56 protein-coding genes, 2 tRNA genes and 1 riboswitch (2 of these 59 cut by a window edge) are annotated in these 56,673 nt (G+C 63.2%); of the genes, 19 read left to right on the forward strand and 39 right to left on the reverse strand.

Annotation, left to right across the window (positions count from 1 at the left end; translation table 11 throughout):
* Positions 1-237 carry the 3' end of a glycosyltransferase family 4 protein gene (locus ACI5KX_RS12460; RefSeq protein WP_406810981.1) on the forward strand. 966 nt of this gene lie to the left of the window's left edge, so only the last 237 of its 1,203 coding nucleotides appear in the window; the start codon falls outside the window, past its left edge; the stop codon is at positions 235-237.
* A 3-nt stretch (positions 238-240) separates the two neighbouring features.
* Here ACI5KX_RS12460 and ACI5KX_RS12465 read toward each other — a convergent pair whose 3' ends face one another.
* Together ACI5KX_RS12465 and ACI5KX_RS12470 are read right to left on the reverse strand one after the other, a co-directional pair.
* Positions 241-699, reverse strand: a complete 459-nt coding sequence (locus tag ACI5KX_RS12465; protein WP_406810982.1) for a hypothetical protein — start codon at positions 697-699, stop codon at positions 241-243.
* A 109-nt stretch (positions 700-808) separates the two neighbouring features.
* Complete coding sequence (locus tag ACI5KX_RS12470) at positions 809-1,462, reverse strand: PadR family transcriptional regulator (protein ID WP_406810983.1); 654 nt, start codon at positions 1,460-1,462, stop codon at positions 809-811.
* Between the two features lie 104 nt (positions 1,463-1,566).
* On the opposite strand from ACI5KX_RS12470, the gene ACI5KX_RS12475 reads away from it, so the two are divergent.
* From ACI5KX_RS12475 to ACI5KX_RS12485, 3 genes are read left to right on the forward strand one after another with little or no spacing between them, the layout of a single operon-like run.
* Complete coding sequence (locus tag ACI5KX_RS12475) at positions 1,567-2,883, forward strand: replication-associated recombination protein A (RefSeq protein WP_406810984.1); 1,317 nt, start codon at positions 1,567-1,569, stop codon at positions 2,881-2,883.
* Positions 2,873-3,778, forward strand: coding sequence for a hypothetical protein (locus ACI5KX_RS12480; protein WP_406810985.1), 906 nt, complete (start codon positions 2,873-2,875; stop codon positions 3,776-3,778). The genes ACI5KX_RS12475 and ACI5KX_RS12480 overlap by 11 nt, the downstream gene beginning before the upstream one ends.
* A gap of 15 nt (positions 3,779-3,793) precedes the next feature.
* Positions 3,794-4,504 (forward strand): hypothetical protein, encoded by a 711-nt coding sequence (locus ACI5KX_RS12485; protein WP_406810986.1) that lies wholly within the window; start codon positions 3,794-3,796, stop codon positions 4,502-4,504.
* A gap of 9 nt (positions 4,505-4,513) precedes the next feature.
* On the opposite strand, the gene ACI5KX_RS12490 is transcribed toward ACI5KX_RS12485, so the two are convergent.
* Positions 4,514-4,915: a TM2 domain-containing protein gene (locus ACI5KX_RS12490; RefSeq protein ID WP_406810987.1), complete on the reverse strand. Its 402-nt coding sequence runs from the start codon at positions 4,913-4,915 to the stop codon at positions 4,514-4,516.
* A 175-nt stretch (positions 4,916-5,090) separates the two neighbouring features.
* Between ACI5KX_RS12490 and ACI5KX_RS12495 the strand changes: the two genes are divergently transcribed.
* Positions 5,091-5,166 (forward strand) — tRNA-Thr (locus ACI5KX_RS12495).
* 206 nt (positions 5,167-5,372) lie between these two features.
* Here ACI5KX_RS12495 and ACI5KX_RS12500 read toward each other — a convergent pair.
* Together ACI5KX_RS12500 and ACI5KX_RS12505 are read right to left on the reverse strand one after the other, a co-directional pair.
* On the reverse strand, positions 5,373-5,753 hold the full coding sequence (locus tag ACI5KX_RS12500) for a hypothetical protein (protein ID WP_406810988.1): 381 nt from the start codon (positions 5,751-5,753) through the stop codon (positions 5,373-5,375).
* Between the two features lie 108 nt (positions 5,754-5,861).
* Positions 5,862-7,391: an autotransporter outer membrane beta-barrel domain-containing protein gene (locus ACI5KX_RS12505; RefSeq protein WP_406810989.1), complete on the reverse strand. Its 1,530-nt coding sequence runs from the start codon at positions 7,389-7,391 to the stop codon at positions 5,862-5,864.
* 129 nt (positions 7,392-7,520) lie between these two features.
* Between ACI5KX_RS12505 and ACI5KX_RS12510 the strand changes: the two genes are divergently transcribed.
* Positions 7,521-7,883 carry a hypothetical protein gene (locus ACI5KX_RS12510; protein ID WP_406810990.1) on the forward strand — a complete coding sequence of 121 codons (363 nt, stop codon included), beginning with the start codon at positions 7,521-7,523 and terminating at the stop codon, positions 7,881-7,883.
* Positions 7,884-8,048: 165 nt separating this feature from the next.
* Here the strand turns inward: ACI5KX_RS12510 and ACI5KX_RS12515 are convergent, their stop codons facing one another.
* Positions 8,049-8,354 (reverse strand): hypothetical protein, encoded by a 306-nt coding sequence (locus tag ACI5KX_RS12515; protein WP_406810991.1) that lies wholly within the window; start codon positions 8,352-8,354, stop codon positions 8,049-8,051.
* Positions 8,355-8,461: 107 nt separating this feature from the next.
* Between ACI5KX_RS12515 and ACI5KX_RS12520 the strand changes: the two genes are divergently transcribed.
* A complete protein-coding gene (locus tag ACI5KX_RS12520; RefSeq protein ID WP_406810992.1) occupies positions 8,462-8,917 on the forward strand; it encodes a hypothetical protein in 456 nt (151 codons plus the stop codon).
* 409 nt (positions 8,918-9,326) lie between these two features.
* Here the strand turns inward: ACI5KX_RS12520 and queF are convergent, their stop codons facing one another.
* Positions 9,327-9,797 (reverse strand): preQ(1) synthase, encoded by a 471-nt coding sequence (queF, locus tag ACI5KX_RS12525; protein WP_406810993.1) that lies wholly within the window; start codon positions 9,795-9,797, stop codon positions 9,327-9,329.
* A gap of 193 nt (positions 9,798-9,990) precedes the next feature.
* Here queF and ACI5KX_RS12530 point away from each other — a divergent pair, with 193 nt between their 5' ends.
* The 9 genes from ACI5KX_RS12530 to ACI5KX_RS12570 all read left to right on the forward strand — a co-directional run bounded on the left by ACI5KX_RS12530 (position 9,991) and on the right by ACI5KX_RS12570 (position 18,498).
* Positions 9,991-11,283 carry a hypothetical protein gene (locus ACI5KX_RS12530; protein ID WP_406810994.1) on the forward strand — a complete coding sequence of 431 codons (1,293 nt, stop codon included), beginning with the start codon at positions 9,991-9,993 and terminating at the stop codon, positions 11,281-11,283.
* Between the two features lie 49 nt (positions 11,284-11,332).
* The gene (locus tag ACI5KX_RS12535; RefSeq protein WP_406810995.1) at positions 11,333-12,202 is read left to right on the forward strand and encodes a sulfurtransferase; all 870 of its coding nucleotides are present in this window, start codon (positions 11,333-11,335) and stop codon (positions 12,200-12,202) included.
* Positions 12,199-13,413, forward strand: coding sequence for a cystathionine beta-lyase (metC, locus tag ACI5KX_RS12540; protein ID WP_406810996.1), 1,215 nt, complete (start codon positions 12,199-12,201; stop codon positions 13,411-13,413). Before ACI5KX_RS12535 ends, metC begins: the two co-directional genes overlap by 4 nt.
* Positions 13,410-14,537: a mechanosensitive ion channel family protein gene (locus tag ACI5KX_RS12545; RefSeq protein WP_406810997.1), complete on the forward strand. Its 1,128-nt coding sequence runs from the start codon at positions 13,410-13,412 to the stop codon at positions 14,535-14,537. The genes metC and ACI5KX_RS12545 overlap by 4 nt, the downstream gene beginning before the upstream one ends.
* 79 nt (positions 14,538-14,616) lie before the next feature.
* Positions 14,617-15,375 (forward strand): uroporphyrinogen-III C-methyltransferase, encoded by a 759-nt coding sequence (gene cobA, locus ACI5KX_RS12550; protein ID WP_406810998.1) that lies wholly within the window; start codon positions 14,617-14,619, stop codon positions 15,373-15,375.
* A complete protein-coding gene (locus tag ACI5KX_RS12555; RefSeq protein WP_406810999.1) occupies positions 15,372-15,671 on the forward strand; it encodes a DUF2849 domain-containing protein in 300 nt (99 codons plus the stop codon). The genes cobA and ACI5KX_RS12555 overlap by 4 nt, the downstream gene beginning before the upstream one ends.
* Entirely contained in the window at positions 15,671-17,299 is a 1,629-nt protein-coding gene (locus ACI5KX_RS12560; protein ID WP_406811000.1) for a nitrite/sulfite reductase, read from the forward strand. The genes ACI5KX_RS12555 and ACI5KX_RS12560 overlap by 1 nt, the downstream gene beginning before the upstream one ends.
* Entirely contained in the window at positions 17,292-17,747 is a 456-nt protein-coding gene (locus tag ACI5KX_RS12565) for a DUF934 domain-containing protein (RefSeq protein ID WP_406811001.1), read from the forward strand. The genes ACI5KX_RS12560 and ACI5KX_RS12565 overlap by 8 nt, the downstream gene beginning before the upstream one ends.
* A complete protein-coding gene (locus tag ACI5KX_RS12570; protein ID WP_406811002.1) occupies positions 17,740-18,498 on the forward strand; it encodes a phosphoadenylyl-sulfate reductase in 759 nt (252 codons plus the stop codon). Before ACI5KX_RS12565 ends, ACI5KX_RS12570 begins: the two co-directional genes overlap by 8 nt.
* Here the strand turns inward: ACI5KX_RS12570 and ACI5KX_RS12575 are convergent.
* The gene (locus tag ACI5KX_RS12575; protein WP_406811003.1) at positions 18,495-19,139 is read right to left on the reverse strand and encodes a hypothetical protein; all 645 of its coding nucleotides are present in this window, start codon (positions 19,137-19,139) and stop codon (positions 18,495-18,497) included. The genes ACI5KX_RS12570 and ACI5KX_RS12575 overlap by 4 nt on opposite strands.
* Before the next feature lie 186 nt (positions 19,140-19,325).
* Here ACI5KX_RS12575 and ACI5KX_RS12580 point away from each other — a divergent pair, with 186 nt between their 5' ends.
* Positions 19,326-19,919, forward strand: coding sequence for a DUF998 domain-containing protein (locus ACI5KX_RS12580; protein WP_406811004.1), 594 nt, complete (start codon positions 19,326-19,328; stop codon positions 19,917-19,919).
* Here the strand turns inward: ACI5KX_RS12580 and ACI5KX_RS12585 are convergent.
* The 30 genes from ACI5KX_RS12585 to ACI5KX_RS12730 form a co-directional block, all read right to left on the reverse strand.
* Positions 19,916-20,830, reverse strand: a complete 915-nt coding sequence (locus ACI5KX_RS12585) for an NAD-dependent epimerase/dehydratase family protein (protein WP_406811005.1) — start codon at positions 20,828-20,830, stop codon at positions 19,916-19,918. The two genes, ACI5KX_RS12580 and ACI5KX_RS12585, sit on opposite strands and share 4 nt — an antisense overlap.
* Before the next feature lie 4 nt (positions 20,831-20,834).
* The gene (proB, locus tag ACI5KX_RS12590) at positions 20,835-21,968 is read right to left on the reverse strand and encodes a glutamate 5-kinase (protein WP_406811006.1); all 1,134 of its coding nucleotides are present in this window, start codon (positions 21,966-21,968) and stop codon (positions 20,835-20,837) included.
* A 46-nt stretch (positions 21,969-22,014) separates the two neighbouring features.
* Positions 22,015-23,073, reverse strand: a complete 1,059-nt coding sequence (gene obgE, locus ACI5KX_RS12595) for a GTPase ObgE (protein ID WP_406811007.1) — start codon at positions 23,071-23,073, stop codon at positions 22,015-22,017.
* 40 nt (positions 23,074-23,113) lie between these two features.
* Complete coding sequence (locus tag ACI5KX_RS12600) at positions 23,114-25,063, reverse strand: TonB-dependent receptor plug domain-containing protein (protein WP_406811008.1); 1,950 nt, start codon at positions 25,061-25,063, stop codon at positions 23,114-23,116.
* A 129-nt stretch (positions 25,064-25,192) separates the two neighbouring features.
* A riboswitch (cobalamin riboswitch) is annotated at positions 25,193-25,401 on the reverse strand.
* A gap of 231 nt (positions 25,402-25,632) precedes the next feature.
* A tRNA-Ala gene (locus ACI5KX_RS12605) sits at positions 25,633-25,708 on the reverse strand.
* 52 nt (positions 25,709-25,760) lie between these two features.
* Positions 25,761-26,729: a hypothetical protein gene (locus ACI5KX_RS12610; RefSeq protein ID WP_406811009.1), complete on the reverse strand. Its 969-nt coding sequence runs from the start codon at positions 26,727-26,729 to the stop codon at positions 25,761-25,763.
* Positions 26,730-26,914: 185 nt separating this feature from the next.
* Positions 26,915-27,688, reverse strand: coding sequence for a Bax inhibitor-1/YccA family protein (locus ACI5KX_RS12615; RefSeq protein ID WP_406811010.1), 774 nt, complete (start codon positions 27,686-27,688; stop codon positions 26,915-26,917).
* Positions 27,689-27,834: 146 nt separating this feature from the next.
* Complete coding sequence (locus ACI5KX_RS12620) at positions 27,835-28,641, reverse strand: pyrroline-5-carboxylate reductase family protein (protein WP_406811011.1); 807 nt, start codon at positions 28,639-28,641, stop codon at positions 27,835-27,837.
* A gap of 30 nt (positions 28,642-28,671) precedes the next feature.
* Positions 28,672-29,178: a YbjN domain-containing protein gene (locus ACI5KX_RS12625; RefSeq protein WP_406811012.1), complete on the reverse strand. Its 507-nt coding sequence runs from the start codon at positions 29,176-29,178 to the stop codon at positions 28,672-28,674.
* 145 nt (positions 29,179-29,323) lie between these two features.
* Complete coding sequence (locus tag ACI5KX_RS12630; protein ID WP_406811013.1) at positions 29,324-30,721, reverse strand: tetratricopeptide repeat protein; 1,398 nt, start codon at positions 30,719-30,721, stop codon at positions 29,324-29,326.
* A 135-nt stretch (positions 30,722-30,856) separates the two neighbouring features.
* On the reverse strand, positions 30,857-32,653 hold the full coding sequence (gene ftsZ / locus ACI5KX_RS12635; RefSeq protein WP_406811014.1) for a cell division protein FtsZ: 1,797 nt from the start codon (positions 32,651-32,653) through the stop codon (positions 30,857-30,859).
* A gap of 179 nt (positions 32,654-32,832) precedes the next feature.
* Entirely contained in the window at positions 32,833-34,155 is a 1,323-nt protein-coding gene (gene ftsA / locus ACI5KX_RS12640; protein ID WP_406811015.1) for a cell division protein FtsA, read from the reverse strand.
* Positions 34,155-35,066 carry a cell division protein FtsQ/DivIB gene (locus ACI5KX_RS12645; RefSeq protein ID WP_406811016.1) on the reverse strand — a complete coding sequence of 304 codons (912 nt, stop codon included), beginning with the start codon at positions 35,064-35,066 and terminating at the stop codon, positions 34,155-34,157. The genes ftsA and ACI5KX_RS12645 overlap by 1 nt, the downstream gene beginning before the upstream one ends.
* Positions 35,059-36,024 (reverse strand): D-alanine--D-alanine ligase, encoded by a 966-nt coding sequence (locus tag ACI5KX_RS12650; protein WP_406811017.1) that lies wholly within the window; start codon positions 36,022-36,024, stop codon positions 35,059-35,061. Before ACI5KX_RS12650 ends, ACI5KX_RS12645 begins: the two co-directional genes overlap by 8 nt.
* A 10-nt stretch (positions 36,025-36,034) precedes the next feature.
* Positions 36,035-37,009: a UDP-N-acetylmuramate dehydrogenase gene (gene murB, locus ACI5KX_RS12655; RefSeq protein WP_406811018.1), complete on the reverse strand. Its 975-nt coding sequence runs from the start codon at positions 37,007-37,009 to the stop codon at positions 36,035-36,037.
* Positions 37,006-38,442: a UDP-N-acetylmuramate--L-alanine ligase gene (gene murC / locus ACI5KX_RS12660; protein WP_406811019.1), complete on the reverse strand. Its 1,437-nt coding sequence runs from the start codon at positions 38,440-38,442 to the stop codon at positions 37,006-37,008. The genes murB and murC overlap by 4 nt, the downstream gene beginning before the upstream one ends.
* Positions 38,439-39,659 (reverse strand): undecaprenyldiphospho-muramoylpentapeptide beta-N-acetylglucosaminyltransferase, encoded by a 1,221-nt coding sequence (murG, locus tag ACI5KX_RS12665; protein ID WP_406811020.1) that lies wholly within the window; start codon positions 39,657-39,659, stop codon positions 38,439-38,441. The genes murC and murG overlap by 4 nt, the downstream gene beginning before the upstream one ends.
* Complete coding sequence (locus ACI5KX_RS12670; protein WP_406811021.1) at positions 39,656-40,900, reverse strand: FtsW/RodA/SpoVE family cell cycle protein; 1,245 nt, start codon at positions 40,898-40,900, stop codon at positions 39,656-39,658. Before ACI5KX_RS12670 ends, murG begins: the two co-directional genes overlap by 4 nt.
* A complete protein-coding gene (gene murD / locus ACI5KX_RS12675; RefSeq protein ID WP_406811022.1) occupies positions 40,897-42,300 on the reverse strand; it encodes a UDP-N-acetylmuramoyl-L-alanine--D-glutamate ligase in 1,404 nt (467 codons plus the stop codon). The genes ACI5KX_RS12670 and murD overlap by 4 nt, the downstream gene beginning before the upstream one ends.
* Before the next feature lie 11 nt (positions 42,301-42,311).
* On the reverse strand, positions 42,312-43,382 hold the full coding sequence (mraY, locus tag ACI5KX_RS12680; protein WP_406811023.1) for a phospho-N-acetylmuramoyl-pentapeptide-transferase: 1,071 nt from the start codon (positions 43,380-43,382) through the stop codon (positions 42,312-42,314).
* A gap of 20 nt (positions 43,383-43,402) precedes the next feature.
* Positions 43,403-44,863 carry a UDP-N-acetylmuramoyl-tripeptide--D-alanyl-D-alanine ligase gene (murF, locus tag ACI5KX_RS12685; RefSeq protein ID WP_406811024.1) on the reverse strand — a complete coding sequence of 487 codons (1,461 nt, stop codon included), beginning with the start codon at positions 44,861-44,863 and terminating at the stop codon, positions 43,403-43,405.
* Entirely contained in the window at positions 44,860-46,344 is a 1,485-nt protein-coding gene (locus ACI5KX_RS12690) for a UDP-N-acetylmuramoyl-L-alanyl-D-glutamate--2,6-diaminopimelate ligase (protein WP_406811025.1), read from the reverse strand. The genes murF and ACI5KX_RS12690 overlap by 4 nt, the downstream gene beginning before the upstream one ends.
* Positions 46,341-48,134 carry a peptidoglycan D,D-transpeptidase FtsI family protein gene (locus tag ACI5KX_RS12695; RefSeq protein ID WP_406811026.1) on the reverse strand — a complete coding sequence of 598 codons (1,794 nt, stop codon included), beginning with the start codon at positions 48,132-48,134 and terminating at the stop codon, positions 46,341-46,343. Before ACI5KX_RS12695 ends, ACI5KX_RS12690 begins: the two co-directional genes overlap by 4 nt.
* Entirely contained in the window at positions 48,131-48,688 is a 558-nt protein-coding gene (locus ACI5KX_RS12700; protein WP_406811027.1) for a hypothetical protein, read from the reverse strand. Before ACI5KX_RS12700 ends, ACI5KX_RS12695 begins: the two co-directional genes overlap by 4 nt.
* Positions 48,685-49,623 (reverse strand): 16S rRNA (cytosine(1402)-N(4))-methyltransferase RsmH, encoded by a 939-nt coding sequence (gene rsmH / locus ACI5KX_RS12705; protein ID WP_406811028.1) that lies wholly within the window; start codon positions 49,621-49,623, stop codon positions 48,685-48,687. The genes ACI5KX_RS12700 and rsmH overlap by 4 nt, the downstream gene beginning before the upstream one ends.
* Positions 49,620-50,132, reverse strand: a complete 513-nt coding sequence (locus ACI5KX_RS12710) for a division/cell wall cluster transcriptional repressor MraZ (protein ID WP_406811029.1) — start codon at positions 50,130-50,132, stop codon at positions 49,620-49,622. The genes rsmH and ACI5KX_RS12710 overlap by 4 nt, the downstream gene beginning before the upstream one ends.
* 408 nt (positions 50,133-50,540) lie before the next feature.
* Entirely contained in the window at positions 50,541-51,362 is an 822-nt protein-coding gene (locus tag ACI5KX_RS12715) for a hypothetical protein (RefSeq protein ID WP_406811030.1), read from the reverse strand.
* Positions 51,343-51,723: a hypothetical protein gene (locus tag ACI5KX_RS12720; RefSeq protein ID WP_406811031.1), complete on the reverse strand. Its 381-nt coding sequence runs from the start codon at positions 51,721-51,723 to the stop codon at positions 51,343-51,345. The genes ACI5KX_RS12715 and ACI5KX_RS12720 overlap by 20 nt, the downstream gene beginning before the upstream one ends.
* 18 nt (positions 51,724-51,741) lie before the next feature.
* Positions 51,742-52,764, reverse strand: a complete 1,023-nt coding sequence (locus ACI5KX_RS12725; RefSeq protein WP_406811032.1) for a cysteine synthase A — start codon at positions 52,762-52,764, stop codon at positions 51,742-51,744.
* Between the two features lie 187 nt (positions 52,765-52,951).
* Positions 52,952-53,269, reverse strand: coding sequence for a 2Fe-2S iron-sulfur cluster-binding protein (locus ACI5KX_RS12730; protein WP_406811033.1), 318 nt, complete (start codon positions 53,267-53,269; stop codon positions 52,952-52,954).
* A gap of 115 nt (positions 53,270-53,384) precedes the next feature.
* Between ACI5KX_RS12730 and ACI5KX_RS12735 the strand changes: the two genes are divergently transcribed.
* Positions 53,385-54,002, forward strand: a complete 618-nt coding sequence (locus ACI5KX_RS12735) for a DNA-3-methyladenine glycosylase family protein (protein WP_406811034.1) — start codon at positions 53,385-53,387, stop codon at positions 54,000-54,002.
* 3 nt (positions 54,003-54,005) lie between these two features.
* On the opposite strand, the gene ACI5KX_RS12740 is transcribed toward ACI5KX_RS12735, so the two are convergent.
* Positions 54,006-55,301: a hypothetical protein gene (locus ACI5KX_RS12740; RefSeq protein ID WP_406811035.1), complete on the reverse strand. Its 1,296-nt coding sequence runs from the start codon at positions 55,299-55,301 to the stop codon at positions 54,006-54,008.
* Between the two features lie 351 nt (positions 55,302-55,652).
* Here ACI5KX_RS12740 and ACI5KX_RS12745 point away from each other — a divergent pair, with 351 nt between their 5' ends.
* Positions 55,653-56,673, forward strand: the 5' portion of a protein-coding gene (locus tag ACI5KX_RS12745; protein ID WP_406811036.1) for a S9 family peptidase. It continues 944 nt past the right edge of the window; only the first 1,021 of its 1,965 coding nucleotides appear in the window; it begins with the start codon at positions 55,653-55,655; its stop codon lies beyond the right edge, outside the window.

A 56,673-nucleotide genomic window follows, 5' to 3' on the forward strand; every position in this document is an offset into this window, starting at 1 on the left:
CGGCTGGTTCCGCCTGCCAAGGACAAGATCGCGACCGCCGCCGCCTTTGCCGAAGCGATCGAGCCCTACTGCACAAATCACGATCTGCGTGCGCGCCACGGCGCCGCAGGCGAGGCCAAGTCGAAGGAGTATGACTGGGAAGCGATCAACCGGGTGGTCGCCGACACCTATGTCCGACTGGTCGAGGACCGCCGCGCGCTGCAGGAAGCGGAAGCTGCCGAAGCCGCTTCCTCCTGATCACTATCTTAGAACACCCGCCTGTGTCATCCGATGCGAGTAGTAGGCATAGCCTGCAACCGTCACCCAGATGATGATCGTGAAGACGAGGCTGAAAGTGGTGTTGAGTTCCGGCGGCATGTCGGACGTGTAGGTGTAGATCGTCGTCCCCAGCAGGCCGATGAGCGAAACAACGAAGCAGTGGGATGCAAACTTACTCCTGAGCAGGAGCAGCAGGCCGCCCGCGATCGATCCCCAGACGCCTAGCGCCCACATCACATTCGCCCAGAGCGGGAAGTTGCCGTAATAGTCGAGGATGGTCTGCAACGAGACACCGACGCTATCGGCCATCATCTGCAGGTATCCCGCATTTTCGAGCTTGGTCTGGACGTAATCGTTCGCGCCACCCGCAAACCAGATCAGTCCCACGATACCCAGCACCCAGAGGTGCCACGGAGTTTTCGGACGCGACAATGCGTTCACGGCAATCCCTCCCCAATCGGTGCGACCCGATCCGGAGAGGGATACTATGCCTCCATTGCGAATGAGGCAAACGCGTTAACGATGTAGCGCGCTTGCCGCGCTGTTGGCGTCACAATCGCTCGATACGCTTGGCGACCTCGTCGATGATGTCGACGATCTCGTTGATCGTGCCCTGGTCAAGCTTGCCCGCCTTGGCGCGATTCTTGAGCACGGAAGCGAGGTTGCCCATCGCGCGGAACAGGTCGGGCGATTTCTCGCGCACCTTCTCGGCGCGGTCGCCGTGTTCGCCGAGGCGACCCATCAGCTCTTCCACTTCATCGGCGCGCTCGGCGAGTTCGGCCTTGCCCGACTTGGTCGCCTTGAACGGCTTCTTGCCGCCGGTTTCGCCGTCCTCGTCCGCGGATTTCACCTTGGCCGGTTTGATCTGACCTTCTTCCTCGAGCATCTGCAGCGTCGGATACACCGCACCCGGGCTCGGAGCGTAGGCGCCGCCGGTCATGTCCTCGATCGCCTTGATCAGTTCGTACCCGTGGCTCGGTTCGCGCTCGATCAGCGCCAGCAGTGCGAGGCGTAGCTCGCCCTGCGCAAACATGCGGCCACGGCGCTTGCGCCGCGCGCTGCCATCCTGCCAGTTGCGGCCTTTGCGCGAGCGACGTCGGCCGTAATCGCCATCGTCCCACTCGCTTGCCGCCGATGCGGCCATCATCGCGATCATAGGGCCAAGATTGTTCCAGCCGCCGCGACCGTATTTTTGCCATGTCATAGTTCGTCTCCTGATATTTCTTATGTCGCTTAAGATATATCTTGGAGCTATCGATACAAGAGCCGGATGGCATTTTCCGACGAGCGCCTTATCTCGATCCATGAATGACAGATTTGTTCGCAGACGACCCCGTACCCGCAAGCACGGATACCCCGCGCGAGGACGCGCCGCTGGCCGACCGCTTGCGGCCGCGCGCGCTGGCCGAAGTGATCGGGCAGGACCATCTGACCGGGCCAGAAGGCGCGATCGGCCGCATGGTCGCAGCGGGCAAGCTCTCGAGCATGATCCTGTGGGGGCCGCCGGGCACCGGCAAGACCAGCATCGCCCGGTTGCTCGCCGACGAGGTGGGAATGCGGTTCGTCTCGATCAGCGCGGTGTTCTCGGGCGTGGCCGATCTCAAGAAAGCCTTTGCCGAGGCGGACAAGATGGCGCAGGCAGGCCAGCGCACCTTGCTGTTCGTGGACGAGATCCATCGCTTCAACCGCGCGCAGCAGGACGGTTTCCTCCCCTATGTCGAACGCGGAACGGTGACGCTGGTCGGCGCGACCACGGAAAACCCCAGCTTCGCGCTCAACGCCGCGCTGCTCAGCCGCGCGCAGGTGCTGATCCTCAACCGGCTCGATGCTGAGGCGCTCGAGGCGCTGCTGGCCCGCGCGGAGGAACTCGAAGGCGCCCTCCCGCTCACCGAAGGAGCGCGTGCCGCCCTGATCGCCAGCGCAGACGGCGACGGACGGTTCCTGCTCGGCCAGGCAGAAACGCTTTACAACGCCAAGATCGCTGAACCACTCGATCCGGCAGGCCTTGCAAAATTCCTGCAACGCCGCGTGGCAGTCTATGACAAGGACCGAGACGGGCACTACAACCTCATCAGCGCGCTGCACAAATCGCTGCGGGGATCCGATCCGCAGGCTTCGCTCTATTACCTTGCGCGCATGCTGACCGCGGGCGAGGAGCCACTCTACGTGCTGCGCCGCCTCGTCCGGTTCGCGAGCGAGGACATCGGCCTCGCCGATCCGCAGGCGCTCACCCAGTGCCTTGCCGCCAAGGACGCCTACGAGTTCCTCGGCAGCCCCGAGGGCGAACTCGCCATCGTTCAGGCCTGCCTCTACTGCGCTACCGCCCCCAAATCGAACGCCGCCTATGCCGCGCAGAAATCCGCCTTCAAAGCGGCGAAGGAAACCGGCAGCCTGATGCCCCCCGCGAACATTCTCAACGCGCCGACCAAGCTGATGAAAGACATCGGCTACGGCAAAGGCTATGCCTACGATCACGACGCGGAAGGCGGCTTTTCGGGCGACAATTACTGGCCCGAAGAGATGGAACCGCAGGTGTATTACGAGCCGGTCGAACGGGGATTCGAGCGCAAGGTGAGGGAACGGATCGCCTATTGGAACCGGCTGAGGCAAGAACGTGAAACCTGATCGTTTCGACCACTTCGTCGCGATCGACTGGTCGGGTGCGCGCGGGGAGCGGCATCACGGCATCGCCATCGCTATCGCCGAGCGCGAAGGCGGCGCACCGGTGCTGGTCGACCCGCCGCGCGGCGGCTTTTCACGCAATGACGTGCTCCAAATCCTGCGCGACGACCTGCCCGCAAACTCGCTGGTCGGGCTCGATCTCGGCATCAGCCTGCCGTTCAACGATGTCGGCGCGTTCTTTCCGGGATGGGAAGAAAGCCCCAGGAGCGCCAAGCGGCTGTGGGCGCTGATCGACGCAATCTGCGCCGAGGACGAGCACCTCGGTGCGCAAAGCTTTGTCGAGCATCCCGAAGCCTCGCGCTATTTCCGTCATGGCAAGGATCGCGAGGGCGACCGTTTCCTGCTGCCCGGTGCTGTCACCCGCGAAGGGCGATTTCGTGAAGCCGAAGTTGCACAACGCGCGCAGCGCTGCCGCCCGGTGTCCAACTTCAACCTTGTCGGCGCGGCACAGGTCGGGAAGTCCTCGCTCACCGGAATGCGGATGCTCCACCGCCTGCGCGATCACTTGCCCGTGTGGCCGATGGATCCGATCCCCGAAAAGCGGATCAAGCAGGGCGGATCGCTATTGGTTGAAATCTACACCGGCCTCGCCTCGAAAGAGACGGCAGCTCTGGGCGGACGCACCAAACTGCTTACCTACGCCGATCTCAACGCCGCCCTGGCGGTGCTCGATTGCCCGCCGGTCGATCGCACCGGCGAGGTGGACGACCATTCTTCCGACGCTCTGCTCACCGCTGCATGGTTGCGCAAGGTCGCGCCCGAGAAGGAGCGCTGGGAACCGCGTTGCCTGACAGCCGAAATCGCCTACACCGAAGGCTGGACCTTCGGTGCACTCTAGGTCAGGCTCCCGCAGATGAGCGAAGCGCCGACCATCGAATTCCTGTGCGATCCCGAGCTCGAAGGCACGATTCCGGCACCCGAGCGCGCGATCCGTTTCGCGCCCGACTGGTTCCGGGATCTCAAGCCCGAACTGGACATGAAGGACGCGCTCGGCATGCCCGGGATGACAGCCAAGGCGTGTCTGCCGATGACCGACGCGTTCTCCTTGGGCTTCGTCATCCCGCTTCCCTACGACGTTCAGCTGCGTGTCCCGCCGGACGGGATCAACATCGCGATGGGATGGCCGGAAAGCTGCGCGTTCAACCCGATCGAACAGCATCACCCCGCACAGCTCGGAGCGCCCAAACCGCCATTTGCGCAGGTCATGCCGCTCAAGTTCATCAATCCGTGGCGGATCAAGGTGCCGGATGGCTATTCGGTGATGTTTCAGCCGCTCGCGAACCGGCCCGAACTGCCGTTCTACTGCTTCTCCGGCCTCGTCGACTGCGATCGCTTCGCGACGACGATCAACTTTCCCTTCATTTGGACTGGCGGTCCCGGCGATTTCCTGCTGCCCGCAGGCACGCCGATCATCCAGCTGATCCCTGTCCGGCGTGACACACTGGTCAAGCAGCAAGGCGTGCGGGCGTCGACCGAAAAGGAGCTGGAAGAGCAGGAGGCCGCCGCCACCCGCAAATATACCGAGGAATCGACCTACCGGAAGGACTGGCGGGTCAGGAAATAGCGGCCAACCTCAGCGATAAAGGTGCGAGCTGTCGCGGCGTTCCTTGCGATAGCCGGTGGCGCGCAGGTCTTCGAGCATAGCCTCGCGCTTGGGATCCAGCTTTGCCTGGGCCTTGGGCTGCGGCGGAGCAGGGCCGGCGGGATCGCCATGGGTCAACAGGCTGATCGTCTCCATGTTCCGGTCACGGATGAGCCCGGGGATCAGAACGAGATCCGCCAGCAGCCACGGGATCAGGACAAGCCACCCGACGATCGAAATCGCCAAGAGCAGCTGCGCGATACCAGTCTTGGTCGAGCCGGCGTAAAAACGGTGAACGCCGAAGGCACCGAGGAACAGCCACAGCAAATAGGCGATCCCGACCGATTTGCGGTTCGCCTCGAATACCATCTGTTTGTGCATGTCTTCGTTCATAGCCCGTCCCTTTACGCTACCATTCTGGAAAGATCGACAGACGAGTGCAAGGGCGATCCGCGCGGGATCGACCAAGCGCCGATAAGGTTCGGCGAGCATTGGGGAAGGATTGCGTCGCAACCACTTGAGGGCACGCGCGCTTTGCCCTAGAGGGCCGCAGTCCGAGAGCAAGTGTGCCGGCTTAGCTCAGTTGGTAGAGCAGTTGATTTGTAATCATCAGGTCGCGGGTTCGACTCCTGCAGCCGGCACCATCCCGGGAAGATCGCTCCGCCGAGTCGGACTCCCCAATTTCGAACGTCGTCTAAGGATCAGCTCGTCCGTCGGCTGCCTGCGCGAACAACAACGGCGAAATTGCGAGTTCGAGCGGCACGATTCGAAACACGAAGTTTTTCGCGAAACCTCGTCTCGCGAGACCTGGGATGGTGCGTTGAGGGCCCGCACGCCCTCGATGCCGTAGCTATGGCCCGGTCAGCCCGATGGCTTGCATGATCGTCGCCTGCACAAGCATGACGACCAGCCAGTGGAGCGCGGCGGAAAGCACCGCCCGCGTCTTCATCTCGTAGACCATGAAGGTAACCGCCAGCACCGGCAGGACGAAACCGATCCAGATCACGAAAGCACTGCCGAGCGCCATCGTCCACTCACCCGCTTCGGGCGGCGCGAGGATCAGTGCGCCTGCGAGGATCGAGGCCAGCCAGAATTCGGCGATCGCGGCAAGCGCCAGAGCTTGCAGGCCTGGCAACAGGATTGCCGAGACGCGCAGCCACACTATTCCGATCGCCAAGCCGGCGAGCATCGCTGTGGCGATGGGGACGATGTTCTGGAGGATGTAGATCATGCGATCGCTTCTTTCATCGACTACCTAGGTAGGAAGCCGGCCGACAATGAGAAAGGGCCGGCAGCTTGCGCCACCGGCCCTTCCGCTGATTTGCAGTGTGTGTAGCGATCAGAAGCCGATACGCAGAGTCGCACGGCCCGAGTGGCCGCTGTAGCCTTCGTTGAAGTCGCCCTGATAGCCGATCTCGATCGAGAAGTTCTCCGACACATCGATATTCGCTCCGGCGGCGAGCTCGAAGCGATCCTGCTCGCGCAGCGGGAGATCGACGAAGAAGGTCGAAAGCTGGGTCGAGCTCAGGCGGAAGCTGCGGACGGTATCGACGGTGTCATGGATCACAGTGCCCTTGACGAAGGCGTCCACGCCTTCGGACATCTGTGCACCGAGTTCGATGCCGCCGCGCAGCTCGATGAACTCGGCATCGCCGCGCTCGACGGTGAAGCCGAACCCGCCGGCCTCGGTGGTGTCGTCGAACTTGATGTTCGCCGCGTTCACTCCGATGCTCGGCGTCAGCCACACGTTTTCGTCGGGCAGCAAGTCGTAGCCGAGCGTCGCGCGGGCGAAGATGCCGTCGAAATCGAAGCCCGAAGTGATTGGCCCGAGCAAGCCGCTGCGTGCGGTTTCGACATCGCCGGTCAGATAGGCGACTTCGGCGTTGAAGAAGCCACGGTCGAACAGGTCGACTGCGGTGTACAGTCCGAGCTTGATGCTCTCGACCTGCAAGTTCTCGCTCGTGGAATTGGCCGCACCGTCATCGATGTCGATATCGGAATAGCTGGCCAACACGCCGACCTTAGCGCCCTCGGTGACAGCAAAATCGCCACCGATAGTGAAGATCAGCTCATCGGCTTCATAGCCCGAGGCGGAAAGCGAGAGCGCATCCTGCTCGGCACCGCGAATGATGAACTGCCCCCATACCGACGAGCCCTCGCCAGCGAGGTGGCTATCGAGCGCCTGGCTCGACGCGCTCGAGGTTTCGAAGATCTCGCGGCCCGGACCTTCGCTGAGCGAAGGCAGGGCATCGAGCAGGGCGGTCTGGTAGCCTGCCTGGTCGAGAGCATTGAGCGCGGCAAAGTTGCCCGCGCTCAGGCTGCCAGCAACAATCCCGTTCTGGACGGCGTTGCTGATCGCCACGACGTTGGGATCGCCCGAAGTGGTGAGCGGATCGACCAAGCCTATGAGCACCGAGAGCGAACCGACGATCGGTGTGTAATCGATCAGTAGGTCGTCGTCGACCATGTTGATGGTCGCCCCGTTGTCGGTGAAGGTTCCGGTTTCGGTCACGACTGCGACCGTCTGGCCAAGCAGCGCCTCATCAAGCGGCGTCAATACCGTGATGACCGATCCGCTTTCGAAGGTCACATCGCCATCAACCGCAAGCGTATCGACGCCGAGGCCGAAGGTCACGTTGCCATCGAAGATGGTCGTGCCAGTGAGCGAGCGCGCCCCGGAGACCTGCAGGTCGAACAGCGTGCCGAGCGTATTGGTTTCGAACAGCACGAGGTTGTCCGCATCGAGGATGCCGCCGAGTATCGCGGTATCGTTGCCGGCCTGGCCGGCCACAATACCGTTGATCGAGGACATGCTGCCTTCGAGCACGAAAGTGTCGTCGCCTGCAAAGAAATTAATGTCACCAGTCACGCTGGCGCAGCTCCAATGCTGTAATGCATCTACACAATCACCTACGAATGCATCGCCTTAAAGCCCCAAGAACGAGCGGAAATTGCAATACTACTACCAAGCAGTGGCGAAATTTCTTCCAACTGCGACTTGGCCATTGATCAAACCGCCCGCTGCATGGTTGAGGATGAAAGTATCACCACGCGACGGTGCGAGGTTATTCGAAGAAACTATGATTCCGCTGTTATTGATAATCGCATCTCCCCTCGCGAGGACTTCACGTCCCGAGGAGGTAAAGTCGCCCTGGTTGGTCAGTTCGAAGCCATCGGCTCTCGCGATCGCAAAATTGTTGCTGACGGGATCGTGCCACATTTGATCAAACGGATACCGTTACCCGTGCAGATCGTGGCGAAATCCCCCGTAATCGACCTTTGGATCATGATGGCGATGCCGGTCGTCGCCGCATCAACGAAACCGCGCTGTCAGTTTCGGATTCGACTGTGCCGAAATTGAAGAGGGTTAAACCATTTCCGATAAAGGCAATAAGGTGGTCGACGCCGGACGAAATCTTGCCCGCAGCATCGTTCGTGAATTCGAAAGGGCCGTTCGGCCGGACCGAATTTGTGGCGTCAGCTCAGATCAAACCAACCTCGCTTAGTATCAGATCACTAGTTCCGATCACGCCGAATGACCTTTTCCAGCCGATTGAACCGTACCGCTATTGTCGATGATGGCATTCGTGCAGACTCGGACACCCGATGCGTTATCGGCATTGGTCTGGATCAGGCCTGCATTATCGAGCACACGATTGGCCCCGAAGGCGACACCCGGACCAAAGCCTTCGACGATGGCCGAACCGTTCGCGGTGTTGATTAAAGTAATGTTACTTTCGTTCCCACTCGACCGAATATTCCGACGGCATCCGATCAAGCCGTTGTTGATGACGGTTGAAGCAGCGCCTGACTTAACGGCGATGGATACCACTCAAATTGCTGTAATGTTCCCGTATTTGAGGATCTTCGCAAGCCTACCGGAATCGACGACCCCTGCTATTCTCAACGCTCAGAACCAGACTGTCGTTAGCCTAATTCGTGTCGGAAAAAGTATCGAAAACGTCGGCGTCAACCGCTGTCGCAAAAATTCTGTTCCGGGACCTCGTTGACGATCGTCGCCCCGCAACTAAAGACCCGCACGACCTCGCCGGTGCTGTTCTGGATAGAACCGGAATTCGCAATATTAACAGTGTTCGAGCTGCTAATGGGCGCAGTCGGAAAGAGACCAAGTATCGTTTCGATACTATGAGTCGTCAAGCCATCATTCGTCGGGACTCCCTCGACGAAATCGGAGCTGATCCAGCCATCGTTGTTGACGACCCAGCATCGTCCAGCATCAGCGCCGGGTTGTTACCACCTACAATCGATCCGCTGTTTTTTTACGATCGTATTGGTTCTGCCGATTACCGAAACACCGGGCCCAAAACCGGTCGACCCCGCCATGTTGGTACCGTCTTCGATGCGAATTTCTGTGGGGTCTTTCACGGCACCTGATGTTATCGGATCTTTGCCTGCTCGGTCGGAATCCGTGCCTAGTTCGTAGACGATCAAATCGGGCGCGGTTTCAACGCACCGTTCGATATTGAGAAGTCGGGTCGGTTCCAACGGCACTGCCAAAGGTGAGGTGGCGGATTGCGCGACTGCCGGTGCGGCAAGGCCGATGGTCAGAGCGAGCGCGGATGCGCCATCAATCGAGCGGTTCTGACAATGTAGGAACTGTCAACTAAGGGGTCCTTAATCAGGGAATTCGATCATGGATCGAAGGGCCTTAGGCATGAACTGTGCTGCGCCTCTTAGCCGAATGGGCATAAGTAGATGGCAGTCAATCGAAAGACTCTCAAGAATTTATCGGATTTTCCGTGAAATTCCGCTGATAAATCGGTGAGGTGAAAGCCCAAACGGACTATCCGCGCCCGCGATAGGATTGCACGCCCTGATCCGGCAGCCAAAGGCCCTGCGGCGGTTCACCCGTTTGCCAGAAGACGTCGATGGGAATGCCCCCGCGCGGATACCAATATCCTCCGATCCGGAGCCAGCGCGGCTGCATTTCCTCGGCCAGCCGTTGACCGATCCCGACTGTCACATCCTCGTGAAACCCGTTGTGATTGCGGAAACTGCCAAGAAACAGTTTGAGGCTCTTCGATTCCACGATCGTATCTGCCGGTGCGTAATCGATCACGATATGCGCGAAATCGGGCTGGCCGGTCACCGGGCAAAGCGACGTGAACTCGGGCGAGACGAACCGCACGAGATACAGCGCGCCCTTGCGCGGGTTCGGAACATAATCGAGCTGCGCTTCTTCCGGCGAGGCCGGAAGCGGGCTGTTTTTCCCGAGAAAGGCGGGATCGAGTTCGTTTTCGGGTGTGCTTTCCATGCCGCGCTGTTGCCGCGAAAGTGGCCCGGGCGCAAGCGGGGACCTAGACGCGCGCGCAGCGATATCTATGTCGGTGGGATGGCCATCCCCGAAGGCCGCCAGATCGTTTAGCCGGTTAACGCCCCAGACCCGCATGATGCGCGCGCACAAATCTTCACCACCCAATTCCGCCAGCCCGGCGCGGCGAGCAGCCGTGCTTGCAATCCCCGCGAGCCTGACGCTGGCATCTTTCCTCGCCGCCCCTGCTGCATCACAATCGCCTCCGGGCAGTTTCACCCTGCCCGAACCCACGCCGACGCCCTCCTCTGCGCCGCAGGGCCCGGTCGACATTCGCGAAGGCGTGGTGATCGGGCCGCGCACGATCCGCGAACCCACGCCTGCGCCCTCGCCTTCGGTTTCTCCCGCCCCGTCACCCAGCGCCTCGATTGCCCCCGAGCCGACGCTCAGCGAGACGTCTCCTGCAGCTTCGCCGAACCGCAGCGATTCCGCGCGCCCCGATCGGCCCACCGGCTCGGATACCGCGCCGATTGCCGGACGGACACCGCCTCAGACACAAGAAGACGGCTCCGAAGGAGAAAGCGCAGTTGCCGAAGAGGCCAACGATGCGCCCGCACCGGGATTTTCGGATGAAGGCTGGTATTCGACCGATCGGGCGACAGGCGTAGAAAGCGAGGAAGAACGACCTGCGAACACCGGAAATCTGGATGTTATGTCCGGTTCGGATAGCATGTTCGATCTCGCCGACGTGCGCTTCCAGGCGGTGCTCGGCCTCGTTCTCATTTTCCTCGCTTGCCTGGCAGGATGGTTGATCTGGAGAAGGCGAAAGACCCCGATTGCGGCTCCCAAGACAATGGCCGCTCCGACGCTTGCGGCGGGAGTCCGAAGCTCCATGCCCGAACCTCATGAATCCGCCCTGACGAACCCGCCGAAAGGCAACGCCAAGCCGAAGGTCGCTCCCGCCTCGGCCCAGGGGCACAGCAGCGGCGTAGCATCGCCATCGCCAGTTACCGTTGCAATCCAGCTCGATGTGGCGGGCGCGGCGCGCAGCCTGATGATGTTCTCCATCGATTACCGGCTCAGCATTGCCAATCGCTCGGATCAGGCGCTGCGTGACCTGGCGATCAGCGCCCGCCTCGTCTGCGCCCGCGGCGCGGCAGCCAAGGCACCCATGGGCGGCGACGAGCCGCTCGAGCTGGTGGAAAGGATCGGGCCGCATCAGAGTCGCAGCCTTTCGGGCACGCTGCAATTGCCGCTGCGCGAGGTGAACCCGATGCGTCAGGGTGCGACCCCGGTGTTCATTCCGCTGCTCGAAATCCGGATCGAGGCCGCTGGCCGGCCATCGAAGACCTATCGCTATGTGATCGGTGCGCCAAGCGCGGCGAGCGCCTCGCGACTGCACCCGATTGCGCTCGACACGGCGCCGGGCGGCATCGTCGGATTGCGCGCACAGGAGATCAAGGAAGCCCCTGTGCGGCAATCAGCCTGATCGCGGCGCAGACTTGGCGCAGGCGATAGGCCGCGCTACCGCTGCGACCATGAGTGAAAGTTTTCCGAGCCTTGTGTCGACCGAATGGCTTGCTGCGCACCTTGGCGAGCCCCGGCTCGTGGTGCTCGACGCCTCGCACCACCTTCCTGCCGCGAAACGCGATCCGCGCGCCGAATACGAGGGGGCGCATATTCCCGGCGCCCGCTTCCTGGATTTGGCAAGCCTGACCGACGCCTCCTCGCCGGTTCCTGCTGCATTGCCGAATGCAGCACAGCTTGCCGAACGCCTCGCAGGCCTCGGAGTGGGCGTCGCCGATGATATCGTTATCTACGACGACAGCGCGGTGAAAACGTCGGCACGGGCGTGGTTCATGTTGACCGCACAAGGCATCCGCAACGTAGCGATCCTCGACGGCGGCCTCGGCAAATGGCGGGCGGAGGATCGCCCCATGGAAAGCGGTATGCAGGAGTTCGCTTCGACAGCAGCGGCTACCCTGTCGGAATGCAGGAATGTCAGGTTCAAATCCGACATGCTTGTCAATCTCGAAAGCTGCACTGAACAGGTGCTCGATGCACGCGGGGCAGACCGTGTCTATGGTGCCGGGATCGATCCGGTTCACGGCGGCGAGAACGGCCGAATACCGGGTTCGCTAAACCTGCCGTTCGGCGAGGTCTTCGACGCGGATGGCACATACAAATCTCCTGCCGAGTTGCGCGATGTCGTTGTGGCGGCGGGGATCGACCTCGACCGCCCGGTCGTGACCACCTGTGGCAGCGGGGTGACTGCCAGTGTGCTCCTGTTCGCGCTGCACCTGATCGGCAAGCACGACACCGCGCTTTACGACGGCAGCTGGAGCGAATGGGCAGCCGATCCCGATACACCCAAGGCGCAGGGGCCCGAGGAGCCAGCAACAGCATGAGCGGCAAGGACCCGAAAGATCTCCGTCCCGCCACCCGCCTCGCTCTTGGTGGCCGGCGCAAGGAATGGACGGGGCCGGTGGTCAACCCGCCCGTCTGGCGGGCGTCCACGCACCTCTATGCAACCGAGGCGGATCGCAAGGCCGCTGGCAAGGACAATGCCGACGGCGGGTTTTTCTACGGGCGGCGCGGCGCCCCGACGCAGTGGTCGCTCGCCGAAGCGCTGACCCAGATCGAACCGGGCGCGCATGGCACCATGCTTTATCCCAGCGGCGTTGCCGCGATCGCAGGATCCATGCTTGCGGTGCTCCGTCCTGGGGACCGACTGCTGATGGCGGACAACGCCTACGATCCCTCGCGGAGCATGGCGACCGGACTGCTCAAGCGGCTGGGTGTGGAAACGACATTCTTCGACCCGCTCGACATCGACGCCTATCGTGCGCTGTTCGAAGAAAAGGTCCGCGCGGTCTGGCTCGAAAATCCGGGCAGCCTCACGATGGAAGTGTGCGACGTGCCCGCGCTTGCCGGGATCGCGCGTGAACACGGCGCCGTCACCATGATCGACAACACCTGGGCGAGTCCGCTCGGCTTTGCCGCCCTCGACCATGGCTGCGACATCTCGGTTATGAGCCTTTCCAAACATGTCGGCGGCCATTCGGACCTGATGATGGGATCGTCGAGCGCAGGCGAACGCTGGTACCGCGCGCTGCGCCGGACCGCACAGGCACTCGGCCAGGTCGTCTCGCCCGACGACGCCGCGCTTGCCGCGCGTGGCCTGAGGACGATGGGGCTAAGGCTTGAGAAGTCGACCGCAAGCGCCGCGCGCATCGCCGCATGGCTCGGCAAACAACCACAGGTGGCGCAGGTCATGTGCCCGCTTCTGCCTTCCGATCCCGGACATGCGCTGTGGAAGCGAGATTTCACCGGAGGCTGCGGCCTGTTCAGCTTCATGCTCGACAACGACGATCCCGATGCAAGCGGACGTGTCGCCGAAGCGCTTGACCTGTTCGGCATCGGCTACAGCTGGGGCGGCTATGAAAGTCTCGCCCTGCCGATCGTGCCGCATCAGCATCGCACGGTGATGTCTTCCCCTACCTTGCCCGAGGGCGGCTCTGGCGCAAGGCCGGCCATTCGACTATCGATCGGTCTGGAAGACACCGACGACCTTATCGAAGACCTCGCAAGCGCTCTAAAGATGATGGACCCAGAATGAGAATTGCCGCCGTTTCTACGCCAGCCATGGAAGCGTTGCAGGAGGACGCCGAAGCAGCGACACAGGCCGGAGCAGAAGGGGCTGCCACTTCTGCGGACGGTGGAGCGGGTCTCGATGCGGTGCCAACACCGGAACCGACACCCACCCCGACAGAGCCGGTGGAGGCGATCGAAGCGTCCGAAAACCTCGTCGAAGGCGTTGGTGCCCAAAATGAGACCGCGGGTGCGTTCCTCGCATGGATGCGCGACATCTATGTCGAAGTCGGCAATCTCAAGATCACGCTGCTCGACGTATTCCTCGTAATTGCCGTTATCACCCTTGTCATCACGGTCGCATGGACGCTCACCCGCGTCAGCCGCAGCCTGATCAAGCGCATCACCAAGTTCGACAGCACCCAGAAACTGCTTGCCGAGAAGCTCAGCACCATTGTGATCTGGGCGCTGGCCTTCCTCATCGGGATAGATCTGCTCGGCATCGACCTCACCGCGCTTGCTTTCTTCGGCGGTGCTTTTGGCCTCGCGATCGGTTTCGGTCTCCAGAAGACCTTCGGTAACCTCATTTCGGGAATCCTGCTGCTGCTCGACAAGTCGATCAAGCCGGGCGACGTGATTTCGGTCACCGATCAGGCAGGCAACGAAGCGATCGGGCAGATCCGCAAGATCGGCATCCGCGCGATTTCGGTTATCACCCGCGACCAGACCGAGCACCTGATCCCGAACGAAAACCTGATGATCAACCAGGTGGTCAACTGGTCCTACAGCTCTCGCGATGTCCGCGTGAAGGCACCGGTGGGCGTTTCCTACGGCAGCGATCTCGAACTGGTGACCGAGCTGCTTTACAAGGCGGTGGACGACACCCCGCGTATCCAGAAGAGGCCCAAGCCGCGGGTGAACCTGATGGGCTTCGGCGACAGCTCCGTCGATTTCGATGTGCGATTCTGGATCCAGGACCCCGAGGAGGGGATCGCAAACATCCGTTCGGACGTTTACATGCGCATGTGGCAGCTGTTCAAAGAAAACGACATCGAGATCCCGTTCCCGCAGCGCGACCTCAATTTGCGCGCAAACGAGCAGATGGATCGCCTGATCGAAGCGCTGTCCGCCAACGCGACGAAGCAGAGCTAGTCGGCGGCGAAAGCTTTCCTAACCGGGTGCAAACCCATTCTCGCTGGCGATTGTTCTGCGGGTCGATCATTTCGGCTGCATGCGAAATACCGGAACAATCTTTCTTGTCGGCGCGGGTCCGGGCGATCCGGACCTGCTGACGCTGCGCGCGGCGCGGCTTCTGCAATCGGCCGAGATCGTCGTCCATGATGGCCTTGTGAGCCGCGAAATCCTCGCGCTTGCTCCCGCCAGCTGCACATTCATTTCGGTGGCGAAGCAGCGATCGAAACACACGCTGCCGCAGGAAGAGATCAATCTCCTGCTTGTCAGCGAAGCACGGAAGGGCCGTGATGTCATTCGTCTGAAAGGCGGCGATCCGCTGATTTTCGGACGCGGCGGCGAGGAAGCCGAGCTGGCGCGCGCTCATGGCGTGCCCGTAGAGATCGTACCCGGCATTTCGGCTGCGAACGGCGCGGCGGCGGCAGCGCAGATCGCGCTCACCCACCGCGACGCGGCGAGCATCGTCAGCTTCGTCGCCGGCCAGTGCAAGGGGCTCTCCGACCAGGATTGGTCGGGCCTCGCCGGCAAGGGCCGCACGCTCGTGATCTACATGGGCGTGAAGACCGCACCGCAAATCGCCGAGAAGCTTATGGCCGATGGCCTCGCTCCCGAAATGCCGCTCGCGGTGATCGAGAACGCGGCGCGACCGGAGATGCGCGTGGTGCGCGGATTGCTGGCAGGGCTGCCCGACCTCGTCGAGGATCACGCCATCAGGAGCCCCGCTCTCATCGTTATCGGTGACGTGACCAATCGCGAAGACGCTCACGTCGCGCAGCTCGCGATGGAGGCCCGGCCATGAAAATCCTGACCGGAAACGACCTCAAATCGGGCGCAGTCGTGTGGTGGGACGGCACCGAATGGTCGCTCTATGTCGACGATGCGGTCGATGTCGGCGAACAGGCCGAGGAAATCATGGCTCGCGAGGAAGCCGCACGCCGGGTCAACGTTCCTTATGCGCTCGAAGCGTCGCTTGAAGACGACGGAAAAGTTCGTCCGGCCCATATCAAGGACCGCGTGCGGGCTTTGGGTCCGACCGTGCGCCCCGACCTGACGCTCAAGCCCCAAAGCCCCGAAGCGATCGACTGGGTGATCTGATGTACAAATACGACACTTACGACCAGGCCATGGTCGAGGCGCGCGTGGAGGAATTCCGCGATCAGGCGCGTCGGCGGCTCGAAGGCAAGCTGACCGAAGACCAGTTCAAGCCGCTGCGGCTGATGAACGGGCTTTACCTGCAGCTCCACGCCTACATGCTGCGCGTTGCCATTCCCTATGGCACGCTGAACAGCGAGCAGATGATCGCGCTCGGCGATATCGCCGACAAGTACGACCGCGGCTACGGCCACTTCACCACGCGCCAGAACCTGCAATACAACTGGATCAAGCTGGAGGACGCCGCAGATATCCTCGCCGACCTCGCCAAGGTCGAGATGCATGCGATCCAGACCAGCGGGAATTGCATCCGCAACATCTCTTCCGATCATTTCGCCGGCGCGACGCATGACGAGCTTGTCGACCCGCGGCCTTATGCGGAGTTGCTGCGCCAATGGTCGAGCTTCCACCCCGAGTTCACCTACCTGCCGCGCAAGTTCAAGATCTGCGTGATCGCGTCCGAAAAAGACCGCGCGGCGATGCGGCTGCACGATATCGGCATCCAGATCGTCGAGCAGGACGGCGAGATCGGCGCGCGCTTTTTTGTCGGCGGCGGCATGGGCCGCACGCCGATGATTGCACCGATGATCCGCGAGTTCGTCCCACTGGACCAGTTGGTCACTTATGCCGAGGCGTGTCTGCGGGTCTACAATCGCTACGGTCGGCGCGACAACAAGTACAAGGCACGGATCAAGATCCTCGTCCACGAGCTTGGCGCGGGGGAATACACCCGCCAGGTCGAAGAAGAATTCGCGCATCTGCTCGAACAGGGCGTCGAGCCGCCGCGTGAAGAGCTCGAACGTATCAGACCCTTCTTCGCCGATCCCGCGTTCGAAGACGGTCCCAAGTCGCTCGACCGTTCCGATCCCGATTTCGCGCTGTGGGTCGATCGCAACACGCATCGCCACAAGCACGACAGCTATGTCAGCGCCGTGATTTCGCTGAAGCCCGTCGGGGGCATTCCCGGCGACGCGACCGGCGAGCAGATGCGGCTGATGGCGCGGCTCGCCAAGCAATACAGCCTCGACGAACTGCGCGTGATGCACACCCAGAACATCGTCCTGCCGCATGTAAAGATCGCCGACCTCCACGCCCTGTGGACCGAGCTCGAAGCCGCCGGTCTCGGCTCGCCCAACATGGACACGGTCGAGGACATGATCGCCTGTCCGGGGCTCGATTATTGCAGCCTCGCCAATGCCCGCTCGATCCCGCTCGCACAGCGCATATCCGAACGTTTCGATGCCTCCGGCAAGACCGGGAAGCTGGGCGAACTGAAGCTCAAGATTTCAGGCTGCATCAACGCCTGCGGCCACCACCATGCGGGCCATATCGGTATCCTTGGCGTCGACAAGAAGGGCACCGAAAACTACCAGCTATCGCTTGGCGGTTCGGAGGCGGAGGACGTGAGCCTCGCCAAGATTACCGGCCCCGGCTTCACCGAAGACGGCGTGATCGACGCGGTCGAGACCGTCACCGATGTCTACCTTGCTCGGCGCGAAGGAGAAGAGCGGTTTCTAGACACCTATCGCCGCATCGGCATGGAGCCGTTCAAGGAGGCGCTCTATGGCTGATTCCGATCTCGGCACCTCGCCCGATGAAGTCCAATTCCGCTTCCGCGACGACGAGACGGTCGACCATGGCACCGTGACGGTCGATTCCGCGCTCGAGCAGACCAACGCGACGGCAGTGCGGATCGAACCGGGCGACGATGCGCGGCTGCTATTGCCTTCCCTCGATCGCCTTGCACTCGTCGAAGTTAACTTTCCCACCTTCGCCGACGGGCGCGGCTATTCCGCCGCCCGGATCCTGCGCGAGGCCGGATACGAGGGCGAATTGCGCGCGGTCGGCGATGTGTTGGTCGACCAGCTCAGCCACATGCGCCGCTGCGGCTTCGATGCCTTCGCGCCCGACAAGCCGCTCGACGAAGAAGACGCCAGGCGCGCCTTCGCGACATGGGAAGACGTATACCAGAGCGCCGCGGACGCTCGCAAAACCATCGCGGAGCTGCGCCATGAATGAAGTCCGCAAGATCGACCGGATCGACGCATCGCCGCGGTTTTCCGATCACGACGCGGTGCGCCTCAACCGCATGTTCCGTGGCTCCTCGACTCAGGAAATGCTCGAAGCCGTGATCAAGGACAGCCTCGCGGGCGATGTTGCAGTCGTGTCCAGCTTCGGCGCCGAGAGTGTTGTGCTGCTGCACCTCATCGCCGAGGTCGACCCGAATGTGCCGGTGCTGTTTCTCGATACCGGCAAGCATTTCGCAGAGACGCTCAAATACCGCGACGAAGTGGTCGCGCGCCTCGGCCTCACGAACCTGCGCGTCCTTACTCCGGACGAAACCGAACTCGCGACCAAAGACGAAACCGGCTTCCGTTGGTCCTACGATCCGGACGGGTGCTGCGAAATCCGCAAGGTCAAGCCGCTCGCAAAGGCGCTTGCCGGTTTCGATGCCAGCTTCACCGGTCGCAAGGCGTTCCAGTCGCAGTCGCGCGCGAATCTGCCGCGGTTCGAGGTCGACACCTCGGACGAGCACGGTCGTTTGAAGATCAACCCGCTGATCGACTGGTCGGCGCAGGGCATTGCCGATCATTTCGAGCGGCACGATCTCCCGCGACACCCCTTGGTGGCTGAGGGATTCCCTTCGATCGGGTGCGAGCCATGCACGCACAAGGTCGTCGACGGGGAGGACCCGCGCTCGGGCCGGTGGAAAGGCTGGGACAAGACCGAATGCGGCATCCACAAGCCCGGCGAAGAACCGTTCCTTTAACGGTTGGCGGCTGCTTTCAGCCTTGCTCTCATTGCTGCTTCCGTCTCCGCTTCGCGGCGCGCGCCTTTCCCTGACATACCGGGATCGATAAACCTATCCTCGTAAACGATAATTGCCGCCTTGCGCAGGTCCGGCGAAGCGAGGCCGGGGATGAACAGTTGTTCGATATCCACTCTGTGGTCGTGACGCGGATCGATCCGGGTCTTGCCAGCCGTCGCAGGGCGACCATAGCCGGTGTAGGCCATCAACGGCGACCGCGTCCGCGCCTTGACGACATAGCTCATGTCGCTCCATTCGTCGGGCACTGCGCAAAGCTGGCGCACGGCGTACGTGATCGATTCACCTCTGGCATTGGCCCAGGCCTCGAGCACCTTGAACCGGAAATCGTCTAGCCACCACTCACCCGATGCGACCTTGGCCGCGAACGGGCGCGCGTCACGATACGGCGAGCCACCGAAGCGCACGAGAAGCGTTGACGGGGCAATAAGGCGCGGCTTGGGCGCGCGCATGCCGCCGTTCCGACCGCCATTATTCGAGTAGCGATCACCATCGGGGAAATGCGTCAGCCTGCCAAGTTGCTTGCCTCGCGCCATCTGCAAGGTTTCTGGACGGTCGAAATATTCCTGATTGATCGCGCGCATACCGCTCCCTTTCCCCAATGCATTGAGCAGCATAGCAGCACATTATTGCACGCCCGAGTCCTTTGTTCGGATGATCCTCGAAGGACAGGCATTCGATCAATTGCCTCGACGCTCGACGTTCACGCGATATCTCGGTTCAGAAATATCCGCTTGCCAGGACTCGCTCGTGCGCTGCAGCCTCCGCGGATGCGCTACGCCTCCTCCCACCCTGTCGTTCCCAATTCGAAAGCTCGGCTGGCCTTGCTGGCGGGGATCGCAATCATCGTCTGCGCCATGCTGTTCGGGCCGATGCTGTCGCCTCCGGAGTTCAACTGGCAGGCACACAGCACTTCAGAACAGGCCGGTCAGCACATGGACGGCGCATGGATTATGCGGGCAGGCTTCGTCGCCTACGGTCTCGGCGTAGTGATCGCGGCGGCAATGCTCTGGCGCGAGAACCCTTGGGTGAACGGCGCACTATTCTGCTTCGGCGGCGGATTACTGGCAACGGCGATCTGGTCCAACGCTCCGGTCGTCCCGGGCCTCCCAGCGGACATGCATGAAGACTGGCTGCATTCCATTGCCTCGGGGGTCGTCGGGACGGCATTTGCCGCTGCCTGTGCCGCCAGCCTCTTCGCGCCCGGTGCGCACCGGATGCGTTTGCTCGCCGCGCTCGGCTTGGTAATCGCCGTTGCCATCCCGCTGGCAATGAACGGGCTGCCCGAATGGCGCGGGCTCCTACAGCGCGCCATGTTCGCCTACAGCTTCATCTTCGTCTGGAAGAGCCTCGGTCAGCCTTAGAGCCAGCCCTCCCCCTTGTACCATTCGGCGGTCATCTTGAGACCCGACTGCCCGTCCCACACTGCCTGCCACACCGAGATCGGCGGCGCCCTCTTCAGGTCGCAAACCCAGTCGGGATGCAGCATGTAGCCGACCCGGTCGGTTGTCAGCTTGGCCTTGGCGCCGCGGATCAGGCCATCGAGCTTCGCACCGATTTGCATGACCGGGGCCGGGAGCGGCGCGGCAATGGCGTTGGGATTGCCAACCGCTTCCGCGATCATCTTGGCTAGCTCGGAATGCTCATAGCCGAAGGCGTTGTCGTCCCACGGTTCGTAGGTCTGCCTGCTTGTCGCCGGATTGGGCGTTGCCAGCGCAACCAGCAACCGAGCGAGGTCCTCGACATGGATGATCGATGTGCGCCCTCTCGGAGGAACTGGCACAAGACCGAATTTGGCCGCGCGAAACAGCTCGAAAATGTCGGTGTCCCGCGGCCCATAAACCGCCGGGGGCCGCACTATCGTCCAGTCGAGTCCCGAAGCTTCGACCAGTTCCTCGGCCCGCGCCTTGGACGCGCCATAGGCCGACAGGTCCGGCTCGCGCGCCGAAAGTGAAGAGACGAACACGAAACGGTCGACACCCGCAGCCTTGGCTGCGGCGATCACGTTGGCCGTTCCCGTGACGTTGGCGGCCTCGAAGCGTTCGGGATTAGGCGTGCTGGTTAGGCCTGCGACATGGATCAGCGCGTCGCTGCCTTCGACAAGCTTGCCGAGCGAAACCGCATCGTCGAGCGCGCCGCGCATCCAGGTCAGCCGCTTTTCGTCGGTCTGGTTGCGACGGGTGAGCGCGCGGACGTCAAAGCCCTTTTGCCGGGCCGTGTCGAGCACCGCGCTGCCGACAAAGCCTGTCGCCCCGGTGATCGCGACCCGTACCATGGCGTCAGAGCATGACCATCTGGTCGCGATGGATCACCGCAGAGCGGGGCACATGGCCCAGCGTATGCGCCACTTCCTCGCTTCTCAGGCCCATGATCTTCTCGCATTCGGCCTTGTCGTACTCGACCATCCCTTTGGCGATCATGCGTCCCTGGGCATCCTCGACCGCGATGACGTCGCCGCGCTCGAACTTGCCGAATACCGCCACGACCCCGGCCGCGAGCAGGCTGTTGCCATTCTGGAGCGCCCGTGCCGCGCCGTCATCGACCCGCAGCGAACCGTTGAAGCGCATTCTTCCGCCGATCCACGATTTGAACGCGTTGTCGTCCCGCTTGGGAAGAAACACCGTGCCCAGATTGGCGCTGAGCGCGCGGCCAATGGGGTAATCTTCGACCCCCCGGATAATCGCGAGCGCAATCCCGGCGCGTTCGGCGATTTCGGCTGCCAGCAGCTTGGACGACATGCCGCCCGAACCCATGCCGGAGCCCGATCCGCCGGTCGCCATCGCATGGATTTCCGGCGTGACGCCGCGGATTTCGGTCAGCAGCTCCGCACCCGGTTCCTCGGGATGCTTGTTGTAGAGTCCGTCGACATCGGTGAGCAGCAGCACACCATCGGAATCGGTCGCCTGCGCGACACGCGCGGCGAGCCTGTCATTATCGCCGAAGCGCAATTCGTGGGTCGCGGTCGTATCATTCTCGTTGATGATCGGTACCGCGCCGCGCTTGAGCAATTCGCGCAAGGTCTCGCGGGCATTGAGGTAGCGTCCACGGTTCTCAAGGTCGTCGAGCGTGAGCAGCACCTGACCTGCCTTGAGGTTGTGCTCGGCGAACATTTGCGCCCAGGTCGATGCGAGAAACACCTGCCCGACCGACGCCGCAGCCTGTGCATGCGCAAGCGTTTCACGCCCGCCGCCCGGCAGTTCGAGCATCGCCGCGCCGAGCGCGACCGATCCCGAGGCCACCACAATGACTTCCTGCCCACGCTCGCGCGCACCCGCGACCTCGTGCGCCACGGTGCGCAGCCAGTCGAAGCGCGGCTCGCCATCGCGATGGATCAGCAGAGCCGATCCGATCTTGATGACCAGCCGGGGACATTTGTCGACGTCGCGGAAATCGAGAAGGGTTTCTATCGTCATGTTGCAGTGCACCTAAGACGTTTCGGTGCCACTTTAAAGTGATTGGTCAGATCGGTGACCACTCGCCGTCCCCCTCGTCGGTCTCTTCGACCTCGGCGGCGTTGGTTTCGGTCGCCGTGCGGTCAGGAAGATAACCCAGCACGGCGTCCATAAGTTCCTCGATCCCTTCTCCGGTCGCGCCGGAGACGGTGAAAACCTTATCCGCTCCCCCGGCGATGAGTTCTTCGGCGAAGGCCTTGCCCAATTCCTCGTCGGCGAGATCGAGCTTGTTGAGCGCGATCAGCTGCGGCTTGTCCTCGAGTCCCGCGCCATAGGCCGCCAGCTCGTCCTGGACGATCCGCATCGCTTCGGCGGGATCGTCACCGGCGATGTCGATCAGGTGGATCAGCACCCGGCAGCGCTCAATGTGGCCGAGAAAGCGATCGCCGATCCCGGCCCCGTCTGCGGCCCCTTCGATCAGGCCCGGAATGTCGGCGATCACGAATTCGCGCCCCTTGTGGCGCACCACGCCGAGCTTGGGAATGAGTGTGGTGAAGGCGTAATGCCCGACTTTCGCCCGCGCGTTCGTCACCGCGTTGATGAAGGTCGATTTGCCGGCGTTCGGCAGGCCGACGAGGCCGACATCGGCGAGCAGCTTGAGCCGCAGCCAGACCCACATCTCTTCGCCCGGCTCACCGGGCTGGTGCTGCCTGGGTGCACGGTTGGTCGCGCTCTTGTAGGATGCATTGCCACGCCCGCCCATTCCTCCTTCGAGGAACGTCACGCGTTGCCCCACCTCGGTGAAATCGGCGAGGACCTCCTCCCTGTCCTCGGAAAGGACCTGCGTCCCGACCGGCACCTTGATCACAAGATCGGGCGCAGCGGCGCCCGTCCGGTCCTTGCCTTGCCCGTGATTTCCACGCTTCGCCTTGAAATGCTGGGCGTAGCGAAAGTCGATCAGGGTGTTGAGGCCCGGCACGGCCTCAAAGATGATATCGCCACCCTTGCCGCCATTGCCGCCGTCCGGACCGCCATATTCGATATATTTCTCGCGCCGGAACGAGACCGCGCCGGGGCCGCCCGCACCCGATTTGAGATAGATTTTGGCCTGATCGAGGAAGTGCATGGGATGCACCTATGCACTTCCTCGGGAAATTGCGAGTGGATTAGAACTCGGCGCGAATCCCCGCAATGGCTGTCCGGCCGGGAGAGACGAAGCTGAACACCTGTTCGTAGCGGTCGTCGAGCAGGTTCTCGACCCGGCCGAACAGTTTGACCCCTTCGATCAGTTCGAGTTCGCCATAGAGATTGACCAGCGTGTAATCTTCCAGCGTCACGCGCACCGGAATGAAGCTGGGATCGGTGAAGGCGAGATCCTGCGCCTCGCCATTGTGACGGATGACCAGCGAAGCGCTTGCGTTTTCGTCTCGTGCCGACCAATTGAGCGCCGCGCTGGCGATATTCTCGGGGCGGCGCACCTCGGTGACACCGTCTTCCTCGGCATCGAGATAGGTGTAGGCGGCGTCGAACGTCAACGTGTCCGCGAGCCGCGCCTTCATCGAGAATTCGACGCCGCGCCGCGTACTCATCGTATCCCGATTGGCCGGGGTGGCGACAAAGTCGGGCGGAGGGAAATCGGTGAAGATCTCGTCTTCCAACTCGCTTTCGAAATATGTGAGCGAAAGCGTGATATCGTTTCCGGCAATGCCTTGATCGATGCCGATCTCCCAGCCGGTCGACTTCTCCGGACGCAGGTCGGCATTGCCGATAAAGCGTCCGTCGACGAAGCCGAACAACTCATAGAAGCCCGGGTTCTTGATCCCAGTCCCGAACGAGCCGCGCAGCCGTGTCCGGTAAGCAATGTTGCCGGCGGCTGCGACCTTGAACGTGGTCGTATCGGCGAAATTGTCGTTGATGTCGTGACGGATTGCTGCCGAAACCGTGAACCCGTCCTTCCAGAACCGGTATTCGCCGACCAAACCGACATTTTCGTTCGTCCGCGTTCCGGTGAAGGCGAAGCCGAACGGATCGGTGTTGCGATAGCGCTCTTCTTCCCAGTCGCCAGCAACCGTGATCGTATGCTCCGCGCCGGAACCTTCGAACTTCAACGAGGACACGTAAGATGCCTTGAGCCGCTCGCCTTCATTGCCGAATGTTCGCCCAAACGGCCCGAAGCTGTCGCGCCGGATGTCAGCGATCTGGAACGAAAGATCGTGCAACCATTGGTCGTCGAACAGCTTCAACTCGGCACCCGCCAAGGCGTAGATCGCTTCATTCTCATAGCGCGTATCGGGGCTGTCGATCACAAACCCGAAGGTCGGGCTGGCTGGGTCGAAGTCCTGATCGTTGAAGTCGCCCTCGGTCCGGACATAGCGCCCGACGGCTCGCAACGAGAGATTGTCCGCCAGGTCGAGTGTGCCGGTTCCAGAAAGCGAATAGCTGTCGCGCCCGATATCCCGCACTCCGCCGCGAGCATTGGGCTCGCCATCGGTGCTGACCACGTTTGCCGAAAGCCCAGCTTGCCAGCCACTGCCGCTCGAGCCCGCTCGTACAGCACCGTTGACGGTGCCATTGCTCCCGCCCTCGATCCGCCCGGAAAGCCCGTCGAAAGATCCGGACTGGTAAGCGATCACGCCACCGATCGCATCCGAGCCGTAAAGGGCCGACTGCGGGCCGCGCAGCACCTCGACATAGCTGCCGATCTCGGCCTGCAAGGTCCCGAGATCGAATTCCCCGGCAAAGGGATCGGACACCTCGATCCCGTCGATCAGTACGAGCACGTGATTGCCCTCGCTGCCGCGCAATCGCACTTGCGTCTGGCCGGGCACCGCCCCGACCGCGATGCCCGGAACATCGCGAAGGACTTCGGCGACATCGCGAACCTGACGCTGCTCGATCTGGTCCTTCTCGACGATGGTCGCCGAGCCGGGGTAGTCATACACGACGACGCCGCCGGTCTCGCGGTCGCCGCTCACAAGGATCGCATCCTCGCGCACGAGATCTGCGATCACGATCGGCTGCGAACGTTCGTCGCCAGCGTCGTTTTCCTGCGCCGAAACAGGCACAAACGGCACGAGCGCCGAAATTGCGCCCCCGCACAGCAGGTAATTCTTCATCAGTATCCCTCCCGATCGAGCAACATCATCGACCGCGCAGGCAATGCCCGCACGGCCATCTCAGTCGTCGCTCGAAACGAAAGGTCTCCTCCGCGGAGTCTTACGCGCTGGGCCAATCCCTGAGCCAAGCACCAAGCGACACGCTCCGGTCGGTCTCCTGGCTCGCGGGTCGCCGCTCTTGTTTCACCTTCCCAAGGTTTCCCCCAGTGGTTGCCTCCATCAGGAGGCGCGAAACAATCGCTCACCGCTTACAGTTGCAGGGACAGCCGCGGATTCTCACCGCATTCCCGTTACCGAGGCGTTCTTTGCTGTTACGCACTCGCATCCGCGAGTGCAATATCCCCGCTCACGCGGCCTGAAGGCCGCGTCGCTGCGGACGGGCGGTCGCCCTTGCGGACGCTACGCAACCGTGCTCCGCGACCTAGCAAGAAGTGCTTTGAAGGATCAGACCCGTGAGGGTCTGCAAGCCCGACCGGGCGTCCGAAGGGGTGGCGCCGAAGGCGGCGGGACCCCGTAGGATAGCCAAGCGCGCGGATGCGCGCGCCGGCGCTTGAGGCCAAAGAAGACAATGGTGGAGCCGAGGGGAATCGAACCCCTGACCTCGTCATTGCGAACGACGCGCTCTCCCATCTGAGCTACGGCCCCACAGTGCGGATCGGCGCTTTAGCGCAGGACGCGCGGCCCTGCCAAGCTGCATTCAGCGCATTCCGCGCGGCGTCGGGGTCGGATCCTGCGTGCTCGCGTCGGTGCTTTCCGCGTTCGGAATGGGCTCGACCACCGGCTGCGAAACGAAGTCCTCCCGGACCGGGACCACAGGTACACTTTCGCCGGTTTCGCTGTCGGTCACCAATCCGGCCGGTGTCGTCGGGCTGGCGAGCGTTTCGGTCGGATCGCTTTCGCCCACGGTCGGCACTTCGATCCCGCTATTGCGGGCATTCTGGACCGCAAGGTAGCCGGGCTGCGAGGCGCCGTAATTCGCACCGTACTTCGCATCCCAGCGCGCCGAGAGCTGCTGATATTCCTCGTATTCGTCGAAGAAGGTGCTGAACGGCTGTTCGAGCAGCGCGAAATTCTCGAGCGCAAAGGCGATCGGATCGCTCGGCGGCGCAGCCAGCGCGCGGTTCGAAAGATCGAGCGCGGCGGTGCAGAACCCGCTGCGGGCGGGCGGCAGAGCGAAGAAATTGTACACGCTCGTCATCTGCCCCTCGCGGGCTACGATCCCCGCACGGCGCGCGCCGTGCTCCCTGCGGTATGATGCATCAATCCGGTCGTTGACGCGCTTCAGGGCGCGAGCGTGATCCTTGATGTAAACGCTGTAGGCATCGAGCACCGGCTGATACCGCGCCGCGGTGCAATTGAGCGCCGCAACGTTCCATGCCGATCGGAAATGCCAGACCTTTTCATCGTCGGTAAGGTCGAGGTTTACCGTCTCGCGACGCCCGTAGGAATCCTTGGCCGGAATATTCATCACATAGGCTGCGCCGCCGGGAGGCAGCGGCCGGAACGGGATGACTTCGGCCACCGGCGCGGGTGGCGGCGGAGGCGGCGGCGGAGGCGGCGGAAGCGGAGCCGGGGTCGCACAGGCACCCAGCAGTGTCGCCGCCACTGCGACGGTCGTTATCTTCAGTCCGAAGGGATTAGCGATGCTGCGCCCCGCTTGTCTCATCGATGTTCTCTCTCGTTATCGCCGCGCGATCATACCACGCGCAGCCTTGCTCCCGAATTAAGTACGATTCGATAGTCGCCTTGGACGACAAAGCAAATGCCCGGAGCCTTGCGAAAGGCCCCGGGCATTCAGGATTTCACCGTTTGGCAGACGGATCGTGCAATCGATCCGCCGAAGCGAGTCACCTATTCCCTGTTGCCGAGCAGCTGCAGGATGAAGATGAACATGTTGATGAAGTCGAGGTACAGGTTGAGCGCGCCGAAGATCACCGCGCGGCCAGCCATCTCGGTGCCCCGGACATACTGGTATTCGTTCTTCAGGCGCTGCGTATCGTAGGCGGTGAGGCCCGCGAAGATCAGCACACCGAGCACGCTGATGACCATCGCCATCGCACCCGACTGGAACAGGAAGACGTTCAAAAGCATCGCCACGATCAGGCCGATCACGCCCATAATCAGGAAGCTGCCCCAGCCCGAAATGTCCTTCTTCGTGGTGTAGCCCCACAGCGAGAGACCGGCGAAAGCGGCAGCAGTCGAGAAGAACGCGGCGGCAACCGACTCGCCCGTGTAGATTACGAAGATCGTCGACAGCGAAAGACCGAATGTGACCGCAAAGGTCCAGAAAGCAATCTGAAGCGCAGTCTGGCTAGCCTTGCTGGCTCCGAACCACCAGAACAGCATCACCGCCAGCGGCGAGAGCTTGATGATCCAGCCGAGCATGCTCGCCTGGATACCATTCCCGTATGGGGTCTGCACGACTTCAAACGCCATTGGGAAGAACGGCGAGTTGACGAACAGCAGCGCGACGATGCCGGTCAGCAGCACGCCGGATGCCATGTAGTTGTAGATCGAGAGCATGTGCTTGCGCAGGCCCTCGTCATAAGTAACGCCGGCAACGTCGCCACCGGCGCGCGGCACCGAGCCGAAACCGGTGCGCTGTGTGTCTTTCCAATCAGACATGATGGATCCCTAGTCTCCAATAGCGGCGCGAAGAGCTGCGCCCTGTCCCGCACAATATCGGCATTTTGCGAGTCGATTTCAAGCGAAACCGGAAGCGATTTATTGACAGGGATTAACCGGTTTCAATTGCATTTCTTGCAATCAATTCAGGCGGTTCCGGCAGACAGTTCCGCACCGCGATCGCGGGTGGCGCGCAGGCACTCGACAAGCAGCGTCTTTAGCGCCCCGCCTTCGTCAAGCACGTTCATCCCTTCGCGGGTCATTCCGCCGGGGCTGGCGACGCGGTCCGCAAGCTCGCCGGGAGAGATGGTTTCGCCCGCGACAAGGCTTGATGCGCCGTCCACCATGGCGAGTGCGAGCGCTTCCGATTGATCGGGATCGAGGCCCAGTTCGGTGGCGGCGGAGGCGAGCGCATCGATAAAGCGATAGACGAAGCCCGGCCCCGATCCGGCGAGTGCAGTCACGAGATCGAACTTGGCCTCATCCTCCAGCCAGACCGCAGTGCCGAGCGCATCGAAGAATGTGAAGACGGCGTCGCGATCTCCGTCTGGCAGCCCGCTTTGGAGCAGGATGATCGGCGACTTGTTTATGCGCGAAGCGAGGTTGGGCATCACCCGGATATGCGCGCTCGCAGAAGGATACGCCTCTTTCAGCTGCGCAAGCGTGATGCCCGCGAGCAACGAATAGATCGCAACGCCTTCGCCCGTCACCGATTGCATTCCCGGCGCAAGCTTGCCGAGCTGCTGCGGTTTGAAGCCGAGCATCACCGCATCGTGCGTGCCCGGAACATCCTCGGGCGAGCGATACAGCGCCACGCCTTCGGGCGTTTCCTCCAGCATCGGATCGAGCACCGCGAACCGCGACGGATCGATCCCCGCCTTGAGCCAGCCGGCGAGCATCGCGCCGCCCATGTTGCCGCAACCGATGATGAGAAGTTGTTTGATATCTGACATGCAAATCCCCTTGTTCGGGGCTTCACATGGTTATGCCTCCCCCGCCGCGTCAACCATTGCGGCCTCCAATGCGCCTTTCGGGGTCTTGTCGCCCCACAATACGAACTGGAAAGCGGGGTAGAAACGATCGCATTCGTCGATTGCGCTTTCGACGAGCGCCTGCGCCTGGATCAGGCTGAGCATACCGTCATCGCCGAGCAGCGCGCCGTGGCGGTAAAGCAGCACATCGCCGTTCGACCAGATATCGAAATGGCCCAGCCACATCTGCTCGTTGACGAGGCTGAGCAATTCGTAAGCCTGTTGCTTCTTTTCCTTGCTCACGCGGATATCGGGCAGGCAGAGGAACTGCAGGACGTTGTCCTGGCTGCGCCAGATCGCGCGCAGCTGGTATTTCGCCCAGCTGCCCTGCACTTCACCGACCATCTCGTCGTCAGAGACGATCTCGCAATCCCAGCCGCGCGCTTCGAACAGTGCGGCGAGCATGTCGACCGGGGCGGCGTCGTCCTGCGACGAGTAATCGTTCTCGCGCGGTCTCATCGGGTGGGGGCCTGCTGGATCATCGATTGGAGGGATGCCTGCACTGCCGTGCCTTTGGCAATCCACCCTCCCCCTTGCGGCTGGGGAGAACCGGTTTCGCTTGTTCAAAGCTTGTGCACAGAAATGCGGGGATGACGCTGGCCGCCTACTTTAATTCTTTGATTTCCGTGCCTTCGGGGCTGGTGTAGCGGAACGTGTCGATGCCCTTCGCCTTCAATGCATTGATCAATTCGCGCGCTTCGGCGCGGTCCTTCACGGGTCCGGCCAGCAGCCGGTTGGCCTCGCCCCAGGGCGTCACATGCGGATCGAATTTTCCGAGCAGGTCGGGAGCGGTGCGGGCAAAACGCCGCCAGTCGAATTTCAGCGCGGAAACATCGCGACCCGTCGCTAGCTGGACCCAGATACGGCTGGGATGGACCGGCTCCGTGGGCTCGGGCTCGGGCGGAGTCTCGCGCGGAACCTCGATCGCGGCAATATCGACCGCGCCGTTACCAGCCTCGACATCAGGCAGGTCGTCTCCGCCGAGATCCGCGAAGGCATCGGCGACGCTGGCATTATCGGCAGGAGAGCTTGTCTCACCCGTGCGAGCAAGGTCGAAGCCCGGTTCGGGTGCGGCAGTGGCCTGTCTGGGCGGAGCCCCCAGGGGCTCGCCTGCGGGCTCCAACCGGCTGTCGGCGCTGCGAGCCGTGGAAGCACCCGAGGTGGCAGCACTGGTATAGGCGGCGATACGCGGATCCTCGCGACCGATATCGGCTGCTTTGGGGAAGATTCCGAGATTCGCGGCAGCGGCCTGCTGCGCCTTGGTCAGCCGCGGCATGTAGGCGAGATAGGGATTGATACGCCCAGCCAGATCTCGCGGCATCACCGCGTCGACGATCGCAGTCGCGCGGCCCTGTTCGCCCAGGATCGCAAGCCCGAAGGCACGGGTGCGGAAGGATGCGAAATCGCGCTTTTCGAGAAGCGGGCGCAGGGTTTCCTCGAAGCCCGCGCGATTGCCGGAGATCGCGTAGCTTAGCGCAAGCCGCCGCTTCGCTTCGGTATCGTTCTTGTTCAGGGCGATGGCGCGGGCATAAGCGGCCTGCGCGCTGGCGGGGTCACCCACCAGATCGAAAGCGAGACCACGGTCGCTCAGCAGGTCGCGCGCCTCGGCCCCCGCGCTTTGCGCAGCGGCGAACAGCGGCAACGCATCGGTCGGCCGGCCGGAGCGCAGAAAGGCCCGCGCCATTCCGAGCTTCACCCGCGCATTGTTGGGGGAGATGTCCTCCGCGCGACCGTAGAAACCGATCGCTGCATCGAGATCGCCCACCGAGAGCGAGGCATCGCCCGCCTCGAGCAGGGCGTCGACGCTGCGCGGGCGCCGCGCGAGCTGCATCAGCGCGCGGTTGAGACGCTGGACCTCCTTGGACGGCAGCGGCTGAACCACTTCGCGCGAAGTGGTGTCCTGCGCGGCAAGCGGAGCCGCCGCCATGACGGGCACGGCCATCGCTGGCGCGAGCAACAGCGTGCGGAAGCGGATCGGAATGGAACGTGCCGGAATCATCATTGCGGGGGTCTCAGCTAGCCCATCTTGAAATGCCTGCTAGCCCCCGCGCTCTGAACGCGAGGCGAACGGGGTCAAGCTCCGGCTGAACCGAAGCGCGGAAGAGCCGCGGGCGGGCATGCACTCCGTCCGCGAGGATTACTGGTTGTTCTGGCGTCCCAGGAAACGGGGGATGCTGAGCGCAGGCGAATCGTCGCCGTCTTCGTCATCCTCGTCGTCCGTGTCGTCGGACCCAGATCGCGAGAGGTTTGCCATGCGTTCGAACAAGGTGCTGCCCCCGCCCGATCCACCAGCGCCCGATCCACCAGCGCCCGATCCGCTTCCTGACGAGCCTGCGGTTCCTCCATCGCCAGCGTTCCCGGATCCTTCACCGCCTTCGGCAGCGCCACCCAAAAGGGTGCGGCGACGGCCGCCGCCGGTTCGCGCTTCGACCGGCTTGTCTTCTTCGGCGAGCCGGTCGGCATCGGCAAGCAGGTCGTCGCTGCCATCGGCATCATCGGCTTCGGCATAGTCGCCCGTCAGGTCGAGCGTGGAGTCGTCTTCGGCATCGCCATCGCCGGAGCCATCGCCCAACGGTGGCGCGTAAGCGCTGTCGTCGGCAGGATCTTCCAGTCCGCCGTCGCTTTCCTCGTCCAGTTCATAGGGCTCGTCCTCCTCGGCGCCCCGAAGGCCTGCGAGCGGATCGACGATCCCGTCGACGTCGTCGTCTTCCTCGCTTTCGCCCATATCGTCTCCGGCCTGCATGCCGGTCAGGTCGAAGGGCTCCGCCTCGTTCGCAGGTTCGGGAGCCTCTTCGGGCTCCGGCTCGGACTCGATCTCCGGGGCCGTGAGGGTCAGCGGCGTTTCCTCGGCGGCATCCTCGGTCTCGTCTGCGGGAGCGTCTTCTCCGCCGAGTTCGAGCACCGGGCGCTTGGGTGCACGCGCGCTCGACAACGTCACCGGAGCCGATCTTTCGGCGTGCCCCGCCGCGCCTTGTTCGATCCCGGTGGCAACCACGGATACGCGGATCTTGCCTTCGAGATCGGGATTGAATGCACTGCCCCAGATGATGTTCGCATCTTCATCGACCAGTTCGCGGATGTGGTTGGCGGCCTCGTCTACCTCGAGCAGCTTCATGTCCTCACCGCCGATGATCGAGATGATGACGCCCTTCGCGCCCTGCATGCTGACCCCGTCGAGCAGCGGATTGGCGATCGCCTGTTCGGCGGCGTCGAGCGCGCGGTTCTCGCCCTCGCCTTCCCCGGTGCCCATCATCGCCTTGCCCATCTCGCTCATCACCGAGCGGACGTCGGCGAAGTCGAGGTTGATCAGGCCGGGCATGACCATCAGGTCGGTGATCGAACGGACACCCTGCTGCAACACCTCGTCGGCGAGCATGAAGGCTTCCTTGAAGGTCGTCTCGGCCTTGGCGACGAGGAACAGGTTCTGGTTGGGAATGACGATCAGCGTATCGACATGTTCCTGAAGCTCGGCGATCCCGGCTTCGGCTGCGCGCATCCGGCGTGTGCCTTCGAACAGGAACGGCTTGGTCACGACACCGACAGTGAGCACGCCCATACGCCGCGCGGCCTCGGCGATGACCGGCGCCGCGCCGGTCCCGGTTCCGCCGCCCATGCCGGCAGCGATGAAGACCATGTTTACGCCTTCGAGCGCGTCCTCGATATCCTTGACGGTTTCCTCGGCTGCCGCCTTGCCGACTTCGGGACGTGCGCCCGCACCAAGGCCGCCGGTGATATCGGGACCGAGCTGGATGCGTTTCTCCGCCGGGCTGGTGCTCAGCGCCTGCGCATCGGTGTTGGCAACGAGGAATTCGACCCCTTCGATCTCCGCCTCGATCATGTTCGCGATGGCATTCCCGCCCGCACCACCGATCCCGATCACAGTGATGCGGGGCCGCATGTCGTCGGTTGCTGCCGGTCCGATATTGATGCTCATTTCGCTCTTCCTCTAAGCAGACGGGGCGTCCCTGTTATTTCATCCGCCTGGTCGTGCTTTTTGCTCATCTCGCTTGTGACACATACGCAACTGGCCCGTTATACCGCAGAATTCCTTATCCACAGTGGCTTATTAACCCTCATACACCACGCGTGGCCGCGTAACGAGGCCGGCATCCATCAAAAATACTCTTTCAGCGCCCGGAAAAGCCGTGTGAAGGCCAGCGAACCGGGTAACGCTCCGACGGTCCCGCGAGCCTCGCGGTAGCGGGAGCCAACGGCGCGAATGTCCACGGGATCGTCTGCGGCATAGAGACACAGGCCCGCAAGCGTCGCAAAGCCCGGCGTAGAGTGCGCTTCGGGCAGTCCGGTAAGTGCGGGAGCGCGACCGATGCGTACCGGCATCCCGAGCGCCGACTGTGCGAATTCGGCAAGTCCCGCGAGTTCCGCTCCGCCCCCGGTGAGCACGACCTGCCCCGCTCGGGGGCCCGAGAAGCCAAGCTCCTTCAGCGCTTTGCCGATCTCGGTCGTTAACGCCGAAAGCTGCTGGGTCACCACCGAAACAAGCTCCGCACGCGCAATGCGGTTCTTCTCGTCGGCGCCGCGCGCCACGGGCCCGCTGTGTTCCTCGTCCCACCCGTCATTGGGGCCGTTGACCGGGATCATTTCGCGATGGTCGGACGGGCTGGCAATGGCCGAACCGGAGACGCATTTGAGCCGCTCGGCCTGAAACCGCCTTATGCCGAAAGCCGATGCGACCGCATCGGTGATATCACCCGATCCCATCGCGATCGCGCGCAAGCCAAGCAGCATCCCGCCCGCGAAAACCGAGACGTTTGTGACATCCGATCCGATCTCGACCAACGCGACGCCGAGTTCGCGCTCCTCTTCCGACAGGCAGGCATAGCCTGAAGCGAGAGGGGCCGCGACGACGCCTTCGACTTCGAGGTGCGCGCTCTGGACCGCTTCCATCAGATTGCGAACCGGGGCGCCATCGGCGAGCATGACATGGACGTCCACCCCGAGCCGCTCGGCGTGCAGACCGCGAGGGTTCGCGACGCCGTGTGCGCCATCGAGCGTGTAATGCGCCGGCTGAGCGTGAAGCACGGTGCGCCCATCCGGCTGGATCATGTCCCGCGCTGCGATCAGCAGATGCTCGATATCGTCTTCCTCGATCCGGCGCCCGCCGATATCGATTTCAACCTTGGTCACCCGGCTTTTCAGCCCCGCCCCAGCGCAGGCGATCCACACGCTCTGGACGCTTTGTCCGGCGTTCTTCTCGGCCCGTTCGACCGCATCGCGGATCGCGTAAGTCGCCGCCTTCATGTCGGTAACGTAGCCGCGCTTGACCCCGGCACTGGCGCGGTGCCCGGAACCCAGCACCATCAGGTCGCCGTTCTCGGTCTCGCCCATAATCATGGCCGAGATCCGGAAACTGCCGATATTGACCGCGCCGAAGACCTTGGACAGACGCGCTTTCGACGCTGCGGCTTTGCTCGCCATTACGGTGCATTCTCCGCCAATGTCTGGACCGCATCCGCGCGGCCCGGCACACGCATGTAGATGCGCGGCGGATCGCGCATGTCGAAACTCGCGACCTTGCCGCCGATCAGGCGGTTCTGCCCGTCCATCCGGGCGAACTTGACCAGCGCCGATGCTGCCTCGTCCTCGCCTTCGGGCAGCGCGAGCACCTGATCGGTCTTGAAAGTGAGATTCCAGCGACGATTGCCGATCCACTCCGCAGCGACCACTTGCGGCTGGAGTGCCGGGGCAGCGGCGAGCAGCCGGTCGAGCTGGGCGACCTGTTTGGCCGAACCCGGACCGGAAATGCGCAGCATCCCCTCCGCCTTCTCGGGCGCGATCGGCGAGAGCTCATGCCCCTCGGCATCTATCAGGACGAGCCGGTCGGGCTTGGCGAGCACCGCGTGCGGTTCGCGCTCGACGATGTCGATGGCGAGCGTTTCGGGCAATTGCACCGAAACCCGCGCATCCTTGACCCACGGCAGTTCCATCAGCTCGGCGCGCAGCGCCTCGATATCGACCTGCGGCATCGGCTGATCGCGCTGCGCCAGTGCGCGGGCGTAGATTTCACGCTCGTCCATCCGCTCCGTGCCGGTGACACGGACATGCTTGACCTCGAACCCGGCGTCGGATGCCATCGCCGCAACCTGTTGCTGCGCCATCGCGGGGACGCCGGCGAGGTTGGCGATGACCCAGGCGAGCGCCACCGCTCCGCCGATGATCACCGCGAGCCAGATGCGGCTCCACTGTTCCTCGGTGAAGGGCAGCACGCCCATCGCGCTGTCGACGAGGCTGCCGGTCTTCGCTTTCGCGCGGCGCGCTCCTGCGGCGCGGCCCTGCGACTTGGCGGCGCGGCGTACGCCTTTGCTTCCCGAACGTTTGATCCTAGCCATCGGCGCCTCCATTCGCAGCGTGCACCCGAAGCGCCTCGCGCACGATCATCTCGCACAGATCGGGATAGTCGATCCCGGCATGTTTGGCCTGTTCGGGCACGAGGCTCAGCGGCGTCATGCCCGGCTGGGTGTTCGTCTCGAGTACGAACAGCCCCTCTTCGCCCGCCTCGTCGTCCCAGCGGAAATCGGTGCGGCTGGTGCCGTGGCAGCCGAGCAGCTTGTGCGCGCGGATCGCATAGTCCTCGCACAGCGCGGCAATCGCGGGCGGGATCTGCGCCGGGCAGACATGCTGGGTGCGGCCTTCGGTATACTTGTGCTCGAAATCGTAGAAGCCGTTATCGATGATGAGCTCGGTCACGCCGAGCGCTTTCGGACCATCGGGGCCGTCGATCACCGCCGTGGTCAGTTCGCGGCCCTTGATAAATGGCTCGGCGAGCAATTCCGGGAATTCTTGCCACGGCCCTGCGGCGTCGCGCGCGATCGGATTACCGACATTGCTGTCCTCGGTCACGATTGCGACGCCGACCGACGAGCCTTCATTGACCGGCTTGAGCACATAGGGGCGCGGCAGCGGATCGCGCTCGAAGAGTTCCTCCGACTTGACGATCCGGCCACCCGGCATGGGGATGCCATGGGGTATCAGCGCCTGCTTGGTCAGCTGCTTGTCGATCGCGATCACCGACGTCGCGACGCCCGAGTGCGTGTAGGGGATACCCATCAGTTCGAGCATGCCCTGAACCGTCCCGTCTTCGCCCGGGACGCCATGGAGCGCGTTGAACACGACATCGGGCGCAGCCTCGGCGATGCGCGCTGCGACGTCGCGGCCCATGTCGATCTGGGTGACCCGGTGGCCCTTACTCTCGAGTGCATCGGCAACACCGTGTCCGGACATGAGCGATACCTCGCGCTCGTTGGCCCAGCCACCCATCAGCACCGCGATGTGGTGTGTGTCGCTCACGCCAAAGTCCTCATGGGCGCCCCACCCTTTTGATCTCCCAATCGAGCATCACGCCGGAATGCTCGTAGACCTTGCGGCGCACCAGTTCGCCCAGTTCCTCGATATCGGCGCTGGTGGCGTTATCGGCGTTGATGAGGAAGTTGGTGTGCTTTTCGCTCACCATCGCGCCGCCGTGTTTCATGCCGCGGCATCCGGCTTCGTCGACCAGTTGCCACGCCTTCATGCCTTCGGGGTTCTTGAAGGTCGATCCGCCGGTCTTGGTCCGAAGCGGCTGCGATTCCTCGCGGGCCTTGGCGATCCGGTCCATTTCCGCGCCAATCGCTGCGGGGTCGCCGGGCGTGCCCTTGAACCGCGCCGAAACGACGATCGCACCATCCGGCAGGACCGAATGGCGGTAGGAGTATTGCAGATCCGCCAGCGGCAGGGTGACCCAGCTCCCATCGGGAAGGATCACCTCGCAATCGACAAGGATGTCGCTCACTTCGCGGTTGTAGGCGCCGCCATTCATCTTGACGAAGCCGCCGACCGTGCCGGGAATGCCGCGCAGGAATTCGAGCCCGGCGATACCGGCATCGCGCGCAGTCGATGCCACGAGAATTCCGCTTGCAGCACCACCGCAGGTGAGGGTGCAGTCGTCGGTCACCTCCACTTTGGCGAAGGGTTTGCCGAGCCTGATCACCACTCCGGGGATACCGCCATCGCGAATGATGAGGTTCGATCCGAGGCCCAGCGCCATGACCGGCAACTGACCTTCGAGCCGGTCCATGAACAGCTTCAGATCCTGGATATCGGCGGGCTCGAACAGCCAGTCCGCCTCGCCGCCGGTCTTGAACCACACCATCTTGGCGAGCGGCGCCTTGCAGGTGAGGTTGCCGCGAATCCCTTCGATCGGCACGGGCGCATCGACCGCCCCTTCGACCGCGCAGGTCGGGGCGGAGCCGTCATCCATGTCGAACCAGTCGTCGGGCTGCACCATGTCGCTCATGCGCCCCGTCTTGAGTCAATCGCTCGGGCGAGACCAGCGGCCCAGCGGGTGATATCCCCCGCGCCGAGGCACACGATAATGTCCCCGGGTGCGATTTCTCCGGCAAGTGTGGCCGCAAGGTCATCCTCGCCCGCGACCGTGGCGGCGGCGCGGTGCCCGCGCGACTTGAGCCCGTCGACCAGCGCTTGTGCGTCGATACCGGGGATCGGGTCTTCGCCCGCTTCGTAGACCGGCGTGACATAGACGATGTCCGCATCATTGAAGCAGGTCTGGAAGTCTTCCATCAGATCATTGAGACGCGAATAACGGTGCGGCTGCGCGACCGCGATAACGCGGCCCCCGGTGTCGTTGGCCTGCACGGCCTCACGCGCGGCACCAAGCACCGCGCGGATTTCGACCGGGTGGTGCGCGTAATCGTCGATTACGTGAACTTTGGCACCCCCGACCTCGACCGAGCCGACCTTGGTGAAACGCCTGCGGACTCCGCTGAAACTGCCGAAGCCTTCGCGGATCACGTCGTCAGAACACCCCATCTCGATCGCAACCGCGATCGCGGCGAGCGCGTTCTGGACGTTGTGGCGCCCGGGCATCGGCAGGTGCACGCCTTCGATCCGGCGGTCCTCCGCACCGCGCTGGCGCACGATCACATCGAAGGTGTTGCCGCCGTCCTCCGGGCGGATATTGACCCCGCAGATATCGGCCTGGAGCGAGAAGCCGTAGGTCACGACCTTGCGATCGCGCACCTGCCCGATCACCGCCTGCACTTCGGGATGGTCGACGCACAAAATCGCCGCGCCGTAAAACGGGACGTTGTGAATGAACTCTACAAAGGCGCGCTTCACGCCGTCGAAATCGCCATAATGGTCGAGATGCTCGGGATCGATATTGGTGACCACCGCAATGGTGCCATCGAGACGCAGGAAGCTGCCGTCGCTCTCGTCGGCTTCGACCACCATCCAGTCGCTGTCGCCGAGCCGCGCGTTCGAGCCATATTGCTCGATGATGCCGCCATTGATGACGGTGGGATCGACGTTACCCGCATCGAGCAGCGCGGCGATCATGCTGGTCGTCGTCGTCTTGCCGTGCGTTCCCGCAACCGCGACGGTCGATTTCAAACGCATCAATTCGGCCAGCATCTCGGCGCGGCGCACCACCGGGATGCGGTTCTCGAGCGCGGCGACGACTTCGGGATTGGTCCGGCGCACCGCCGTCGAGGTAACGACCACAGCGGCGCCCTCGACGTTCTCTTTGGCGTGACCGATGGCGATCTTGACCCCGCGCGAGCGCAGTCGCTCCACCACCGGGCTTTCCTTGATGTCGCTGCCCTGCACCGAATAACCGAGGTTATCCATCACCTCGGCGATGCCGGACATGCCGATGCCGCCGATGCCGACGAAATGGATCGTGCCTATGTCGGTCCCGACGCCCTTCACGCAGCGACGTCCTCGGTTTTGTCGCGGGTCGCAGTCTGGGTCCGATTGGCCTTTTGCGCCGCGCGCGGATTGGTCTCTGTGACACGGACGATGTCCATCAGGTCGATCCCGGCCATGCTTTCGACCAGATCGGCGAGATCCTTCGCAGCCTTGGGCCGACCGCAGTTCCACGCGCCATGCGCTGCATTGGCAAGGCTCGCCGGGTTTTGCGCCATGGCCTGTATCTGCTTGGCGAGCTCCTTGGGCTGGAATTTCTCCTGCCGGATCATCCGCGCCCCGCCCGCTTTGACGATTTCGCGAGTGTTGACGGCTTGGTGGTCGTCGGTCGCGATCGGCAGCGGGATCAGGATCGCGGGGCGACCGACGGCGGTCAGTTCGGCGATGGTGGAGGCTCCTGCGCGCCCGATAAACAGGTGCGCATCGGCGAGCCGTTCGTTCATATCCTCGAAATAGGTGCCCAGTTCGGCCGGGATATCGTGGCTGGCGTAGCGCTCGCGCACACGGTCTACGTCCTCGCTGCGGCACTGCTGGGTGACCTGCAGGCGTGCGCGCAGTCCGTCGGGAAGCATGGAAAGACCGTCGGGCACGACATCGGACAGGACGCTTGCTCCTTGACTGCCGCCAGTAACGAGCACCCGGAGCAGGCCGTCTTCTGTGAACGGAGGAAAATCCTCGTCGCGCAGCGCCAGAACCTCCTCGCGCACCGGATTGCCGACAAGATGGACCTTGTCGCTCAACTTGGGTTTAAGTCGCTCGACCTGCGGATAGGAGGTTGCGATCGCATCCACCCGCCCCGCGAGCAGGCGGTTCACCCGGCCCAGCACCGCGTTCTGTTCGTGAACCACGCTCGGGATACCGGCGGAGGTTGCAGCCAACAGAGCCGGCAGCGCGGGATAGCCGCCGAAGCCGACAACGGCACTCGGCTCGAAGCTCTCGAATAGCCGCAATGCCATGTTGCGACCTTCCATCACCGAACGCAGACCGCGGATCCACTTCAACGGGTTCTTGCCGAACCGACCGGCGGGCAGGATGTGGGCCGTCAGGCCGTCGGGTTTGCCCGGAATGTTCGCTCCGCGCGCATCGGTGATCAGCGCGACGTGATGTCCACGCGCCAGCAACTCCGTAGCCAGAGCGAATGCCGGGATCAGATGTCCCCCGGTGCCCCCTGCGGCTAGCACGAAATGCCGGCTCGCTCCGGTTCTCGGCTGGTTCGTCATGTGCGCTCCTCCCTGCTCTCGTTTCTCGGGCGCTCGAAAAGGTCTCTCAGCCCGGAGCTTTCGCGTTCGAGGAACGGGTTGCGCCGGGTGATGGCAAGCAGCAGCCCCACCGTGAAGCACACCGCCAGCGTCGACGATCCGCCATAGCTGATCAGCGGGAGGGTCATCCCCTTCGACGGGAACAGCTGCAGGTTCACCAGGATGTTGATGAACGCCTGTCCCCCGATCTGGGTGACAAGGCCCGCCCCTGCAAGCAGCGCGAACAGATTGTCTTCATCGACCAGCCGCATCAGCGCCTTGCCGATGATCGCCAGATAGAGCAGCACGATTAGCCCGCACATTAACAGCCCGAACTCCTCGCCGATGACCGAGAAGATGTAGTCGGTGTGCGGCTCGGGCAGGTTCATCTTGCGGATGCCGAGCCACAGGCCGCTACCGGTCCAGCCGCCTGCCAGAAGCGTGCGCTGGGCAAGGTCGACCTGGTCGAAGGCGGTTCCGCCGCCGAAAAAGCTGTCGATCCGGTAGCGGGCGTTGTCATAGAGGAAATAGGTCGCGGTCAGCGCCACCAGCCCGCCTCCGATGAGCGCGCCGATACGCTGGATCGAGACCCCGGCAAGCAGCACGAGGACGAACCATATGCCTCCGAACAGGATCGTCGCGCCAAGGTTGGGCTGAAGCATCAGCAGGCCCGCAATCAACGCCATGATCGCGGTTACGAACGTCAGGACTGGCAGGTTCTGGTCGCGCAGTTTCCAGCTGAGTATCCATGCAAGCACGATGGCGAACCCGGGCTTGAGGAATTCGGACGGCTGGAGTGACATGCCGAATTCGAGCCACCGCCGCGCTCCGTTCTTTTCAACCCCGATCACGGGCACGAGAAACAACAGCAACAGGAAGCCGGCGAAGGCAAGGATGCCGAGGCGGCGCGCACTGTCACGGTCGAGCATCGAGACACCGAGCATCCCGACGATACCGAGCGCCTGGAACATGATGTGCTGGCGCAAGTAGTGGAATTCGGCGACCTCGATCCCGCGGCGATCAAGCTGTTCCGATGCTGCGGGAGCCGCCGCTGCGACAGCGACCGTCCCCAGCGCCATCAGCAACAGGATCAGGAACAGCATCCCCTTGTCGAGCTCGCGCCACCAGATGCGCAGGTGGTCGCGATATTTGCGCCCCGCAATCGCAGGTGACTGCATCGAACGACCGCCGCGCGAGGGGACATAGGCTCCTGTCCCGCTCATGCGGCTGGGTCCTTCGCAAATTCTGACGGAAATGAATCATCGGGCGCGCATTCGGGCGTGTCGGTCATAACCCCGACGAGCTGGCGGAAATGCTCTCCGCGCTTTTCGTAGTCGCGGAACTGGTCGAAGCTGGCACAGGCAGGCGAGAACAGCACTACGTCGCCCGGCTGTGCGGCCTCGCGCGAACGGCTCACCGCTTCGCTAACCAGCTCGCACCGCTCGACCTTGGGGATGCGTCCTTCGAGCAGTTCGGCGAAGCGCGGCCCCGCTTCGCCCACCGTGTAGGCGGCAGCGACATTGTCGAGATAAGCTGCGCATTCGCCGAGACCGTCTTCTTTGGCGAGGCCGCCGACGATCCAGTGCACACGGCGCGCTCCGTCGCGGATATCCTGAGCGGGCGGAAAGGCGGCTAGCGCGGGTGCGGTCGAGGCGGGGTTTGTCGCTTTGCTGTCGTTGATGAACAGCACGCCTTCATCCTCGCACACCAGCTCCATCCGGTGCGGGAGGTTGCGAAAACGCGGTAGCGCGTGACGCCATTGCGCCTCGGTGATGCCGAATTCTTCGACCAACGCGACTGCGACCGCGACGTTCTCGAGATTGTGCGGTCCCTGCAGGCTCGGCCATTCGCCCTGCATCGGCGCGAACCGTTCGAGATCGGCGGCGACCGCGCGCCCGATCGGGCGACGCTGTTGCTCGGCTTGCATGATCGCGCCCGCAGCTCCCGTGGTCGATCCGAACACCGCGAACTGGTCTGTGCCCTGCATTGCGAACAGGCGGCCCTTGGAAAAGGCGTATCCCTCGAAACCGTCATAGCGGTCGAGATGGTCGGGAGTGATATTGGTCAGCGCTGCCGCCTCGCAGGCGAGCGAACGCGTCAGGTCGATCTGGTAGCTCGACAGCTCGAGCACATAGACCCCGACGCCGTTGTCGTTCGGCTCGAGCGGTTCGCGCGACAGGATCGGTTCGCCGATATTGCCGCCCATGACCGAAGGGATACCAGCCATCGACAGGATATGGTGGACCAGCGCGGTGGTGGTCGACTTGCCGTTGGTGCCGGTGATGCCGATCACGCGGTGTTCGTGGAGATCGCCGCGGGCGAGCGCGAACAGTTCGATGTCGCCGATCACCGGCACGCCGAACTTGTCTGCATGCGGCTTGATCGGGTGGGTGTTGAGCGGCACGCCGGGCGAAACCACGACACCATCGAACCCGCTGAGGTCGGTCGCGAGCGGATCGGCGATTTCGCAGCGTCCTTCAAACGGCTCGCGCGCGACGTCCTGCCGGTCCCATGCCGTGACCTGCGCTCCGCTGGCAAGCAACGCGTCGACCGCCGCCGCGCCGGAGCGCGCGAGGCCGAGGACGGCGTAGCGTTTTCCGGCAAAGGCAGGGGATGTGATCACAGCAGCGTCGTTTACCTCAGCTTGAGCGTGGCCAGGCCCATCAGCGCGAGCACGATCGAGATGATCCAGAACCGGATCACGACCTTGCTTTCGCTCCAGCCGAGCTGTTCGAAATGGTGGTGGATCGGCGCCATGCGGAACACCCGCTTGCCGGTCCGCTTGAACCAGAAGACCTGGATGATGACCGAGACCGCCTCGAGCACGAACAGCCCGCCGACGATGGCGAGCACGACCTCATGATGGCTGGCAACGGCGATCGCACCCAGCGCTCCGCCGAGCGCCAGCGATCCGGTGTCGCCCATGAACACCGCTGCGGGCGGCGCGTTGAACCACAGGAAGGCGAGCCCCGCCCCCATGATCGCGGCGGAAAAGATCGCGAGCTCGCCCGCACCTTCGACATACGGAATACCGAGATACTCGGTGAAGTCGGTACGCCCGACCAGATAGGCGATGATCGCGAATGTCCCGGCGGCGATGATGACCGGCATGATTGCAAGGCCATCCAGCCCGTCGGTGAGGTTCACCGCATTTCCGGCGCCGACGATGACGAAGGCCGCGAACACGTAATAGGCCGGGCCCAGAGGGATCACCCGGTCGGAGAAGAAAGGAACATAGAGATCGGTGCTGATCTGGCTGACGATCAGGTAGGATGCGACGCCGGCAACGGCGAATTCGGCCAGAAGCCTGACTCGTCCGGAAAGCCCTGCGTGACTGTTCTTGGAAACCTTGTCGTAATCGTCGAGAAATCCGATGATCCCGAAGCCGATCGTCACCGCGAGGCAGGCCCAGACGAACGGGCTCTTCAGGTCCATCCAAAGCAGCAGCGCGATCGTCAGGGAAACGAGGATCATCAGCCCGCCCATCGTCGGGGTGCCGCGCTTGGCGAGATGCGATTGCGGCCCGTCCTCGCGGATCGGCTGGCCTTTGCCCTGCCGCACGCGAAGCATGTTGATGAACCGGGGCCCGATAATGAGGCCGATGACGAGCGCGGTCATCAGCGTCGCGCCGAAGCGGAACGTCTGGTACCGAATCAGGTTCAGTATGCCTTCGAAGCCCAGCCATTCGGCGAGTAGGTAGAGCATTCAGATCCCTCGCCCCCGCCTTACCCCGGGGCGCTCGTAAAGTGTTTCACCAGCCTGCCGAGGCCGACTGAATTGGAGCCCTTCACGAGCACAGCATCGCCGTGGGTGAGACCGAACGCTTCGAGCGCCTCAATCGCTTCGTCAGGACCTTCGCAATGGGCGAAGCCGGGGCGAATGCCAAGCGAATTGCTTCGTGGTTTCCCCAGTTCCCCCGCCAGGACGCGCATCTCGTCGCCAACGAGGATCACGTGGTCGATTTTCGCCTCGGCGATCGGTTCGGCGAGCTGGCGGTGAAAGTCGTAGGCGAAATCGCCCAATTCCTTCATGCTGCCGAGCACGGCCACCCTCCGATGTGCCGGCGTCTGACCGAGCTGGCGCAGCGTCGCACGCATGCTCGCCGGATTGGCATTGTAGCTTTCATCCACAAGCAATGCCTTGCCGCCCGCCACCGCTATATCGAACCGCGCGCCGCGTCCTTTGAGCCCGCCCATTTCGGCAAGCGCGAGGCCCGCCGAAGCCAGATCCCCGCCAGCCGCGCGAACCGCCGCCATGACGCCAAGCGAATTGGCGATCCAGTGTTCGCCCGGCTCGGCGACCGAATAGCACACCCGCGCGTCGCCGAGATCGGCTGTCACGAGCGAACCGCCATTGGCGCTCGGGATCGCATCGAGCAGCCGCACATCGGCATCGGCGCTGCGTCCGAAGGTGACGATCTTTACGCCGAGCTTGCGAGCGTGTTCGATCATGCGCGGCGCATACTCGCTGTCCGCCGGGATCACCGCCGTGCCGCCTTCGACCAGGCCGGTGAAAATCTGCGACTTCTCGTCGGCAATCGCCTCCATGCTTCCGAGGTTCTCGATGTGAGCGGGCGCGATGGTGGTGATAAGCGCAACATGCGGGCGCACGTGGTCGGCCAGCGGGGCAATCTCGCCCGCATGGTTCATTCCCATTTCGAATACGCCGAATTTCGCGCGCGCGGGAAGCCGGGCGAGGCTGAGCGGCACGCCGACATGGTTGTTGTAGCTGCGTACGCTGCGATGCGCTGCGCCGCGGCTTGCGCGGTCGAGGCTCGCGAAAATCGCTTCCTTGACCCCGGTCTTGCCGACCGAACCGGTGACCGCGATACGCCTGGCCGGACTGCGGTCGCGCGCGGCATGGGCGAGCGCGTGCAGCGCTTCGGTGGTGTCCTTGACCAGTACATGCGGGAAATCGACCGGGCGATCGACGATCGCCGCTACCGCGCCCTTGGCGAAGGCGGCGGGGATGAATTTGTGACCGTCCATCGCCTCCCCGATCAAAGCGACGAAGACGTCGCCCGGGCGCACATCGCGGCTGTCCATCTCGATCCCCGAGGCCTGGAAGGCATGGCTGGCGGTGCCGCCGGTCGCGGCCTCGATGGCCGCTGAATCCCACAGCGCAAGCGGGAGGTTGTCGCGCGGATCGACCGGCCAGGCACGAAGCAGGGCGTGCGCGGCGCTCATGCCGAAACCTCTGCTGCGCATTCGCGTGCGACCTGAACGTCATTGAACGGCAATACCCGCATAGCTTCTCCCGACCCGATTATCTGGCCCTCTTCGTGGCCCTTTCCTGCGACAAGGACGATATCGTGCGCCCCCGCCTGCCCGATTGCTTCCGCGATGGCTTCCCGTCGCCCGCCGATTTCAACAGCATTGTCGCCTGCGCCCGAGAGAACCTCCGCACGGATGGCCTCCGGGTCTTCTCCACGCGGATTGTCGTCGGTGACGATCACCACGTCCGCAGCCGCCGAAGCGACTGCGCCCATCGGCGCGCGCTTTCCAGTGTCGCGATCACCACCCGCACCGAAAACGACGATAAGCCGACCGCCTTTGTCTTCTTCGACATGCGGGCGCAGGGCATGGATAGCAGCTTCGAGCGCGTCGGGTGTGTGTGCGTAATCGACATAGACCGGCGCGCCGCTGGCGGTGATGACCGCGCGTTCGAGCCTCCCGCGCACCGGCTGCAAACGTCCGAGCGCGTCGAATACCTGCGCGGTGTCGGCCCCGGTCGCCAGCGCGAGCCCTCCCGCCACCAGCGCGTTCGCCGCCTGGTACTCTCCGATCAGGAGCAACTTGACGGTTCGCGCCTGACCTTCGTGTTCGACAGTCAGCGTCTGACCGAGCTGGGTCGCCTCGCGGGCGGCGAGGCGGAGGAAAGCACCTCGCTCGCCCACTGTGAGCACGCGCAAATTGTGGGATGTCGCATGCTCCACGGCGCGGCGGGTCCACTCGCTATCGTCCCCGCCGCAATAGATGATGGCCGGTGCACCCTCGCTCACGACTTCGTCGAAAAGGCGCATCTTGGCCGCGAAATACTCCTCCATCGTGCCATGGTAATCGAGGTGGTCGCGGCTGAAATTGGTGAAGGCGCACGCTGCCACCGGCAATCCTTCGTTGCGGAATTGCGAAAGGCCGTGGCTCGAAGCCTCATAGGCGACATGGGTCACGCCTTCGCGCGCCAGTCCGCTCATGTTGGAAAGGAAGGTGACGATGTCGGGTGTGGTCAGACCGGTGGAGACGCTGCCGTCGGGCGTGGTCACGCCGAGCGTGCCGATGCTCGCGGCGCGCTCACCGCACATGCGCCAGATCTGGCGCGTCATTTCGACCGTCGAGGTCTTGCCGTTGGTCCCCGTCACCGCGACCACGGTTGCGGGCACGGGAGTGAAGAACTGTGCGGCGAGATTGGCGAAAGTCCTGCGCGGCTCCTCGGAGGCGACATGGATCGCGCCTTCGACCTTGACGCCAGGCCGGGCGACCACCGCGACCGCGCCGGCTTCGACAGCGGCTGGGATGAAATCCTCGGCATTGAACTTCGCACCCTGGAAGGCGCCGAACACCGTTCCGGGCGCGACCTTGCGATGATCGATCGCGAACCCGGTCACCGTCGCGTCGCCGGACTCGATACCGGCGATCCCCGCCTGTTCGATCAGCCTAGCGAGCCTCATTTCGATTTCTCGACGAGATAGCGCAGGTCGGAAATATCGACATCGCGATTGGCGTCGGGGCGCACGCCGAGCATCGGCCCGATCCGCGGCACGAGCCGTCCGACGACCGGTGCTGCGTTGAACGCCGCAGTCCGCTGGAACGAGCTTGCCATCGTTCCGCGCGGTTCGTCGATCATCGCGACGATCACGTAGCGTGGACGGTCCATCGGGAAGGCCGCGGCGAAGGTCGAGATGATCTTGCGTTCGGAATAGCCGCCCTTGCCCGGCTTTTCCGCCGATCCCGTCTTGCCGCCGACACGGTATCCGGGGGCATCGGCGCTGCGTCCGGTGCCATAGAGCGAGATCATCCGCAGCATCTGCCGCATGCGCGAGGAAGTCGACGCCTTGAACACGCGTTTGCCGCGCGGGACATCCGCGGGATCGAGCTTGTGCAGGGTCGCCGGGCGCCAGATCCCGCCATTGACCATCGCGGCATAGGCGTTGGCGAGGTGCAGCGGCGTCACGGCGAGCGAGTGTCCGTAGCCGATCACCATGTTGGTATGGCGATTTTCCGGGTTCTGCGGCCACAGGGGCTTGCCACGCGCGGGCAGTTCGATTTGCGGACGGCTGTCCATGTTGAGATCGACCAGCATTTGCTGGAGTCGTTTCGAGCCAAGCTCGTCGACGACCCGCGCGGTGACGGTGTTCGAGGAATAGACCAGCGCCTGCGGCACGTTGAGCACGTCGCCCTTGGGCTTGAGATCGCGAATGGTGCGGTTGCCGACGGTCACCGGTCGCGCATCCCAGTTCCGGCCGAGGTCGCGCACGACTCCGGCGTCGATCGCGGCGGCGACGGTCAGCGGTTTGAAGGTAGAACCGAGCTCGTACAGCCCGTTGGTCGCACGGTTGAAGACGTTGGGCGCGCCGCTTGCCCCGACCACGTTCGGGTCGAATTCGGGCAGCGATGCCATTGCCATGACCTCGCCGGTGTCGACATCGAGAACCACGCCTGCCGCGCCGATCGCATTGGTCGATAGCATGCCCCGCCGAAGCTCGTCCTCGAGCGCGCCCTGCACCCGCACGTCGATCGACAGCGCGACAGGTTCGCCGCGCAGGTCCGGATCGGCGAGCCGTTCTTCGAGCACCTGTTCCATGCCGAGCCTGCCACCCTCGCCCTCGACCGTGTAGCCAAGAATGTGCGCCGCGAGCGACCCTTGCGGATAGTGCCGGTCGGTTTCCTGCGGGAACTGGAGAGCGATCTCGCCCAGCTCGAACACCCGGTTCGCTTCTTCGGGCAGCACGCGGCGGCGCAGGTATCCCGCCTTGCCCGTCGCGAGCCGCTGCGTGATCTCGGTTTCGTCGAGGTCGGGGAATATCGCCTTCAACGCCCCCGAGATCTCTTGCGGGCTGCGAACCAGCGGCGATCCGCCGTCGCCCATCGCATCGGGATCATACCACAACGCATAGGCCGGGAAAGCGCGCGCAAGCGGCGTCCCGTGACGATCGGTGATTTCACCCCTCGGTGGCAGCAATTGCTCGGTGAGGCTCGATTGGTTCGGGGCGGATCCGGCAAATCCCAACCACGCGATCCGGCCGAGTGCGGCGAGCGCGACGAGCGCAAAGATGCAGGCAATCAGCAGCACGCGCTGGCGTGCGGTCAGGACCGTCTGGAAGCGCAGTTGCACCAATTGGCCCCGGCCCGCCGGGATGGCCGGACCGGGCGAAGGTGTCTGACGCGCCGGTCGCGGATCGCGGTCAAGGAAGGCGCTCTCGCCGAATTGCAGCCCCAGCCCAGGGCTGTAGGCGTTCATTCGCGACCTCGTGCGGCTTCGGCGGCGAGACGTGAGGCGGCGTCGCCGGTCTGGGCATTGGCTGCGCGGATAGGCGAAGCTTCGATCAGGAAGTCGCCGAAGGCATCGGCGAACACCGCGCCGGCGTCGGCCTCTTCGCCGAGTGCGGCAAGCGTGATCGCCTCCCCGGTGATCGGCGAGACCATTTCGCGATCGGACGGCACTGGCTCGCTAGTATCGGCGCGGGCGACGCGGATCGGGCTCGGCGCACCGGGACCGAGCGGCTGGCCGAGAGCGGCAAGCTGGCGCTCGCCTTCGAGATACTGGTCCGCGCGCGGCGCCTCGAAGCCGAACTCGACCGCGTTCCAATTGGCCAGTTGGCGCTGGCTGGCGCGGGTTTCGAATTCGGTTTCAAGCAGCTTGTTATGGCGCTCGAGCGAGACGATCTTTCGCTCGGCAAGCAGCACTTCGCTCTTCACCGCATGGACGCGCAGGCTCAGCACGACGAACAGGCCGACACAGACCGCAAGCACCGCCATCCAGCCGAGCGAACGCATTTGCGAAGTGGTCATCATGCTGCTTGCTCCCTTGCTGGTACTGCCGTGCGGATGGCGTGGCGCAGCGTCGAGGATCGCGCGCGCGGATTGCGGGCGATTTCGGCCTCTGACGGGCGGATCGCCTTGGAAACTTTGGTGAAAACCGGCTCGGGACCGGGCACTTCGCCCGGCAGGTGCCGCGACACCGCGCGACCCGCCCCGCTCGCTTCCTTGAAGAAGCGTTTGACGATGCGGTCCTCGAGGCTGTGGAAGCTGACCACGGCGAGCACGCCGCCTTCCTTCAGCAGCGCTTCTGCAGCGTTCAGCCCCGCCTTGAGCTCGCCAAGCTCGTCGTTGACGTGGATACGCACCGCCTGGAAGGTGCGGGTCGCGGGGTCCTTCTTGTCGTGCGGCTTGTGGCCGAGCGCCTTGCGCACCACGCGAGCGAGTTCGCCGGTGGTCTCGAGCGGGCGCGCATTCACTATCGCGCGGGCGACGCGGCGCGACTGGCGCTCTTCACCATATTGGTAGAGCACGTCGGCGATCGCGGCTTCGTCGGCGGTGTTGAGAAAGTCCGCCGCGCTTTCGCCGCTCTGGCTCATGCGCATGTCGAGCGGGCCATCTGCCGAGAATGCAAACCCGCGCTCGCTCTGGTCGAGCTGCATCGAGGAAACACCGATATCCATCACGACCGCATCGACCTGCGGGACGCCGATGCGCAGCAGTTCCTCGCGCATGCTTGCGAAGCGTTCCTGGTGAAGCGACAGGCGGCCCTCATATTCGGAGACCATCGCCTGCCCCTCGCGGATCGCATTGGGATCGCGGTCGAAAGCATAGACGCGCGCACCCGCATCAAGCAGCGCGCGGGTGTAGCCGCCCGCGCCGAAAGTCGCATCGACGATATCCATTCCCTTGCGCGGCTTGATCGCGGCGATCACTTCATCGAGCAGGACGGGAATATGGGGCTGGGTCATTTCTTCGCCCCCTTCCCTTTGGCCTTGGCCTGCAGATCGCCGATCAGCTTGTCGCACGCCGCCTTCGCGCCGCGCCAGCTGTCGTCCATCCGCGCCAGTTCTTCGGGATTCCAGATGAAGAAGAAATCGCCCGCGCCCTGGAAATAGAGCCCGTCGCCGACCTTGCCGAGATCGCGCAGGTGATCGGGCATGACGAAGCGTCCGCTGTCGTCGAAGGGCAGTTGCTCGAACCCGAAGAGCTGCTGCGCACGCACATCGCGGTCGAAGTCGCCGATCCCGAGACGGATCGCGCGTTCTTCCTCGTCATCGAGCTTCTTGTGAAGCTTTTCGATGCGCGAGAGACCGAAACCGATGAGGCAATCGAACTTGTCGTGGGAGGCAAGACACAGCGTCTTGGACCCGTCGGAGCTTTCCTTGACGGCTTTGCGGAACGCCGGAGGCAGGACGAAACGACCCTTATCGCCCGCGGGCGAATAGGCCTGTCCACTGTATCCTCCAAAGGCAGTCACGCGCCTCGATCCCCTCAATTCCCCGAACGGGGTGTTCCCCGGCCAAAAACCTCCTGAATGGCCTTCTCCTCAGACACGCCTTTCTCGCCGCCACCCTCGCGCAAGTGGGGGCAGCGCGCCTCCCCATGCGGGCGACGCGAGACAAACCGGCATGTTTGATGGAACCCGGTAATATCGGGGATAGGAGCGGGATGGAAGGGGTTTTTGCGGGATTTCTAGGGATTACATGGTAAATAATTGATTTATTGTATGTTTACCATCCCATGCGCCATCGTTAGCACGATTTGGCCCCACCGAGAATCCCCCAAAGACCCACATTAATGGGCTGAAATCGCGCCGAATCCCCGAGATTCCCGCGCCGAGTCCCTTGGAGTCGCTCGCACTTCCCGCGATTTCCCCGATTGGTTATCAGGGGAAAGCAAATCGAAGCAGTTGCCCCAGCTGCGTATCCCCTGATGGCGGCCGAATGGTTGGCTCAACCAAAACCTCGAAGACTGTAGCATCCGCCATCAGCGTAACGTGTCCCGCGCCTACCTTGCATTGGGCGACAATATTCTGGGCACGCAGCTCGCAAGAAGCGCTATCGGGAGCAACAACTTCAATCCTACCCGTGATCGCTGCAAAGATTGAGAACGTCTCTTCGTCCACTTTTAGTGGTCGGCGCTCGTATTGCCCATCGGGATCAAAGGAAATCGTAAGCCCCCACCGCCCAACGACGGGCGGGATCAGCGCAGTATCGACCGGACGCTTCGGATCGCCGAGGGGCGCATCGTAGTCGCCGGTCAGCATCGGATCGAGCACCAGCAGCAGCTGGCCGCCCTCCCGTACCCAGTCGTCAAGCGCGACATTGTCCGCAGGCGACAGCCCGCGCGGCTGAATCACCGCCAGTCGTTCGAGACCCGCCAGCGGATCGGTGTCGGGCTCATCCGGGGAAAGCGCGGGAATCGGCGAGAGGGTGTCGAGCGGGACCAGTTCGTATCGGCTTTCAAGTATCCGCCGCTGCCACGGCATCTCGGCATTGCCGCTGGCGATGTCCTCCATGTCGGCATCGAGCGGCCAGTAGATCGGCAGGCTCGTCATCAGGCCCAATTTCTCGGTCGGGCGCGGTTCGGGTTCGTCGGGGAAGGCGCAGCACGCCTTGGTGTATTCCTGATACGCGATCCACCCGCCCACGATCAGCGCGAGCAGGAAGGTGGCACCGATAAAAAGCTCAAGGCTGCGGCGTGGCATCGGCCGGTGGGGTCGCGGCTCCGGTGGGTTGTGCCTGCACGGTGCCGGTGGTCGGAGTCGGGCTTGGCTCTGCCGGAATATCGGGCACGACGCCCGCATCGGCGAGCGGATCGCGCTGCTGCGGTGCAGCGGTCGGCTCGGTGGTCGGTGCAGCATCGGGGACAGCGGACTGTTCGGTCAGGTTGGCCTGGCTCCCGATAATGCTCGCAAGGCCGACCAGCAGCACCATCGCCGCAATCCCGGACAGACCGATCTGCAGACGTTGCACCGCCTCGCCGCGCGTACCGCCCAGCGGCGCGCCTTCGGGCGGCGCGGTGTCGACCTGCCGGTTGCCGTTGAAGCGCTCGAAAGGATTTTTCACTGGCATAGGGCAATCCTATCAGGCGTCATCGCCGCGCACCAGCCAATCGAAAACGGGCAGGCCTTTCGCCTCCAGCCAATCGGCATTGTAGAGAGTCGAAAGATAGCGAAAGCCGGTGTCACACAGGATCGTCGCCACTTGCGGGTTCTCGCGCCCCTCGGCAACCAGCTGCTTACCGAGTTCGATCGCGCCCGCGACGTTGATCCCGCTCGAAAGGCCAAGACACAGGCCCTCTTCGCGCAGCAGCCGCGCGACCCAGACCAGCCCTTCCTCGTCGGAGATGCGGAACTGCGTATCGATCGGCGCGCCTTCTAGATTGGCGGTGATCCGCCCTTGCCCGATCCCCTCGGCGACCGAAGAGCCTTCGGCCTTCAGTTCGCCATGCGCGTAGTAATTGTAGAGCGCCGCCCCATGCGGATCGGTAAGCGCGATGCGGACGGTCTCGTCCTTCTCCTTCAATCCCATACCGACGCCGGCGATCGTTCCGCCGGTACCGGCAGCGCAGGTGAAGCCGTCGATCCGGCCTTCGAGCTGCTCCCACAGCTCTTGCGCGGTGCCCTCGATATGCGCCTTGCGATTGGCGACGTTATCGAATTGACCGGCCCAGATCGCGCCTTCGGTTTCTTCCGCCATGCGGCGCGAGACGTGCTGGAAATGCGCAGGGTCGGCGTATTTGGTCGGCGGGACGAGCACCAGCTGGGCGCCTAGAGCACGCAGGGTGTCCATCTTCTCCTTCGACTGGTTGTCCGGCATGACGATGATCGTCTTGTAACCAAGCGCGTTGGCGACCAGCGCGATGCCGATCCCGGTGTTGCCCGCCGTCCCCTCGATCACGGTGCCGCCGTACTGCAGTTCGCCGCGCGCTTCCGCATCGCGGATCATGAACAGCGCCGCGCGATCCTTCACGCTGCTGCCGGGATTGGCGAATTCGCACTTGCCCCAGATGTCGCACCCGGCCGCCTCGCTCGGACCCGCAAGCCGCACCAGCGGAGTGTTACCGATCAGGGCGAGCGTATCGCCGAAAGGTTTGGTGATGTTCATGCGGTCCGAGTTAGGCTGTCATACAAGATGCCGCAACGAAGATTGCGTATTCGCCCAAACAGAGCGGCTATCGGTTGCACAGCAACCGCAAGGGCGACTGCCCGCCCGCAGCGATGCGGCCTTCAGGCCGCGGCAGCGAGGAGATCGCACGCCCGGACGGGCGTACGCAACCCGGACTTGAACAACATTAATCTTCGGGGGCGATAGTTACCTGCAGCCCGTCGAGCTCCGCCGTGAACGGGATCTGGCACGACAGGCGCGAGTTTTCCTTGCGGTGATCGGAGGACTCGAGAAGGTCGTCCTCGTCCTCGCTCATCGCCGGAAGCTTGTCGGTCGCGCCGCCATCGATGTGAACGTGGCAGGTGGCGCACGAACAGCACCCGCCGCACAGCGCCAGCAGCTCGTCGAAGCCGTTGTCGCGGATGGCTTCCATCACCGTCAGGCCGTCTTCGACCTCGATCTCGCTCGTTTCGCCTTCACGGTTGGTGACGACCAGCTTGGGCATGGGCTGCAATTCCTCTTTCGTGGCAGTGACATTGAGCGCAAGATTGCGCGCTATCGATAGAACCGCCGCGCTGCTAGGACGTTCCGAAAGCCAAGGCAAGCTAGGGGATGTGTTAGTGGGGCTTACCGCCAAGCAGATGCAGGACGGTCTCGACGCCTTGGCGAGAGAGGACGAAGTGCTGGCGCGCGAACTGGCGCGGGTCGGCTACCCCGAGCCGCGCATCCGCCCGCGTGGCTACAAGACGCTGCTGCGCACGATCGTCGGCCAGCAGGTCTCGGTCGCGGCAGCGAGTTCGATGTGGAACAAGCTCGAAGCCGAACTGGGAGAGGACTTCACGCCCGCTTGCCTCCTGAAGCGCGATTTCGATACGCTGCGCGCCTGCGGGTTGTCGCGCCAGAAGCAGGGCTATGCGCGGTCCTTGTGCGAACTGGTCGAGGCGGGCGAACTCGATTTCGATGCGCTGCCCGCCGATGACGAGCAAGCGATCGAAGAACTCACCCGGATCAAGGGCATTGGGCGCTGGTCGGCGGAGATCTACCTGCTGTTCGCGGAGGGCCGCCCGGATATCTGGCCTGCGGGCGACCTTGCGGTTCAGGAGGGCGTGAAGCGCCTGCTCGATATGGACGAGCGCCCCAAGGAAAAGGAAGCGCGCGAGATAGGCAGCCGATGGTCGCCACACCGCGGGGCGATGGCGATCTTCACCTGGCACTATTACGCGAACCCGGCTCTTTGAAGCTCAGGCGTTATCGAACAGTTCTTCCAGCCTGTTTTGGCCCTCTGCCAGGTTCCTAAACCGACGGTTCGCTGGCCGCGCGTGCGAGGCGTTGAGGTATTCAGCCGCCGGAATGACAAAAGTGGGCTTCTCATCGCCTTGCATGATCATCGCCCAGACGCAGTTATTGTTTTCCTCGCTGCCGAGATTGACGTTCCATTCGTGCTTGAGGAACAGGCATGCGTCATACAGGTGGTCGGCGGTCGGTTGATAGTGACCGCTGCCGTTGTCGATCGAGATGAGCCGGCCGTTCTTTGCGTAGATATTGCCCGCACACATCACCGGCATTCCGGCAAAAAAGGAGCTGTGGTGGGCGGTGTCCCGGCCACCGGGCATCGCGTAGAAATCGCCCGTCGCATTATCCACGGCGAAGATCCAGAACTTGCCAGGTTCTCCTCCCGTATGAAGCGGCTGACCATTGGCCTTGGTGACCCGGTTGGTCCCTTCCTCGAAAGTGATGTGGTAGGGATCTCGATCAGTCTGGCTGCGCAGATAGGTCAGCTGCGTTACCGGGTTCTTGTCATTCCCAATCAGGAATTCCGGCTGAGTCTTGATGATCCGCCGGATCTGCCAAAGCCCGCCCTTCCTAAGCTGGTCCGAACGGAAGTCGTTCTTCTCCTTGTTGGTGGCAGGCTGCCCACCGGTGCCGGGTGCGTTGCTCATGTCGATCGCCTGCCTTCGCTGGTAGCGAATTGTGGCCGCTGCCGCCGAACCCTGGATGTTCTTGTCCGGGAACGAAGCGCGCGTGTCCTCCATCACCAGCTCGTTGAGCTCATGCTCGTTCAGTGCGCGGCCAGCTGCCTTGCGGAAGAAATGACGACCCGAATTGACCCCTAAATTGGGATCTCGAACCGGGTCTTTCGCCATGGTCTGGATGCGAGCTTCGTATGCATCGATCGAATCGTTGATGTCCGTCAGACGCTGGGCCGCGTCCTGTTTAAGCCCGGCCACCGCCTCGAGAGAGCGGCTCTTGTTCTTTTTCAGCTTCTGCTGCGCCTTCTTCAGTTTCGACTGGGAATTAAGGTAGACGTCGCAAAAAAAGACCAGGTTCTCGAGGGCGGCGAGATATGCGGAGATCTCGATCTTTCGCGTATTGCTGATCTTGTCGAGTTGATCGGCAATGGAATTCAGCGCGGTCGAGCGGCGGTTCGTGCCGCCGGGTCCCTGATAGATCGCGTTCTTCTGTAGATCGATCGCGTTGCGAAATTCCGTTCCGTTTTTGAATCGCAGTTTCCTGCGCGAACGGCCGATCAGCTCCATTCCTTGACCCACGATCAATACCCCCAAAAAGGAGCGACCCGAATCAGGTAATTACGGTAGTGGCACGACCGTGCACCTTTGTCTACGAACCCAGGTGTTGGCGAAAATCGCATCAGAAGGGCCGGTTCTCGACCCCACCCCTCAAACAAAGGGGGGTTAAGGTTGAATAGCTCGCCAGAGCGTGTATTGCTTGGACAACACACCTACCCGCAAATGCTTGAGTTGGAGAGGATCACAGCTAGGTCACCGATCACCAAGACCACCCGCGCACCTGTCGCATCGGTCACAGCCCTGGCGCTTGCTGCGCCCGCGACACTTTCTGCAGACCACCACGCTCAAACCGGAGCCAAAATGACCCCCCAGACAACCGAATTCGCCCCTCTAATCCCGCGCGATCACCTGTTCGGCAATCCGACCCGCGCGCAGGGCAAGATCAGCCCCGACGGCAAGTGGCTGAGCTGGCTCGCGCCGCTCGATGGCGTACTCAACATCTGGCTCGCCCTTGCAGATGATCCCGAAGCCGCAAAGGCGATCACCTCTGCCACGGACCGCCCCATCCGCGAGCATTTCTGGGCGCCCGATGCGAAGAGCGTCGGCTACATCCAGGACAAGGGCGGAGACGAAAATTTCCTGCTCTACCGCATCGACGTCGCGAGCGGCGAGGAAACCTGCCTCACCCCGTTCGAGAACACCCGGGTGCAGGTCGTCGGCGCTTCGGAGACGATCAAGGACGAGATCCTCGTCGGCCTCAACAACCGCGATCCGCAGTGGCACGATGTCCACCGGCTCAACCTCAACACCGGCGCTCTCGAACTGGTCTACGAGAACAACGCCTATGCGGGTTTCCTAGCCGACGACAGCCTTACGCTACGCATGGCGATGGCACAGAACGAGGCCGGCGGGACAGACTATTTTCGTGTCAGCGCCAACGTCGTCGAAGATGAGCCGTTTGAAACCACGGCGATGGAATACTCGCTGACCACCGCGCCTGCCGGCTACACCGTCGACGGATCGGTGCTCTACTGGCTCGACAGCCGCGGGCGGAACACTGCCGCGCTCTATGCTCAGGACACGGCATCGGGCGAACGCACGCTCATCGCCGAGAACGACAAGGCCGATATCGGCAGCACCATTCGCCACCAGCAGACCGGCGAAGTGCAGGCCTATTCGGTAAATTACCTCAAGACCGAATGGACCACGATCGATCCGGACATCGGCGCCTCGCTCGATTGGCTGCGCGACCAGTTCGAAGGCGAATACGGGGTGATGAGCCGCACCGACGACGACCGCACCTGGATCGTCTTCAACGATCCCATGACGGGACCGATCGCGACCTACATCTACGACCGCGATGCGAGCACGCTGACGCCGT

Origin of the sequence: Erythrobacter sp. GH1-10 (genome assembly GCF_045363165.1) — a bacterium.
In the GTDB taxonomy this organism is placed as follows: domain Bacteria; phylum Pseudomonadota; class Alphaproteobacteria; order Sphingomonadales; family Sphingomonadaceae; genus Erythrobacter.

Coding starts and splice junctions, on each gene's coding strand:
- ACI5KX_RS12470 (WP_406810983.1), bottom strand. CDS start 1,462: ATGACATGGCAAAAATACGGTCGCGGCGGCTGGAACAATCTTGGCCCT.
- ACI5KX_RS12475 (WP_406810984.1), top strand. CDS start 1,567: ATGACAGATTTGTTCGCAGACGACCCCGTACCCGCAAGCACGGATACC.
- ACI5KX_RS12485 (WP_406810986.1), top strand. CDS start 3,794: ATGAGCGAAGCGCCGACCATCGAATTCCTGTGCGATCCCGAGCTCGAA.
- ACI5KX_RS12490 (WP_406810987.1), bottom strand. CDS start 4,915: ATGAACGAAGACATGCACAAACAGATGGTATTCGAGGCGAACCGCAAA.
- ACI5KX_RS12500 (WP_406810988.1), bottom strand. CDS start 5,753: ATGATCTACATCCTCCAGAACATCGTCCCCATCGCCACAGCGATGCTC.
- queF (WP_406810993.1), bottom strand. CDS start 9,797: ATGGAAAGCACACCCGAAAACGAACTCGATCCCGCCTTTCTCGGGAAA.
- ACI5KX_RS12535 (WP_406810995.1), top strand. CDS start 11,333: ATGAGTGAAAGTTTTCCGAGCCTTGTGTCGACCGAATGGCTTGCTGCG.
- metC (WP_406810996.1), top strand. CDS start 12,199: ATGAGCGGCAAGGACCCGAAAGATCTCCGTCCCGCCACCCGCCTCGCT.
- ACI5KX_RS12545 (WP_406810997.1), top strand. CDS start 13,410: ATGAGAATTGCCGCCGTTTCTACGCCAGCCATGGAAGCGTTGCAGGAG.
- cobA (WP_406810998.1), top strand. CDS start 14,617: ATGCGAAATACCGGAACAATCTTTCTTGTCGGCGCGGGTCCGGGCGAT.
- ACI5KX_RS12555 (WP_406810999.1), top strand. CDS start 15,372: ATGAAAATCCTGACCGGAAACGACCTCAAATCGGGCGCAGTCGTGTGG.
- ACI5KX_RS12560 (WP_406811000.1), top strand. CDS start 15,671: ATGTACAAATACGACACTTACGACCAGGCCATGGTCGAGGCGCGCGTG.
- ACI5KX_RS12565 (WP_406811001.1), top strand. CDS start 17,292: ATGGCTGATTCCGATCTCGGCACCTCGCCCGATGAAGTCCAATTCCGC.
- ACI5KX_RS12570 (WP_406811002.1), top strand. CDS start 17,740: ATGAATGAAGTCCGCAAGATCGACCGGATCGACGCATCGCCGCGGTTT.
- ACI5KX_RS12575 (WP_406811003.1), bottom strand. CDS start 19,139: ATGCGCGCGATCAATCAGGAATATTTCGACCGTCCAGAAACCTTGCAG.
- ACI5KX_RS12580 (WP_406811004.1), top strand. CDS start 19,326: ATGCGCTACGCCTCCTCCCACCCTGTCGTTCCCAATTCGAAAGCTCGG.
- ACI5KX_RS12585 (WP_406811005.1), bottom strand. CDS start 20,830: ATGGTACGGGTCGCGATCACCGGGGCGACAGGCTTTGTCGGCAGCGCG.
- proB (WP_406811006.1), bottom strand. CDS start 21,968: ATGACGATAGAAACCCTTCTCGATTTCCGCGACGTCGACAAATGTCCC.
- obgE (WP_406811007.1), bottom strand. CDS start 23,073: ATGCACTTCCTCGATCAGGCCAAAATCTATCTCAAATCGGGTGCGGGC.
- ACI5KX_RS12600 (WP_406811008.1), bottom strand. CDS start 25,063: ATGAAGAATTACCTGCTGTGCGGGGGCGCAATTTCGGCGCTCGTGCCG.
- ACI5KX_RS12610 (WP_406811009.1), bottom strand. CDS start 26,729: ATGAGACAAGCGGGGCGCAGCATCGCTAATCCCTTCGGACTGAAGATA.
- ACI5KX_RS12615 (WP_406811010.1), bottom strand. CDS start 27,688: ATGTCTGATTGGAAAGACACACAGCGCACCGGTTTCGGCTCGGTGCCG.
- ACI5KX_RS12620 (WP_406811011.1), bottom strand. CDS start 28,641: ATGTCAGATATCAAACAACTTCTCATCATCGGTTGCGGCAACATGGGC.
- ACI5KX_RS12625 (WP_406811012.1), bottom strand. CDS start 29,178: ATGAGACCGCGCGAGAACGATTACTCGTCGCAGGACGACGCCGCCCCG.
- ACI5KX_RS12630 (WP_406811013.1), bottom strand. CDS start 30,721: ATGATGATTCCGGCACGTTCCATTCCGATCCGCTTCCGCACGCTGTTG.
- ftsZ (WP_406811014.1), bottom strand. CDS start 32,653: ATGAGCATCAATATCGGACCGGCAGCAACCGACGACATGCGGCCCCGC.
- ftsA (WP_406811015.1), bottom strand. CDS start 34,155: ATGGCGAGCAAAGCCGCAGCGTCGAAAGCGCGTCTGTCCAAGGTCTTC.
- ACI5KX_RS12645 (WP_406811016.1), bottom strand. CDS start 35,066: ATGGCTAGGATCAAACGTTCGGGAAGCAAAGGCGTACGCCGCGCCGCC.
- murB (WP_406811018.1), bottom strand. CDS start 37,009: ATGAGCGACATGGTGCAGCCCGACGACTGGTTCGACATGGATGACGGC.
- murG (WP_406811020.1), bottom strand. CDS start 39,659: ATGACGAACCAGCCGAGAACCGGAGCGAGCCGGCATTTCGTGCTAGCC.
- ACI5KX_RS12670 (WP_406811021.1), bottom strand. CDS start 40,900: ATGAGCGGGACAGGAGCCTATGTCCCCTCGCGCGGCGGTCGTTCGATG.
- mraY (WP_406811023.1), bottom strand. CDS start 43,382: ATGCTCTACCTACTCGCCGAATGGCTGGGCTTCGAAGGCATACTGAAC.
- murF (WP_406811024.1), bottom strand. CDS start 44,863: ATGAGCGCCGCGCACGCCCTGCTTCGTGCCTGGCCGGTCGATCCGCGC.
- ACI5KX_RS12690 (WP_406811025.1), bottom strand. CDS start 46,344: ATGAGGCTCGCTAGGCTGATCGAACAGGCGGGGATCGCCGGTATCGAG.
- ACI5KX_RS12695 (WP_406811026.1), bottom strand. CDS start 48,134: ATGAACGCCTACAGCCCTGGGCTGGGGCTGCAATTCGGCGAGAGCGCC.
- ACI5KX_RS12700 (WP_406811027.1), bottom strand. CDS start 48,688: ATGATGACCACTTCGCAAATGCGTTCGCTCGGCTGGATGGCGGTGCTT.
- rsmH (WP_406811028.1), bottom strand. CDS start 49,623: ATGACCCAGCCCCATATTCCCGTCCTGCTCGATGAAGTGATCGCCGCG.
- ACI5KX_RS12715 (WP_406811030.1), bottom strand. CDS start 51,362: ATGCCACGCCGCAGCCTTGAGCTTTTTATCGGTGCCACCTTCCTGCTC.
- ACI5KX_RS12725 (WP_406811032.1), bottom strand. CDS start 52,764: ATGAACATCACCAAACCTTTCGGCGATACGCTCGCCCTGATCGGTAAC.
- ACI5KX_RS12730 (WP_406811033.1), bottom strand. CDS start 53,269: ATGCCCAAGCTGGTCGTCACCAACCGTGAAGGCGAAACGAGCGAGATC.
- ACI5KX_RS12740 (WP_406811035.1), bottom strand. CDS start 55,301: ATGGAGCTGATCGGCCGTTCGCGCAGGAAACTGCGATTCAAAAACGGA.